The 54,656-nt window shown below is 72.0% G+C and carries 55 protein-coding genes and 1 pseudogene (2 of these 56 cut by a window edge); 30 read left to right on the forward strand and 26 right to left on the reverse strand.

All coding sequences use genetic code 11. From position 1 onward, the window contains the following. The 5 genes from nuoL to AB0G16_RS08140 all read left to right on the forward strand — a co-directional run. Positions 1 to 423, forward strand: partial view of an NADH-quinone oxidoreductase subunit L gene (gene nuoL / locus AB0G16_RS08120; protein WP_362800860.1) — the final stretch only. It extends 1,440 nt beyond the left edge of the window; only the last 423 of its 1,863 coding nucleotides appear in the window; the start codon falls outside the window, past its left edge; it ends in the stop codon at positions 421 to 423. Further along, positions 423 to 2,027: an NADH-quinone oxidoreductase subunit M gene (locus tag AB0G16_RS08125; RefSeq protein ID WP_362800502.1), complete on the forward strand. Its 1,605-nt coding sequence runs from the start codon at positions 423 to 425 to the stop codon at positions 2,025 to 2,027. Before nuoL ends, AB0G16_RS08125 begins: the two co-directional genes overlap by 1 nt. Further along, positions 2,024 to 3,571 carry an NADH-quinone oxidoreductase subunit NuoN gene (gene nuoN, locus AB0G16_RS08130; protein ID WP_362800505.1) on the forward strand — a complete coding sequence of 516 codons (1,548 nt, stop codon included), beginning with the start codon at positions 2,024 to 2,026 and terminating at the stop codon, positions 3,569 to 3,571. Before AB0G16_RS08125 ends, nuoN begins: the two co-directional genes overlap by 4 nt. Positions 3,572 to 3,585: 14 nt before the next feature. Continuing rightward, positions 3,586 to 4,581, forward strand: a complete 996-nt coding sequence (locus AB0G16_RS08135; RefSeq protein WP_362800508.1) for a polyprenyl synthetase family protein — start codon at positions 3,586 to 3,588, stop codon at positions 4,579 to 4,581. Between the two features lie 230 nt (positions 4,582 to 4,811). Further along, positions 4,812 to 5,216, forward strand: a complete 405-nt coding sequence (locus AB0G16_RS08140; protein ID WP_362800511.1) for a MarR family transcriptional regulator — start codon at positions 4,812 to 4,814, stop codon at positions 5,214 to 5,216. Positions 5,217 to 5,285: 69 nt separating this feature from the next. Here AB0G16_RS08140 and rarD read toward each other — a convergent pair whose 3' ends face one another. Next, the gene (gene rarD / locus AB0G16_RS08145) at positions 5,286 to 6,203 is read right to left on the reverse strand and encodes an EamA family transporter RarD (RefSeq protein WP_362800514.1); all 918 of its coding nucleotides are present in this window, start codon (positions 6,201 to 6,203) and stop codon (positions 5,286 to 5,288) included. A gap of 136 nt (positions 6,204 to 6,339) precedes the next feature. Here rarD and msrA point away from each other — a divergent pair, with 136 nt between their 5' ends. Beyond that, entirely contained in the window at positions 6,340 to 7,026 is a 687-nt protein-coding gene (gene msrA / locus AB0G16_RS08150; RefSeq protein WP_362800517.1) for a peptide-methionine (S)-S-oxide reductase MsrA, read from the forward strand. A 232-nt stretch (positions 7,027 to 7,258) separates the two neighbouring features. On the opposite strand, the gene AB0G16_RS08155 is transcribed toward msrA, so the two are convergent. After that, on the reverse strand, positions 7,259 to 8,527 hold the full coding sequence (locus AB0G16_RS08155; RefSeq protein WP_362800520.1) for an ATP-binding protein: 1,269 nt from the start codon (positions 8,525 to 8,527) through the stop codon (positions 7,259 to 7,261). Positions 8,528 to 8,917: 390 nt separating this feature from the next. Between AB0G16_RS08155 and AB0G16_RS08160 the strand changes: the two genes are divergently transcribed. Together AB0G16_RS08160 and AB0G16_RS08165 are read left to right on the forward strand one after the other, a co-directional pair. Then, positions 8,918 to 9,274 carry a type II toxin-antitoxin system RelE/ParE family toxin gene (locus tag AB0G16_RS08160; protein ID WP_362800523.1) on the forward strand — a complete coding sequence of 119 codons (357 nt, stop codon included), beginning with the start codon at positions 8,918 to 8,920 and terminating at the stop codon, positions 9,272 to 9,274. Continuing rightward, positions 9,271 to 9,570 carry a helix-turn-helix transcriptional regulator gene (locus AB0G16_RS08165; RefSeq protein ID WP_362800525.1) on the forward strand — a complete coding sequence of 100 codons (300 nt, stop codon included), beginning with the start codon at positions 9,271 to 9,273 and terminating at the stop codon, positions 9,568 to 9,570. Before AB0G16_RS08160 ends, AB0G16_RS08165 begins: the two co-directional genes overlap by 4 nt. Positions 9,571 to 9,896: 326 nt before the next feature. Here AB0G16_RS08165 and AB0G16_RS08170 read toward each other — a convergent pair whose 3' ends face one another. From AB0G16_RS08170 to AB0G16_RS08185, 4 genes are all read right to left on the reverse strand, one after another. Further along, positions 9,897 to 10,385 (reverse strand): SMI1/KNR4 family protein, encoded by a 489-nt coding sequence (locus AB0G16_RS08170; RefSeq protein WP_362800527.1) that lies wholly within the window; start codon positions 10,383 to 10,385, stop codon positions 9,897 to 9,899. 396 nt (positions 10,386 to 10,781) lie between these two features. Further along, a complete protein-coding gene (locus tag AB0G16_RS08175) occupies positions 10,782 to 11,159 on the reverse strand; it encodes a GntR family transcriptional regulator (RefSeq protein WP_362800530.1) in 378 nt (125 codons plus the stop codon). Then, positions 11,156 to 11,968, reverse strand: coding sequence for a hypothetical protein (locus tag AB0G16_RS08180; RefSeq protein ID WP_362800533.1), 813 nt, complete (start codon positions 11,966 to 11,968; stop codon positions 11,156 to 11,158). Before AB0G16_RS08180 ends, AB0G16_RS08175 begins: the two co-directional genes overlap by 4 nt. 331 nt (positions 11,969 to 12,299) lie before the next feature. Continuing rightward, a complete protein-coding gene (locus tag AB0G16_RS08185; protein ID WP_362800535.1) occupies positions 12,300 to 13,202 on the reverse strand; it encodes a LysR family transcriptional regulator in 903 nt (300 codons plus the stop codon). 91 nt (positions 13,203 to 13,293) lie between these two features. Between AB0G16_RS08185 and AB0G16_RS08190 the strand changes: the two genes are divergently transcribed. Beyond that, positions 13,294 to 14,565, forward strand: a complete 1,272-nt coding sequence (locus tag AB0G16_RS08190; RefSeq protein WP_362800538.1) for an MFS transporter — start codon at positions 13,294 to 13,296, stop codon at positions 14,563 to 14,565. An 89-nt stretch (positions 14,566 to 14,654) separates the two neighbouring features. On the opposite strand, the gene AB0G16_RS08195 is transcribed toward AB0G16_RS08190, so the two are convergent. The 3 genes from AB0G16_RS08195 to AB0G16_RS08205 all read right to left on the reverse strand — a co-directional run bounded on the left by AB0G16_RS08195 (position 14,655) and on the right by AB0G16_RS08205 (position 17,913). Beyond that, positions 14,655 to 15,215, reverse strand: coding sequence for a DUF1697 domain-containing protein (locus AB0G16_RS08195; RefSeq protein ID WP_362800541.1), 561 nt, complete (start codon positions 15,213 to 15,215; stop codon positions 14,655 to 14,657). A gap of 101 nt (positions 15,216 to 15,316) precedes the next feature. Beyond that, entirely contained in the window at positions 15,317 to 16,648 is a 1,332-nt protein-coding gene (locus AB0G16_RS08200) for a carotenoid oxygenase family protein (RefSeq protein WP_362800544.1), read from the reverse strand. Next, the gene (locus AB0G16_RS08205; protein ID WP_362800547.1) at positions 16,645 to 17,913 is read right to left on the reverse strand and encodes an MFS transporter; all 1,269 of its coding nucleotides are present in this window, start codon (positions 17,911 to 17,913) and stop codon (positions 16,645 to 16,647) included. Before AB0G16_RS08205 ends, AB0G16_RS08200 begins: the two co-directional genes overlap by 4 nt. 84 nt (positions 17,914 to 17,997) lie before the next feature. On the opposite strand from AB0G16_RS08205, the gene AB0G16_RS08210 reads away from it, so the two are divergent. Genes AB0G16_RS08210 through AB0G16_RS08220 form a run of 3 tightly spaced genes read left to right on the forward strand, consistent with a single transcriptional unit; the run spans position 17,998 to position 22,876 of the window. Beyond that, entirely contained in the window at positions 17,998 to 20,607 is a 2,610-nt protein-coding gene (locus tag AB0G16_RS08210; RefSeq protein ID WP_362800550.1) for an AAA family ATPase, read from the forward strand. Positions 20,608 to 20,657: 50 nt separating this feature from the next. Continuing rightward, positions 20,658 to 20,939, forward strand: a complete 282-nt coding sequence (locus AB0G16_RS08215) for a hypothetical protein (RefSeq protein ID WP_362800553.1) — start codon at positions 20,658 to 20,660, stop codon at positions 20,937 to 20,939. 8 nt (positions 20,940 to 20,947) lie between these two features. After that, positions 20,948 to 22,876 (forward strand): multicopper oxidase family protein, encoded by a 1,929-nt coding sequence (locus AB0G16_RS08220; protein WP_362800556.1) that lies wholly within the window; start codon positions 20,948 to 20,950, stop codon positions 22,874 to 22,876. An 83-nt stretch (positions 22,877 to 22,959) separates the two neighbouring features. Here AB0G16_RS08220 and AB0G16_RS08225 read toward each other — a convergent pair whose 3' ends face one another. From AB0G16_RS08225 to AB0G16_RS08245, 5 genes are all read right to left on the reverse strand, one after another. Further along, positions 22,960 to 24,525, reverse strand: a complete 1,566-nt coding sequence (locus AB0G16_RS08225; protein WP_362800559.1) for a PH domain-containing protein — start codon at positions 24,523 to 24,525, stop codon at positions 22,960 to 22,962. Further along, positions 24,522 to 25,010 (reverse strand): PH domain-containing protein, encoded by a 489-nt coding sequence (locus AB0G16_RS08230; RefSeq protein ID WP_362800562.1) that lies wholly within the window; start codon positions 25,008 to 25,010, stop codon positions 24,522 to 24,524. Before AB0G16_RS08230 ends, AB0G16_RS08225 begins: the two co-directional genes overlap by 4 nt. Continuing rightward, the gene (locus tag AB0G16_RS08235; RefSeq protein WP_362800565.1) at positions 25,010 to 25,633 is read right to left on the reverse strand and encodes a TetR family transcriptional regulator; all 624 of its coding nucleotides are present in this window, start codon (positions 25,631 to 25,633) and stop codon (positions 25,010 to 25,012) included. Before AB0G16_RS08235 ends, AB0G16_RS08230 begins: the two co-directional genes overlap by 1 nt. Positions 25,634 to 25,799: 166 nt before the next feature. After that, positions 25,800 to 26,717, reverse strand: a complete 918-nt coding sequence (locus AB0G16_RS08240) for a hypothetical protein (RefSeq protein WP_362800568.1) — start codon at positions 26,715 to 26,717, stop codon at positions 25,800 to 25,802. A gap of 62 nt (positions 26,718 to 26,779) precedes the next feature. Then, on the reverse strand, positions 26,780 to 27,196 hold the full coding sequence (locus tag AB0G16_RS08245; RefSeq protein ID WP_362800571.1) for a helix-turn-helix domain-containing protein: 417 nt from the start codon (positions 27,194 to 27,196) through the stop codon (positions 26,780 to 26,782). Between the two features lie 93 nt (positions 27,197 to 27,289). On the opposite strand from AB0G16_RS08245, the gene AB0G16_RS08250 reads away from it, so the two are divergent. Further along, positions 27,290 to 28,012: an NAD(P)H-binding protein gene (locus tag AB0G16_RS08250; RefSeq protein WP_362800574.1), complete on the forward strand. Its 723-nt coding sequence runs from the start codon at positions 27,290 to 27,292 to the stop codon at positions 28,010 to 28,012. A 189-nt stretch (positions 28,013 to 28,201) separates the two neighbouring features. Here AB0G16_RS08250 and AB0G16_RS08255 read toward each other — a convergent pair whose 3' ends face one another. Beyond that, positions 28,202 to 28,705: a type II toxin-antitoxin system PemK/MazF family toxin gene (locus tag AB0G16_RS08255; RefSeq protein ID WP_362800577.1), complete on the reverse strand. Its 504-nt coding sequence runs from the start codon at positions 28,703 to 28,705 to the stop codon at positions 28,202 to 28,204. A 379-nt stretch (positions 28,706 to 29,084) separates the two neighbouring features. Here AB0G16_RS08255 and AB0G16_RS08260 point away from each other — a divergent pair, with 379 nt between their 5' ends. The 3 genes from AB0G16_RS08260 (at position 29,085) to AB0G16_RS08270 (ending at position 31,752) form a co-directional block, all read left to right on the forward strand. Continuing rightward, the gene (locus tag AB0G16_RS08260; protein WP_362800579.1) at positions 29,085 to 29,891 is read left to right on the forward strand and encodes a hypothetical protein; all 807 of its coding nucleotides are present in this window, start codon (positions 29,085 to 29,087) and stop codon (positions 29,889 to 29,891) included. Positions 29,892 to 30,160: 269 nt separating this feature from the next. Next, complete coding sequence (locus AB0G16_RS08265; RefSeq protein ID WP_362800582.1) at positions 30,161 to 30,736, forward strand: HD domain-containing protein; 576 nt, start codon at positions 30,161 to 30,163, stop codon at positions 30,734 to 30,736. Between the two features lie 179 nt (positions 30,737 to 30,915). After that, on the forward strand, positions 30,916 to 31,752 hold the full coding sequence (locus AB0G16_RS08270; protein WP_362800584.1) for a hypothetical protein: 837 nt from the start codon (positions 30,916 to 30,918) through the stop codon (positions 31,750 to 31,752). Between the two features lie 4 nt (positions 31,753 to 31,756). Here AB0G16_RS08270 and AB0G16_RS08275 read toward each other — a convergent pair whose 3' ends face one another. Together AB0G16_RS08275 and AB0G16_RS08280 are read right to left on the reverse strand one after the other, a co-directional pair. Then, positions 31,757 to 32,554, reverse strand: a complete 798-nt coding sequence (locus AB0G16_RS08275; RefSeq protein ID WP_362800587.1) for a metalloregulator ArsR/SmtB family transcription factor — start codon at positions 32,552 to 32,554, stop codon at positions 31,757 to 31,759. Between the two features lie 154 nt (positions 32,555 to 32,708). Next, the gene (locus AB0G16_RS08280) at positions 32,709 to 33,464 is read right to left on the reverse strand and encodes a class I SAM-dependent methyltransferase (protein ID WP_362800590.1); all 756 of its coding nucleotides are present in this window, start codon (positions 33,462 to 33,464) and stop codon (positions 32,709 to 32,711) included. Positions 33,465 to 33,536: 72 nt separating this feature from the next. On the opposite strand from AB0G16_RS08280, the gene AB0G16_RS08285 reads away from it, so the two are divergent. Further along, a complete protein-coding gene (locus AB0G16_RS08285; RefSeq protein WP_362800593.1) occupies positions 33,537 to 34,106 on the forward strand; it encodes a CGNR zinc finger domain-containing protein in 570 nt (189 codons plus the stop codon). A gap of 11 nt (positions 34,107 to 34,117) precedes the next feature. Here AB0G16_RS08285 and AB0G16_RS08290 read toward each other — a convergent pair whose 3' ends face one another. The 3 genes from AB0G16_RS08290 to AB0G16_RS08300 all read right to left on the reverse strand — a co-directional run bounded on the left by AB0G16_RS08290 (position 34,118) and on the right by AB0G16_RS08300 (position 36,966). Then, on the reverse strand, positions 34,118 to 34,741 hold the full coding sequence (locus AB0G16_RS08290; protein ID WP_362800596.1) for a DJ-1/PfpI family protein: 624 nt from the start codon (positions 34,739 to 34,741) through the stop codon (positions 34,118 to 34,120). Further along, on the reverse strand, positions 34,707 to 35,765 hold the full coding sequence (locus tag AB0G16_RS08295) for a DJ-1/PfpI family protein (RefSeq protein WP_362800602.1): 1,059 nt from the start codon (positions 35,763 to 35,765) through the stop codon (positions 34,707 to 34,709). Before AB0G16_RS08295 ends, AB0G16_RS08290 begins: the two co-directional genes overlap by 35 nt. A 247-nt stretch (positions 35,766 to 36,012) precedes the next feature. After that, the gene (locus AB0G16_RS08300; RefSeq protein ID WP_362800604.1) at positions 36,013 to 36,966 is read right to left on the reverse strand and encodes an NADP-dependent oxidoreductase; all 954 of its coding nucleotides are present in this window, start codon (positions 36,964 to 36,966) and stop codon (positions 36,013 to 36,015) included. A gap of 216 nt (positions 36,967 to 37,182) precedes the next feature. On the opposite strand from AB0G16_RS08300, the gene AB0G16_RS08305 reads away from it, so the two are divergent. After that, positions 37,183 to 37,935, forward strand: a complete 753-nt coding sequence (locus AB0G16_RS08305) for a neutral zinc metallopeptidase (RefSeq protein WP_362800863.1) — start codon at positions 37,183 to 37,185, stop codon at positions 37,933 to 37,935. Between the two features lie 192 nt (positions 37,936 to 38,127). Next, on the forward strand, positions 38,128 to 39,267 hold the full coding sequence (locus tag AB0G16_RS08310) for a DUF3800 domain-containing protein (RefSeq protein ID WP_362800607.1): 1,140 nt from the start codon (positions 38,128 to 38,130) through the stop codon (positions 39,265 to 39,267). Here the strand turns inward: AB0G16_RS08310 and AB0G16_RS08315 are convergent. Further along, positions 39,264 to 40,298, reverse strand: a complete 1,035-nt coding sequence (locus AB0G16_RS08315; RefSeq protein ID WP_362800610.1) for an ion channel — start codon at positions 40,296 to 40,298, stop codon at positions 39,264 to 39,266. The genes AB0G16_RS08310 and AB0G16_RS08315 overlap by 4 nt on opposite strands. A 146-nt stretch (positions 40,299 to 40,444) precedes the next feature. Further along, positions 40,445 to 40,723 carry a hypothetical protein gene (locus tag AB0G16_RS08320; protein ID WP_362800613.1) on the reverse strand — a complete coding sequence of 93 codons (279 nt, stop codon included), beginning with the start codon at positions 40,721 to 40,723 and terminating at the stop codon, positions 40,445 to 40,447. A 398-nt stretch (positions 40,724 to 41,121) separates the two neighbouring features. On the opposite strand from AB0G16_RS08320, the pseudogene AB0G16_RS08325 reads away from it, so the two are divergent. Continuing rightward, positions 41,122 to 41,349 (forward strand): annotated as a pseudogene (locus AB0G16_RS08325) (helix-turn-helix transcriptional regulator); the annotation flags it as partial. On the opposite strand, the gene AB0G16_RS08330 reads toward AB0G16_RS08325, so the two are convergent. Together AB0G16_RS08330 and AB0G16_RS08335 are read right to left on the reverse strand one after the other, a co-directional pair. After that, on the reverse strand, positions 41,329 to 41,760 hold the full coding sequence (locus AB0G16_RS08330) for a VOC family protein (RefSeq protein ID WP_362800616.1): 432 nt from the start codon (positions 41,758 to 41,760) through the stop codon (positions 41,329 to 41,331). The pseudogene AB0G16_RS08325 and the gene AB0G16_RS08330 overlap by 21 nt on opposite strands. 279 nt (positions 41,761 to 42,039) lie before the next feature. After that, positions 42,040 to 44,589 (reverse strand): discoidin domain-containing protein, encoded by a 2,550-nt coding sequence (locus AB0G16_RS08335; RefSeq protein ID WP_362800619.1) that lies wholly within the window; start codon positions 44,587 to 44,589, stop codon positions 42,040 to 42,042. Between the two features lie 327 nt (positions 44,590 to 44,916). Between AB0G16_RS08335 and AB0G16_RS08340 the strand changes: the two genes are divergently transcribed. Further along, complete coding sequence (locus AB0G16_RS08340) at positions 44,917 to 47,106, forward strand: transglycosylase domain-containing protein (RefSeq protein WP_362800622.1); 2,190 nt, start codon at positions 44,917 to 44,919, stop codon at positions 47,104 to 47,106. Positions 47,107 to 47,284: 178 nt separating this feature from the next. On the opposite strand, the gene AB0G16_RS08345 is transcribed toward AB0G16_RS08340, so the two are convergent. Then, positions 47,285 to 47,533, reverse strand: a complete 249-nt coding sequence (locus AB0G16_RS08345; RefSeq protein ID WP_362800625.1) for a hypothetical protein — start codon at positions 47,531 to 47,533, stop codon at positions 47,285 to 47,287. 303 nt (positions 47,534 to 47,836) lie between these two features. Between AB0G16_RS08345 and AB0G16_RS08350 the strand changes: the two genes are divergently transcribed. From AB0G16_RS08350 to AB0G16_RS08365, 4 genes are all read left to right on the forward strand, one after another. Further along, positions 47,837 to 48,268 (forward strand): STAS domain-containing protein, encoded by a 432-nt coding sequence (locus tag AB0G16_RS08350; protein ID WP_362800628.1) that lies wholly within the window; start codon positions 47,837 to 47,839, stop codon positions 48,266 to 48,268. Positions 48,269 to 48,369: 101 nt separating this feature from the next. Next, the gene (locus AB0G16_RS08355; RefSeq protein ID WP_362800631.1) at positions 48,370 to 49,044 is read left to right on the forward strand and encodes an NUDIX domain-containing protein; all 675 of its coding nucleotides are present in this window, start codon (positions 48,370 to 48,372) and stop codon (positions 49,042 to 49,044) included. An 88-nt stretch (positions 49,045 to 49,132) separates the two neighbouring features. Next, on the forward strand, positions 49,133 to 49,660 hold the full coding sequence (locus AB0G16_RS08360) for a GNAT family protein (protein ID WP_362800634.1): 528 nt from the start codon (positions 49,133 to 49,135) through the stop codon (positions 49,658 to 49,660). A gap of 213 nt (positions 49,661 to 49,873) precedes the next feature. After that, complete coding sequence (locus tag AB0G16_RS08365) at positions 49,874 to 50,215, forward strand: hypothetical protein (RefSeq protein WP_362800637.1); 342 nt, start codon at positions 49,874 to 49,876, stop codon at positions 50,213 to 50,215. Here the strand turns inward: AB0G16_RS08365 and AB0G16_RS08370 are convergent. Further along, on the reverse strand, positions 50,125 to 50,625 hold the full coding sequence (locus AB0G16_RS08370) for a barstar family protein (RefSeq protein WP_362800640.1): 501 nt from the start codon (positions 50,623 to 50,625) through the stop codon (positions 50,125 to 50,127). The genes AB0G16_RS08365 and AB0G16_RS08370 overlap by 91 nt on opposite strands. Before the next feature lie 244 nt (positions 50,626 to 50,869). Here AB0G16_RS08370 and AB0G16_RS08375 point away from each other — a divergent pair, with 244 nt between their 5' ends. The 5 genes from AB0G16_RS08375 to AB0G16_RS08395 all read left to right on the forward strand — a co-directional run. After that, positions 50,870 to 51,766 carry an EamA family transporter gene (locus tag AB0G16_RS08375; RefSeq protein WP_362800643.1) on the forward strand — a complete coding sequence of 299 codons (897 nt, stop codon included), beginning with the start codon at positions 50,870 to 50,872 and terminating at the stop codon, positions 51,764 to 51,766. Beyond that, entirely contained in the window at positions 51,763 to 52,386 is a 624-nt protein-coding gene (locus AB0G16_RS08380; RefSeq protein WP_362800646.1) for a GntR family transcriptional regulator, read from the forward strand. The genes AB0G16_RS08375 and AB0G16_RS08380 overlap by 4 nt, the downstream gene beginning before the upstream one ends. Positions 52,387 to 52,444: 58 nt before the next feature. After that, on the forward strand, positions 52,445 to 52,795 hold the full coding sequence (locus AB0G16_RS08385; RefSeq protein ID WP_362800649.1) for a hypothetical protein: 351 nt from the start codon (positions 52,445 to 52,447) through the stop codon (positions 52,793 to 52,795). Between the two features lie 238 nt (positions 52,796 to 53,033). Further along, positions 53,034 to 54,503 carry a sugar transferase gene (locus AB0G16_RS08390; RefSeq protein WP_362800652.1) on the forward strand — a complete coding sequence of 490 codons (1,470 nt, stop codon included), beginning with the start codon at positions 53,034 to 53,036 and terminating at the stop codon, positions 54,501 to 54,503. Then, a protein-coding gene (locus tag AB0G16_RS08395; protein ID WP_362800655.1) for a glucose-1-phosphate thymidylyltransferase crosses the window boundary here: on the forward strand, positions 54,503 to 54,656 show its start. Its footprint extends 914 nt past the window's final position; only the first 154 of its 1,068 coding nucleotides appear in the window; the start codon lies at positions 54,503 to 54,505; the stop codon falls past the right edge of the window. The genes AB0G16_RS08390 and AB0G16_RS08395 overlap by 1 nt, the downstream gene beginning before the upstream one ends.

Here is a 54,656-nt window from a genome sequence, read left to right on the forward strand (position 1 = left end):
GCCCCGGCGGTCGGCCGGCCCGAGGAACTGCCGGGGTTCCACCCCACCGCTCCCGCCGGGCTTGCCACGCTCGCGCTGGTCGCCGCCGGTGCCGCGTTCGCCTGGTTCCGCTACGGCGCCGCCGAGGTGCCCGCGCTCGCCCCGCGCGGCTCGTTCCTCACCACGTTCGCCCGTCGTGACCTCTACGGCGACGCGCTGAACGAGGCGCTGTTCATGCGCCCCGGCCAGTGGCTCACCCGGATCGCGGTGTTCTTCGACAACCGCGGCATCGACGGGGTGGTCAACGGCCTGGCGGCGGGGATCGGCGGCACCTCCGGCCGGCTGCGCCGCATCCAGACCGGCTACGTGCGGTCCTACGCGTTGTCCATCCTCTTCGGTGCCGCCGTGGTCGTTGGCGCGCTGCTCTACGTAGGGAACATGTGATGCCCTGGCTCTCGACCCTGATGGCCGTGCCCGTTCTGGGCGCGGTGGGTGTCTCCCTTGTCAAGAGTGACAAGCTCGCCAAGCAACTGGCGCTGGTGGTCTCGCTGGTCGTCCTGGCGCTGACCGTCGCCGTCGCCGTGCAGTTCAACCCCACCTCGCAGACCCGCTTCCAGTTCGCCGAGGTCCACGACTGGATCCCGCGCTTCGGCGTGCACTACGGCGTCGGCGTGGACGGCATCGCGCTGGTGCTGATCGCGCTGTCGGCGGTGCTGGTGCCGATCGTGATCCTGGCCTCCTGGCACGACGCCGACGGCACCGGCGGCCTCGGTGGCGGCGCCGGCGGGACCGTCGAGGCCGTGCCGGGCGAGGGGCTCAAGACCGAGGCGTCCAGGGTTCCGGCCCCGAAGCGGTCGGTGAAGACCTACTTCGCGCTGCTGCTGGTGCTCGAAGCGATGATGATCGGTGTCTTCGCGGCCACCGACGTCTTCCTGTTCTACGTCTTCTTCGAGGCCATGCTGATCCCGATGTACTTCATGATCGGGTCCTACGGGGGGGCGCAGCGGTCCTACGCGGCCGTGAAGTTCCTGCTCTACTCGCTCTTCGGCGGCCTGCTCATGCTGGTCGCGGTGATCGCCCTCTACGTGGTCGCGCAGAAGAACACCTTCATGTTCCCCGAGCTCATCGGGGCCGTGCAGGACCCGGCCACGCAGAAGTGGCTCTTCGCGGGCTTCTTCATCGCGTTCGCCGTCAAGGCCCCGCTCTGGCCGTTCCACACCTGGCTGCCCGACGCCGCCGCGCAGGCCCCGGCCGGTGCCGCGGTGCTGCTGGTGGGCGTGCTGGACAAGGTCGGCACCTACGGCATGCTCCGCTTCTGCCTGGAGCTCTTCCCCGAGGCGTCGAAGTTCTTCACCCCGCTGGTGATCGTGCTCTCGGTGGTCGGCATCGTCTACGGCGCGATCGTGGCCATCGGCCAGACCGACATGAAGCGCCTGATCGCCTACACCTCGATCTCCCACTTCGGCTTCATCGCGCTGGGCGTGTTCGCGATGACCAGGGACGGCGGCACGGGCGCCACCCTCTACATGGTCAACCACGGTTTCTCCACCGGCGCGCTCTTCCTGATCGCGGGCTTCCTGATCTACCGCCGGGGCTCCAGCCGGATCGCCGACTACGGGGGGGTGCAGAAGGTCGCCCCGGTGCTCGCCGGCACCTTCCTGATCGCCGGCCTGTCCGGGCTCTCGCTGCCCGGCCTGTCGACGTTCGTCAGCGAGTTCATGGTCCTGCTCGGCACCTACGAGCGGTACGCGGTCGCGGCGATCATCGGGACGACCGGCGTGATCCTGGCGGCCGTCTACATCCTGTGGATGTACCAGCGCACGATGACCGGGCCGACCAACGAGTCGATCACCCCCATGAACCTGCCCGATCTCAACCTGCGTGAGAGGTTCGTGATAGGCCCGCTGGTCGCGGTGATCCTCATCCTGGGCTTCTTCCCCAAGCCGATGCTCGACGTGATCAATCCCGCGGTGGACAAGACGCTCTCCAGTGTCGGCGTCGAACCGTTCACCCCCGCCGTGGCCGACAAGAAGGGGGCCGGGCAGTGAAGGACACCATCCAAGCCCCGACGATCGAATACGCGCTGCTCCTGCCGATGCTGCTCGTGTTCGGCGCGGCGGTCGTCGGCGTGCTGGTCGAGGCGTTCGCGCCCCGCCACCTGCGCAAGTCGATCCACATGCCGCTCACCCTGCTCAGCCTGCTGGGCGCGTTCGTGATGACCGTCCTGGTCGCGCGGGGCGGCCTGCCGGACGCCGCGGCGGCGATGGGCGCGGTCGCGGTGGACGGGCCCGCCCTGTTCATCTGGGGCATCATCCTCATCCTGGCCCTGGTCAGCACCCTGCTGATCAACGACGAGGAGCAGTTTGTCGCGCAGGCGGCGGCGGTGCCGGGAAGCCCGGACGAGGAGGAGGCGGTCCTCAGCGGATACGCCCAGACCGAGGTCTACCCGCTGCTGCTGTTCTCGGTCGGCGGCATGCTCCTGTTCGCCTCCGCCAACGACCTGCTGGTCATGTTCGTCGGCCTGGAGGTCATGTCCCTGCCGCTGTACCTGCTCTGCGGCCTGGCCCGCCGTCGCCGCCTGCTCTCGCAGGAGGCCTCGGTCAAGTACTTCCTGCTGGGCTCGTTCTCCTCGGCCTTCTTCCTGTACGGCATGGCCCTGATCTACGGCTACGCCAAGTCGGTCGACCTGGCCGCCATCAACACCGCGCTCACCGCGGGCGGCCCGGAGACGCTGCTGCTGATCGGCACCGCGATGCTCGGCATCGGCCTGTTCTTCAAGATCGGTGCCGCGCCCTTCCAGGCGTGGAAGCCCGACGTCTACCAGGGCGCGCCCACCGCGGTCACCGCCCTGATGGCCTCCACCGTGCTGGTGGCCGCCTTCGGCGCCGTGCTGCGGGTCTTCTGGGTCGCCCTGGGCGGCCTGCAGTGGAACTGGGAGCCGATCATGTGGGGCGTCGCGATCATCACGATGATCGTCGGCGCGGTCCTGGCCATCACCCAGACCGAGATCAAGCGGATGCTGGCCTACTCCTCGATCGCGCACGCGGGCTTCCTGCTCACCGGCGTCGTCGCCATCGGCACCTTCGAGCAGAACTCCCAGGCCCTGTCGGGCATCCTGTTCTACCTGGCCGCGTACGGCTTCACCACGGTCGGCGCCTTCGCGGTCGTCACCATGGTCCGCGACGCGGGCGGCGAGGCGGGTCACCTGTCGCGCTGGGCCGGGCTGGGCAAGCGGTCCCCGGTCCTGGCCGGCATCTTCGCGTTCTTCCTGCTGGCCTTCGCGGGCATCCCGCTCACGAGCGGGTTCTTCGGCAAGTACGCGGTGTTTTCCGCCGCGGTCGCCGGGGGCGCCCTGCCGCTGGTCGTCGTGGGAGTCGTCACCTCGGCCATCGCCGCGTTCTTCTACGTCCGCGTGATCGTGCTGATGTTCTTCAACGAGCCCTCCGCCGACGGGCCGTCCATCGCGGTTCCCACGGTGGGCACCTCGGCTGTGGTCGCCCTGGCGGCAGCGGCTACGGTAGTGCTGGGGGTCTTCCCGCAGCCGGTGCTCGATCTCGCGGATCAGGCTGCGTCCGCGCTGTTCATTCGCTAGAGGAGTAATGGTCCATGGCTGCGCCACCGGTTGTTGATCTCCCGTTCGTCGACGAGCGGCTGGCGCAGGACGTCGCATCGGGCCTGGCAGAGGTCGAGAAGCTGCTGCGGTCCTCGGTGCAGAGCGACGACGCCTTCGTCACGGAGGCGTCCAAGCACCTCATCGAGGCGGGCGGCAAGCGGTTCCGCTCCATGCTGGTGCTGCTCGCCGCCCAGTTCGGTTCGCCGGACGCCCCGGGCGTGGTGCCCGGGGCGGTGGTGATCGAGCTGACCCACCTGGCGACGCTCTACCACGACGACGTGATGGACGAGGCACGGGTCCGCCGGGGTTCCCCCTCGGCGAACGCCCGCTGGGACAACACCGTGGCGATCCTGACCGGCGACTACCTGTTCGCCCAGGCCTCGGAGATCCTCGCCGATCTCGGGCCGGACATCATCAGGATCCAGGCCCAGACCTTCTCCCGCCTGGTGCGGGGCCAGATCCGCGAGACCATCGGCGCCCGTCCCGGCGAGGACCCGATCGCCCACTACATCGGGGTGCTGGCCGACAAGACCGGCTCGCTGATCGCCACCTCCGGCCGCCTCGGCGCCCTGCTCAGCGGGGCCTCGCCCGACATCGTCGAGCGCGTCACCCGCGCCTGCGAGGCCATCGGGGTCGCCTGGCAGCTCAGCGACGACCTGCTGGACGTCGCCGCCGAGTCGGTCCAGTCGGGCAAGACGCCCGGCACCGACCTGCGCGAGGGCATCCGGACCCTTCCCGTGCTCTACGCGCTGGCCTCGGACGCGCCCGGGAGCACCCGCCTGCGCGAGCTGCTGGCGGGGCCGGTGGCCGAGGAGGACGTCGAGGAGACCCTGACCCTGCTCCGCGCCGACCCCGCCATGGAGCGCGCCCGCGCCGAGCTTCTCGCCTGGACCGACCGGGCCCGGCAGGACCTCGCGGGGCTTCCCGACATCCCGGCGCGCACCGCCTACCTGGCCCTGTGCGACTACGTGGTCGAGCGCTCCGGCTGACGGCCCCGGGGCCGTCGCCTCTGGCGGGTGTACCGCGTGCGGCACCCCCGGCGGGAGCGCGTGTGCGGGGCACGTCCCCTGCCGCGCGGCGCTCCTCGGCGTCTCCCGCGGGGCGGGGTCCCGTACAGTGCCGTCCCGGCCGGGGATCGGGGACACGGAGACATGCATGCGCAAACAAATCTTGCACGTGCATGTAGACTCCTGTCGACAGCACATCAGGAGGCATCACCATGTCGTGGGACTACTTCGCCCTCTTGCACGCCCGTGTGGAGGCCGAGCTGGCCAAGGCCCTCCAGCGGGGGCACGGCCTCGGCCTCTCGGAATACCGCGCCCTGTGCCGGCTCGACATCGCCCCCCGGGGCTGCATGCGCATGCAGGAACTCGCCGAGGCCGTGGGGCTCAACCAGAGCTCGGTGACGCGCCTCGTCGCCCGTCTCGAAGAGGCCGGGATGACCCGCCGCGACCTCTGCGCGGACGACCGCAGGGGCGTCTACTCGGTGATCACCGACGCCGGACGCGCCCGCCTGGCCGACGCGACCCCCACCTACGAGCGCTCGCTGGCCTCGGCGCTGGAACAGGCCGGTGTCGACCACCCCGCCCTCACCCCGCTGGTCCACGCCGTACGCGGCTCCTGAGCCGGTTCCGGCACGGTTCCGAGACGGCTCCGGAGAGCCGCCACGGCCGTTGTGACGTTCCGCCGCCGGTCAGGTCCTCGCGGTCACCGGCGCGGCGGCCGCCGCGTGCCGGGCCTCCCCGGCCGCGCGGAGGCTGTCCCAGGTGAAGACCGACAGCGCCAGCCAGATGATGACGAACCCCAGCCAGCGGCTGGGCGGCATGACCTCGCGTACCACGAGCACCCCGCACAGGAACTGCAGGATCGGGGCGATGTACTGCAGCAGCCCGATCGTGGTGAGCGGCACCCGGTTCGCGGCGGCGGTGAAGCACAGCAGCGGGACGGCGGTCACCACCCCCGCCCCGGCCAGCAGGAGCGCGTGGCCCGCCCCCCAGTGCCCGAACGTGTTCGTCCCCTGCGCGCTCAGGTGGAACAGGTAGCCCAGCGCGAACGGCAGCAGCACCAGCGTCTCGACCGTCATGCTCTCCGCGGCCCCCACCCCGGCGATCTTCTTGATCAGGCCGTAACTGCCGAAGGAGACGGCCAGCCCCAGGGCGATCCACGGCGGGCGCCCGTGGTCGACGGTCAGCAACAGCACCGCCACGGTGCCCAGCCCCACCGCCGCCCACTGCCACGGACGCAGCCGCTCCTTCAGCAGGAAGACCCCGAAGACCACGCTGACCAGCGGATTGATGAAGTAGCCGAGCGCGCTCTCGATCACGTGCCCGGTGTTGACGGCATAGATGTAGAGACCCCAGTTGACCGTGATGACCACCGCGGCCAACGCGAGGAGACCGAGCTTCGCCGGGGTGCGCACCAACTCGCGGAACCACGACCAGTGGCGGCGCACCGCCAGGATGACCACGACGGCGACCAGGGACCAGGCCATACGATGGGCCAGGATCTCCAGGGCGCCCGACGGCTTCAGGAGGGGCCAGTAGAGCGGGAACAGGCCCCACATGGAGTAGGCGGCGATGCCGTACAGAACTCCACGGCGTGCTTCAGGCATGTGCCCCATCTTCGCTGCTTACATGATTTAACACAATTTAGTAGTGCTTTTCTGACTGTTAAGAAATCCTTCCGGGAACATCCCGGGGCCACCACGGGTTGCCACCTGGTGAGAACGTGTCAGGAGGAGGTTCACGATGGGCTGGTTGTTCGGCAACAAGACCACGATGGTGTCCCCGGAGGACGCGCTCCCGGGCCGCCCCGCACCGATCACGGTGCCCGGTCGCCACGCGGTCCTCGACGCCCCGCTCGCCCCGCCCTACCCCGAGGGAAGCGAGATCGCCGACTTCGGGCTCGGCTGTTTCTGGGGCGCCGAGCGCATCTTCTGGCAGACCCCCGGCGTGATCACCACCTCGGTCGGCTACGCGGGCGGCCACACCCCGAACCCGACCTACGAGGAGGTCTGTTCCGGGCGCACCGGCCACACCGAGCTCGTCCGCGTCGTCTTCGACCCGACCAGGGTCTCGTACGAGGAGTTGCTCCGCGTCTTCTGGGAGGCGCACGACCCCACCCAGGGCATGCGCCAGGGCAACGACGTCGGCACGCAGTACCGCTCGGCGATCTACTTCCACTCGCCCGAGCAGGAGAAGTCGGCGCTCACCTCGCGTGACGCCTACCAGAAGGTGCTCACCGACTCCGGCTACGACTCCGTCACCACCGAGATCGCTCCTGCGGGGGACTACTTCTTCGCGGAGGAGTATCACCAGCAGTATCTTTTCAAGAACCCGGGCGGCTACTGCGGCATCGGCGGCACCAACGTCAAGCTGGGTGACCCGTCCGAGTGGGGCGCCTGTCAGACGGGCCTGGTTCCGACCGAGGAGTGATTCCCCGGATCTCGCCAGACGGCTCGCGCTCGATTTCTGGGCGCGAGCCGTCTCGACGCGGCGACCCCGTGACTCGTCGCCACGGCGGTCAGGATCGGGGCAAGGGAGGTTCGAGGTCACCGGCGACGGGCGTGAGTGCCGTGCCATGTACAGCACCACCCGCGCCGTCCGGTCGTGTGCGTATCGCCTCTCTCCTGGGGATGGGCCGCCGGGAAACGACGGATCCGGCGTGTCAGGGAGCCGGTGACGCCTTCCACAGCGCGGACAACGGAAGAGCCCGCATCCGGTCTCCGAAAGGGAGCGTTTCCCGGCCGGCGTAGAGAACGTATCCCGCGATGAACCGGTCGCCGAGTCTGCGGGCCAGGTGCCGCAGCCCTTTGAAGTCATCGGCGCGTACGGTCTCCGCCGCCTTGACCTCGATGCCGACGACCTCGCCGGAGGCGCGCTCCAGGATGCCGTCGACCTCGACCCCGTCTCGATCACGGTAGTGGTAGAGCCGTACGGGTTCCTCCGCCCACGTCAACTGGCGGGCCAACTCCCCGAGGGTGAAGTTCTCCAGTAGCGGGCCCACGGGCGCCGTGATGTCGGCGACCCGGGCCGGGGTGAGCCCGGCCAGATGCGCGCCGAGTCCGGAGTCGACCACCAGGAGCTTGGGCGTGGCGACGGCGCGCGTGGTCGCGTTGGAGGACCAGGCGGGAATCCGCCGGACGACGTACACCAGATCGAGTAGGTCGACGTACCGTTTCACTGTGTTGCGCGGCACGCCGAGGTCGCGGCTGATGTTGTCGATCACGGCCAGGCCGGCCATCCGCCCGCACAGAACGTTGAGCAGGCGACGCATGTCGGCCGGGCGCTCGATGTCGGAGACCTGTTTCACGTCCCGGTTGATCAGATCGGAGATGTAGGACTCGAAGAAGCGTGCCCTTCTGCGATGCGAGGAGCGGTGGACGGCTTCCGGGTAGCCGCCTTTCAGCGCGCGGTCCAGATAGTCGTTCCTGCGGAGGGTGGCTCTCGGGACGGTGAGGTCGGGGCCGTGGCGGAATACCGCATCCACGAATCCGTCGGCACTCTGCTCGATCTCCCCCTGGGAGAGCGGCCAGAGTTCGATCGTCTCGGACCTGCCGGGCAGCGCGTCCGGAAGGTCGCGCAGGCCCAGGAGGCGGGCGGATCCGGTCAGCAGGAAGCGCCCGGGCCGGGGGTCGGCGTCCACCTCCCGCTTGATGGACAGGAGCAGGTCGGGCACGCGCTGGATCTCATCGATGAGGAGGAGCCCGTCATGACGTACGATCCCGTCCGGATCCTGCCGGGCCGCCGCTCGTACGGCCGCCTGATCCAGGTAGAGCTCGCCGGACTTCGCCGTGCCGCGCACGATCGCCTGGGCCAGGGTGCTCTTGCCGACCTGCCGGGCACCATTGATCACCACCACCCGGGTGTCCGCGAGTGCCTCCATCGCCATGGCCTTCGCCCGGCGTGGAAAGAGGGTGAGATCATCGATGTCCATGGGGGTGAGGGTAGCCGTCATCAGTTCATACGTGGCAGATTTGCCGCAAGGGGCATGGCAGTTCTGCCGTATGATTCATGGCAGTTCTGCCGTGGATCCCGGATTCACCCGAGGAACGACAGGCACGAAGGCTCTATGCCACTGCGGTATCGGCGGCACCAACGTCAAGCTGGGTGACCCGTCCGAGTGGGGCGCCTGCCAGACGGGCCTGGCTCCGACCGAGAAGTAGCCTCTCGGGTTCACTCATATGGCTCTCGCCCACCTGTGGGCGAGAGCCATATTCGTCGACCATCCGATTCCGTCGTCCTCACCGAGGATGCTCCTGCGGCGGACGGCTGTGTTCGGTTGAAAGCAGAGTGCGACGGAGGTGTGGCCCATAGCATCAACGCTATGAGCTGGGGTACCGTAGAACTGGAACCGGAAGTTCGAAAGTGGCTTGAAGGTCTCCCCGCGGCATCGTTCGCGAGGGTGGCCTTCTATGTCGATCTGCTTGCGGTGGAAGGGCCTCTGCTGGGAGAGCCCTATACGAAGCAACTGGACGGCAAGCTACGTGAGCTTCGGTTTCATTGTGACGAACTCGCTGTGCGCATCACCTGCTGGATCGCACCTCATCGCCGCATCGTGCTCTTGACCGTGTTCCACAAGACGCGCACGCGTGATGACCGTGAGGTCGAGCGGGCCCGGCGAGCCATGCGTCGCTGTGTCGAACTGGCGCACACCGTCGACGAGGAAGAAGAAACAGCATGAGCGAGCAGGGGGATTGGCGAGAGCTCAGAGATCGCCGGATGGCCGAGCCGGGCGCGGCCGAGGCCTACGAGGCCACACGTCTCGCCTACGAGTTGGGTAGGACGGTCCGGGGGATGCGTGAGGGGCGAGGCTGGAGTCAGAACGATCTGGCTCGCGCGGCGGGCATGACACAGTCGGCCGTGGCGCGGTTCGAGGCGGGGGGGACCATTCCCACGCTGCCGGTTCTGGAGCGTCTGGCGCGTGCCCTGGACGCGGATGTCGAGGTTCGCCTGACGCCACGCGCTCCTGCCGCTTGAGCCGGAGTCCGACGCCGACGGGAAAGCTGTCGTCATACCGCCGTCACCTCGCGGGTTACTGCGGTGCTGGCGGCACCGGGATCTCCTGCCCGGTCGGCCTGACCTCAGGCGAGGCGTAGGCCCGCGGATTCAGCCAGCTCCTGGCCCTCGATCGCCCGGCGTGTCCGGCGATCGAGGGCCGGAGCCGTTTTCAGTGACGAGTGTCACCGCGGGGTCAAGGGCATGCCGCCTGCGGCGCCCCGTCGCGCGTCGGGCGGTCGCCGCCCACGCGCATGACCACCGCCGTGAAGAACCCGGGACGGCGAAGCTCGATGACCGAAGGGACATCAGCGTGGGTATCGCATTCCCAGCTCGTCCGTCGCGAGGTCCCAGAAGGACCTGTAACGGTCAGCCCCGGGCAGCGACGGCGAGAGGTACCAGGCTTCCCACTCACCCTCGGAGGTCCTGACGTGAGGATTGAGGAGAGCCGCTCCGTCGGCCCAGTATCCGATCAGAAGGGTGTCGGGCACGTACTCCCCCCTGTACCGGATGGAGTCCTGCTCCCGTCCGTAGACGAAGTAGAGCTCGTCGGGCACGCTCCATGAGTTCTCGGGCTTGGGTTCCGACCAGCACTCGGCGAGCGAGGGGTCGGCGTCACGGAGCCGGCCGACCTCCTCGACGCGCAGCAGGCGGCAGTCGTCGTCGCTGCCCCACCCGTCGGTCAACAGGAGAAGCTGCCGGTAACTCGGCGGCAGTTCCGCACCCAGCCGCTCTTCGAGCTCACGGATCTCCGCCTCGGTGGCCGGAGGATGCAGATCGCCGAGTGGACCGACCACCGGGTGACCAGAACCCCCGGTCACCGGACGCCGTGCATGGAAGCGTTCGGACCATGCGTACCGGATACTCATGTGAAAAGGATCTCCCGTTTCGAGTGGCTGCCGCGTGTGCGGCGCGAAGCCGGGGCCGCCCCTCCCGGCGACCTCCAGGGCCGCCCCTGCCGGCGACCTTCAGGTGGGGAACGTATGCGAGCCGCCGGTCGAGGGGCTGACGCGGCCGGGAGGGGGCGGTCGCGTTCCGAGGTTCGCGTCAGATCAGAGGCGAGGTGGGACATCGCGGGGGTGACCGTCTCGGGCTCACCGATTCCCCTTCCGCGCGCCGGTCCGGACGCCGCCTGATCGGCCGCTGCGCCGGTGGTGCGTGCCCGGCGGCATGACCCCGCGACCGGGTCGCGGTCATGACGAGGCCGGTGCCGCCGTACCTGCCGTCAGGGCCGCCTGCACGATGCGGAGCGCCTCGCCCGCGTCGATGCCGACGCTGGCGATCACGGCCGCGTAGTCGGCGGCGGCCCGGCGTGCCCGTTCCCGGCCCTCCTCGCCGGCGGCCGACACGAACGACCCCGCGCGCCCGCGCGTCTCGATCAGCCCGGCCTCCTCCAGCTCCCGGTAGGCCCGGCCGACCGTGTTGACGGCCAGGCCGAGGTCGGCCGCGAGGTGGCGGATGGTCGGCAGCCGGGTGCCCACGGCCAGCGTGCGCTCCTGGATCTGCCGGGCGAGCTGGGCCCGAAGCTGCTCGAACGGCGGCACCGGCGAGGCCGCGTCGATGACGATCATCGGGCGCTCATGGCCCGCCGGGCCACCGTCGCGCTCGACGGCATCCTGGCGTGGAGCACGACGAGCGCGGCCAGGCTCAGGAGCAGGTAGGCCACTGCGGCGGCACTCCACCAGCCGGGCGCGGTGCCGAACAACAGCACCATGGGCAGCGTCCATTGCACGCTCGGCGTGGTGAGCTCGCGGGCGTCCTCCACGCGCATGATGACGTCGGCGGTCAGCGACTCCTCGTCCTGCGCCACGACCGGGTGCCTGAGCAGGTGGCGCAGCTGCATGACGGTGATGGCCGTCACGCCGAGCAGGCCGATCAGCAGCACGACGGCCAGTTGCCGCACGGTGGGGTCGGGGACGGCCAGGGCGCTCCCGGCCAGCGCCATCGCGCCGGCGAACGTGACGGCCGTGAAGACGGCGAACGGCCGGCCGAGCACGGCCCGCCAGCCGGGCTGGATCGGATGGGCGGCCCGGCGCGACAGCGTCGCGCCCGCCTGCTGGTCGACGCGCCGGACCCACCGGTCGAGCAGCGACTGCGCCAGCAGCAGCCCGGCCACCAGCGCGGCCAGGGCCAGCAGCGGCAGCGGGCGCTGGGAGGAGCCGCCGAAGGCGGAGGCGGCGACGAGCGCGCTCGCGATGATCAACACGGCCAGGATGACCTGGGCGGCGAGGCGGGCGCGCCTGCGGACCGCCAGCCGGCTGGCCAGCAGCGGGGTCGGGTGGACATCGGCCAGGTCGTGCTGGGCCAGCCACTCGCCCGCCAGTCGCAGATCGGCCGCACGCGCCTGCGGGCCGGCGTCCGGTGACGGTTCGCGGGTCATGGCGCCTCCTTTGTCTCAAGTTTTGTAGCAACAGGATGCGTCATAGCTTGCGACAAAGTCAACGCCCCATGGGCTTCCGTGGCCTCGGCGGCGCGAGCTCCCGCTCGGGGCGACTTCGGGCCGGCGAGGTCTCGGCGTGAGTCCGGAACGCGGCGACCGGGTCACCGTCCCGCCCCTGACGAGGAGGGGGACATCCGGTTCGGCGCGGATGACGCGTTCAAGGGCCGGGAGGAACCGTGCCGTCACCGCGCATCGCGCATCACCGGACGCGAAGAAGACCTTGAAGGGGCCGGTGCGGCGACCGGCCTCTCCCTCCGGTCTCCGGTACGTCTCACGCCACCGGGACCGCTGCCCTGAGCGCGTGTCCGACGGCCACCTCGTTGAACGTCCTGATCGCCGCCGTCTCCGCCGCCTTCACCCAGGCCAGGCCGAGGACGGAGGGAGGCAGCCCCGTGACGGGGACGAAGCTGACGTCCGGGCGCCTGTGGTGGGCCGCCGTAGGGGTGCAGAACAGCATGCCGCCCCGGCCGAGCGCCACCCGGGTCAGCCCTTCCTGGCTGGTGGAGACCGTACCGGCCAGGGGAATGGGGCGGCCGGAGGGGGTCGCGGGCGGTGCCACCCGCTCGCGCCACGCGCGCGGAGCCGGGCCGTCCAGGCCGATCAGGGGCACGCCGGCCAGCTCCTCGGCGCCGATGCTCGCCCGGGCGGCCAGCGGGTGGCGTGAGGAGACGCCGAGCCGGTACGAGACCCGGTTCAGTCCCTCACCCGTCGCCAGATCGGGCTCGTCCACCGGGAGCAGCGTGAACGCGATGTCCACCTGCCCGGCCCGCAGCCTGCCGAAGGGGTCCGACAGCGGGATCTCCACCAGCTCCACCTCACAGCCCGGGTGCCGGCGCTCGAAGGCACGCACGCTGCCGGTGACGACATCCGTGGGCGTGGCCAGGAAGCCGAGCCTGAGCACGCCCGTCACCTCGCGGGCGGCCGCCTTCGCCCGGTCGACCGCGTTCGCGAGGCCGTCGTAGGAGGGGCGCAGGTCGGCCAGGAAACGTTCGCCCAGGGGCGTGAGGCGCACGCGCCTGCTGGTCCGCTCGAAGAGCCGCCCGCCGATCCTGGTCTCCAGCGAGCGCATGAGCTGGCTCACCCTGCCGGGTGACAGGTAGAGACGCTCGGCCGTACGCGCGAAGTGCAGTTCCTCGCTGAGTACGACGAAGCACTCCAGCTCCCTGAACTCCATCCCCGCCTCCGCACGATCGTTCAGCTCACCTAAACCAAGCCTTCGGTCTTCGACGTTGTTCCCGCCGCCGGCCGGCGGAAGGCTGGCCCGTATGACCATGACCGATGTCTCCGCCGCCCCACGGGCACGCTGGCTCGCCGTGTCCTCGGTCGCGGTGGGCACCTTCACCATCGTGACCAGCGAGATGCTGCCCGTCGGCCTGCTGACCTCGATCGCCGCCACCCTCGGCGTCTCCGACGGGACGGCCGGGCTGATGATGTCGGCGCCCGGACTGGTCGCCGCCGTCTCCGCGCCCGTACTGGCGATCACCACCCGGCGGCTCGACCGGCGCGTCACGCTGCTGGGACTGATGGCGCTGCTGGCGGTGTCCAACCTGGTGGGCGCGTTCGCGCCGAACCACCCCGTCATGCTGGCCGCCCGGGTGCTGACCGGGGTGAGCATCGGCGGGTTCTGGGCCTTCGCGGCCGGACTCGGCCCGCGGCTGGTGCCCGAGAGGTCCGTCGGGCGGGCCACGTCGATCATCCTGGCCGGGGTGTCGGTGGCGTCGGTGCTGGGGGTGCCCACGGCGACGTTCGTCTCGTCGTTCGCGGGGTGGCGGACCGCGTTCGCCGCCATGGGGGTGCTGGCCCTGGCCCTGGTCGCGCTGCTGGCCACCACCCTGCCGCCCCTGCCAGGACAACCCCGGGCCCACGCGCCTGAGGAGTCGCCTCGCGAGTCCCGGGTTCACGCGCCCGGGTCGCCGCCCCGCGGGGCCCCGGCCCGTGTGCCCGAGTCGTTGCCCCGCGCGACCCCGGCCCGCGCGCCGGAGGGGCGGCTCACGTGGCTCTCCGGCCCGCTCACGGTCATCCTCGTCCTGACCGTCCTGATCGTGTCCGGTCATTTCGCGGCCTACACCTACGTCCGGCCGTTCCTGGAGCAGGTCTCGCACGCCGGTCCCGCCCTCGTCGGCACCGCCCTCCTCCTGTACGGCGCCGCGGGCGTGGCGGGCAACTTCGCGGCCGGCGCGCTGGCGGCCGGGAACCCCGGGCCGGTCCTGGTCACGCTGGCCGTGCTGATGGCACTCTCCACGGCGGCGCTGCCCCTGATCGGTCTGCCCCTGATCGCGCTCGTGGTGTGGGGCCTGGGGTACGGCGGCGTGGGGGTGACCCTGCAACTCTGGATCATGCGGTCGGGCGGTGGCGAGATGGGCACGGCGCTCTTCGTCGGTGCCTTCAACGTCTCCATCGCGCTCGGCTCGTTCGCCGGCGGCCGGGTCGTGGACGGTGTCTCGATCTCCGCGGTCATGTGGGTGGGGGCGGCGCTCGCTGCGGCCGGCGCGGCCGTCGCCGGTGTCGCGGGCGGGGGCAGGGCGGCCCTCTCGTGAAGGGGCCGCGCCTGACCGGGGCGGCACGGTGGGAGCAGGGCGGGTCGCGGTGGGGGGCGGTGACGCGGCTCCGCCGTTCACGGCGGTGGTCAGGCGGGACCGTCCCGGGTCAGCTCCACCAGCTTGACGACGGTGTTCCAGTTGCGGGTGGTGGCGACGACACCGTCGGCGGGCGCGGATCTCGCCAGGGCCTCCGCGAGCTTGGAGCGGCCGATGCCGTCCGGGAGGTAGAGGTAGAGCGCCCGGTCGCCGAGGCGTAACTCCTCGGGGAGGTACCGCGCCGCGTCGAGGGACGCCAGACGCGACGCGGTGACCGGCTCGGAGAAGTACGTGACGTGCAGCTGCCTGCCCTCGAGCGAGGCCGCGGGGAAGGGGCAGGTGTCGACCACCGCCTTCAGATACGCGTGGTCACGCACCAGGACGTCGACGGCGAAGCCGAAGCGCTCCTCGACGGCCTGCTCCAGCCGCGCCGCGAGCGCCTGCTCGTCGTCCACTGCAGTGGTGAAGACGGCGTTGCCGCTCTGCAGATGGGTGCGTACGCCGCCGTGGCCGAGCTCGGTGAGCAGCGCTCGCAGCTCGGCCATCGGGACCCTCTTGTGGCCGCTCACGTTGACGCCCCGGAGAAGCGCCGCGTACGCCTTCGTCGTCATCTCCGTACATTACTCGCGGGCTCGACGAAAGCGGGCTCGGTGGAACACCGAACCCTCGGTGAGCGGGCCGTCGGCGGGGGCGGCGGTGTCGACGGCGGTGATCACTTGTCGTCCTCGATCCAGTGGCCGTGGATGCCGGCGGGCACCCTGCGGGGGAGTTCGACGGTGGCGACGGTCGTGAGGTCGGTGGCGTCCGCGACGAGGAGCTGGGAGGCGTCCGCGTGGAGGTCGCTGACGATGGTGAGCAGGTAGCCGTCGTCTTCGTTGGTCCCGCCCTCGGCGGGGACGAAGACGGCCTCGCCGGGCATGCGGCCGGGCCCGTGGCCGAGCAGGTGCTGCCGGCCGGTGACGGTGTCGAACTTGACGGTGGAGTAGCCGTCCAGGCCCGCTCCGGGGAAGGCGATGGCGTAGCTGTAGCGGTTGAAGGCGCCGGTGCGGGCGTCGTTGATGGAGGGGAACTCGGTGACCAGGTCGTCGAGCGACTCCTCGCTCGCCTTTCCGGTGGCCGGGTCGAGGATCCAGCGGTGGAAGGTGGATCCGGCGTCGAAGGTGACGCCGTGGGCGGGGGCGCCGACCCACCACTTCCAGGAGGTCTCCCAGCCGGAGCGGTCGAAGCGCGGGCCCTCCAGCACCACGCGGCCCCGGGTGTCGACGTAGGAGTTGGTGACGTGCAGGATCGCGCCCTGCGCGACCTCGAACCACGTCACCTCGGGGGCTCCCGTGCGGGGCATGACGCCGATGCGCAGCGGCACCTCGTCGTGCCATCTGTACGGGATGCCGGAGTGCTCGGAGTGGTCGAAGACGACCGGCGAGTTGATGAAGACCGCGTGCTCGCGGGTGATGGCGAAGTCGTGCATGAGCGAGGGCCCGGAGCCGTCGATCACGGTGGTGCGGACGATCCGCCCGGAGGCGTCGGCGACGTGGTAGGTCAGGTAGGGCGGGAAGGGGCTGTAGGAGAAGAAGTGCAGCTCGCCGGTGGCCGGGTCCTCCTTGGGGTGGGCGGTCATCGAGCTGGTGAGCGTGCCGCCGAAGTCGTAGGGGCCGACGGTGTCGAGCTCGGCGGTCACCTCCCAGGGCAGGTTGGCCTCCTGGAGCGCGAGGTAGCGGCCGCCGTGGAAGATGATGTTGGTGGCCGCCGGGGAGACCTCCAATTCGGTGCCGGTGAACGGCACGCCGTCCAGGTAGGGGGTCTTCACCCAGCGGTTGCGGTACCACTCGGCCCGCCCGCCGGCCAGACGCAGGCCGTGGATCATGCCCTCGCCGCGGAACCAGTGGGAGGGGGTGACGCCGGGCTTGGGGTTGTGGCCGTTGCGGAAGTAGCGGCCGTTGAGCTCGGGGGGCAGCGTGCCCTGCACGGTCAGCTCGTGGGCGGTGATCTCGTCGGTGACCGGGGTGAAGTGGCCGGTCAGGTAGGGCTTGGTCAGATCTTTCATAGGAGTGTCGCCTTTGCGAGGAGAAGGAGGGCGATGACGGCGCAGGCCAGGAAGGCCGAGCCGGACGAGGGGAGGAGGGTCAGGAAGGCCAGGCCGACGGCGCCGCCGATCTGGCGGGTGGCGTTGAGCAGCCCGCCGGCCAGGCCGCTGTCGGCGGCGGGCACGCCGGCCGAGGCGAGGGCGGTGAGCCGGACGAAGGCGACCCCGAGCCCGGCGCCGATCAGCAGCGAGGGGCCGAGCAGGTCGGCGAGGAACGTGCCGTCCGCCGGGGTGCGGGCCAGCCAGGCCAGTCCGGCCGCGAGCAGGGCCAGGCCCGCCGGCAGCACGGCACGGCCGGGCAGCCGGGGGGTCGCCCAGGACGCCAGGGTGATCATGAGGGCGAGCGGCAGCTGGGTGAGTCCCGCCTCCAGCGGGGTGTGGCCGAGCTCGCGCTGCTGGTAGAGGGGCAGGTAGTAGAACAGGCCGAGCCAGACCGCGCCGAGCAGGGCCATGAGCACGTTCGCCCGGGCCACGATCCGCATGCGCGCGGGCAGCAGCGGGTCGGGGGAGCGGCGTTGCAGCAGCACGAAGACGACCAGGAGGACCAGGCCCGCGACGACGAGGGGCCAGTGCCCGGACAGCCCGTGGATCAGGGCGACCAGCCCGCCGGTGACGGTCACCGAGCCGGGCAGGTCCAGCCGGCCGCCTCGCGGCGGGGAGGGGCGGACCATGGCCCGGGTGGCCACCAGGACGGCCAGCGCGACGGGCACCATCACGGCGAAGACCGATCGCCAGCCGTACAGGTCCGTGAGCAGCCCGCCGAGCAGGACGCCCGCGGCCCCGCCCGCGCCGGAGACCGCGCCCCACACGCCGAGGGCGGTGCCCCGGGCGGTGTCGGGGTACGTGGTCAGCACCAGTGCGAGCGCGGTGGGGGCGAGCAGCGCGGCGCCCAGGCCCTGAAGGGCCCTGGCGGCGATCAGCGTCGCGGCGTCCGGTGCGACCGCGGCGGCCAGTGACGACAGCGCGAACAGGCCGGTGCCGACCAGGAAGACGCGGCGGAGGCCGTACACGTCGCCCGATCGGCCGCCGAGGAGCAGGAGCGCGCCGAAGACCAGCACGTAGGCGTTGATCACCCAGGTCAGTCCGGCCGCCGACAGGCCGAGGCCGTCGCGGATCTCCGGAAGGGCCACGTTTACTATCGACGTACTCAGTACGACGAGGAACTGGGCCGTGGCCAGGACCCCCAACGGCTTCCAGCCGGTCCTGGTGGCGTGTGTGCCGCTCATGGCTTGACACTCGCAGCGGTGCCCGGTCGCTCGCGTCGGTAGTTCTCACCTATATGACGCCTAGGCAGCGCGATCGGGGCATGTATGAGCACGCTGGTCGGCCGGGAGGCCGAGATCGAACGCCTGGACGCCCTGGTGAGGGCGGCCGGCGAGGGACGCGGTGGCGCGCTGACGCTGTCCGCGGAGCCCGGAATGGGCAAGAGCACGTTGCTGCGCCGGGTCGCCGAGGGCGCGTCCGGGTTCCTGGTCGTCCAGGCCTCGGGAGCGGAGTACGAGACCGAGCTGCCCTTCGCCGCGCTGCACCAGCTCTGCGTGCCGCTGCTGGGGCAGATGGGTGAGCTGCCACCGCCGCACCGCCGGGCCCTGGAGATCGCCTTCGGCCTGGACACCGGCGCCGTCGACCCCTTCATGGTCGGGGTGGCGACCCTGGGCCTGCTGGCCGAGACCGCGCGGGAGCGCCCGCTGCTCTGCGTGATCGACGACGTGCAGTGGCTGGACGACGCCTCGGCCAGGGCGCTGGCCTTCGTGGCGCGCAGGATCGCCGACGAGCCCGTGGCCGTGGTGTTCGCCACCAGGGAGCCGGCGTTCGGGACGGTGCCCACCCTGGGCCTGGCCGGCCTGCGCGAGAGCGAGGCCAGGGCACTGCTGGCCGACGCCGTCCGGGCGCCGCTGGACGAGCGGGTCCGCGACCGCATCCTGGCCGAGGCGCGCGGCAACCCCCTGGCCCTGCTGGAGCTGCCCAGGAGCGCGGGCCTGGCCGGGATGGCCGGCGGCTTCGGCGTCCCCGCTCCCGGTGTGATCGAGCAGAGTTTCCGCGCGCGGCTGGCGCGGCTGCCGGCGCGGGCCAGGCTCCTGCTGACGGTCGCCGCCGCCGATCCCGTCGGCGACTCGGAACTCCTGTGGCGGGCGGCCGGGCTGCTGGGCATCGAGCACGCGGCGGCCGAGGAGGCGGCGGAGCTGGTGGAGTTCGGCGCCCGCGTCCGCTTCAGCCACCCGCTCGCCCGGTCGGCCGCCTACACGGCGGCCCCCGCCGAGGAGCGGAGGCGGGCCCACGCGGCGCTGGCCGAGGCGACCGACCCGGTGGCCGACCCCGACCGGCGGGCCTGGCACCACGCCCAGGCCGCCGTCGGACCCGACGAGGAGGTGGCCGCGGCGCTGGAGCGGTCGGCGGCCCGGGCACAGGCCAGAGGCGGTATCGCGGCCACCGCCGCCTTCCTGGAGCGGGCCGCCGCGCTCACCCCCGGCTCCGGCCCGCGGATCGACCGGGTGCTCGCCGCCGCCGAGGCCAAGCTCTCGGTGGGCGCGTTCGACACCGCGGCCGATCTGCTCACCACCGCGGAGACGGCCTCGCCGGACCAGGCCCAGCTCGCCGCGATCGACCTGCTCCGGGGCAGGCTCTCCTTCGTCCGCCACCGGGGCGGCGAGCGGCCGACCACCCACCTGCTGCGGGCCGCCGAGCGGCTGTCGGCGACCGACCCGGCCCGGTCCGTGGAGTGCTACCTGAACGCGCTGGAGATGGGCGTCCTCATGGGCGACTTCTCCCCGGTGGTCCAGGCGGTCAGGGGCGTGGGGAACCCGGTGCTGGAGGGCATGGTCAGGCTGGTCGATCGGGGGCACGGGGCCGCGGCCGAGTTGCTGCGGCCCGCCCTCGCCGACCGGGCCGTCTGGAGCCGCCACCCCTCGCTCGGCTTCATGCTGGCGAGCGAGCTGTGGAACTACGACGCCCTGCGCTGCATCGCCGAGCGCGCCACCGCGGCCGGCCGCGAGTCGGGCTCCTTCCACACGCTGCCCATCGGGCTGGCCATGCGGGCCGCCGCCGCGGTGGGCGCGGGCGAGTTCGGGGCGGCCATGGAGATGATCTCCGAGGAGGAGGCCATCGCCGAGGCCACGGGCGCGGCACCGCTGGTCTACCCGCGCATCCACCTGGCCGCGATGCGCGGACGCCGGGCTGAGGCCTTCGAGCTGTTCGCCGCCGTGGATCCCCGGATGACCCTCAGCGTCCAGTGGGGCGCGGCCGTCCTCCACAACGGGCTGGGCAACTACCAGGCCGCGCTGGAGGCCGCGCGCAGCGCCGTCGCGCACGGCAACCTCGGCACGTCCGGGATGGCCCTGCCGGAACTGGTCGAGGCCGCCGTGCGCTGCGGCTCGCCCGACGTCGCCACGGGTGCCCTCGCCGACCTGCGCGAACGCGCGGAGGCGGGCGGGGACGCCTGGGGGCTGGGGGTGGCGGCCTACGCGCGGGCGCTGGTCACGGGGGACGAGGAGTCCTACCGCGAGGCCGTCGGCCACCTCGACGGCAGCCGCGTGGCGATCTACCGGGCCCGCGCGCACCTGCTGTACGGGGAGTGGCTGCGCCGGGAGGGCCGGCGGCGTGAGGCCCGCGAGCGGCTGCGCGTCGCGCACGAGTCGCTGACCGGCATCGGGGCCGAGGCCTTCGCCGAGCGTGCCGCGGGCGAGCTGCGCGCCACCGGCGAACACGCCCGCAGTCGCTCCTCGGACGCTCCCTCCGAGCAGCTCACCATGCAGGAGGTGCACATCGCACGACTGGTCGCCGACGGGGCGACCTCCAAGGAGGTCGCGGCCACCCTGTTCCTCAGTCCCAGGACCGTCGACGCCCACCTGCGCAACATCTTCCGCAAGCTCGGGCTCACCTCACGCAAGCAGTTGCGGGGGCTGCCCGACATCCGGGGATAGGTGGCTTTCACCGACGCGAGCGTCGTGGCTCTGACGAGAGCGTATGAGTCATGACGATCCATGACATGACCACCGAGAACCTCACCGAGAACCCCGCCGGGAAGCCCGTCGAGGAGCTTGCCGAGAACCCCGCCGGGGATCTCACCGGGAAGCCTGGAGAAAAGCTCACCGGGAAGCCCGTCAAGAAGCCCGCCAAGAACAGGGCCAAGCGCCGCGTGGCCAAGGGCCTGGCCTGGATCGCCCTGATCGGCACCGCCGTCCTGGTCCTGGCCGAGCCGTGGGTCCTGCTCTCCGCGGCCGTCCTCCTGGTCGCGATCGCGCTCTGGGACTGACGGCCACGATGTTCGAGCCCCTCTTCCTCGCCGACATGGTCCTGGCCTTCGCCGTCCTGGTCGCCGCGGCGGCCCTCGGGCGGAGGACGGGACGCTGGGCGCTGTACGTCACGGCCGTCCCGGTCGCCGCCCGTCTCGTCGTGGCCGCCCTGCTCATGACGGGCGGCCCGCAACTGGCCGGTACCCGTCTCCTCGTCCAGCTCCCGCTCGCCGTGCTCCCGCTGACGGCAGCCTTCGTATGGCCCGAGGCCAGGCGGCCGGCCGCGGTCGGGGTGGCGCTGTCGGCGGTGTGGCTGTTCATCCCGTACGCCCAGGCCGAGACGCCGCTCACGCTGGCCGTCTCCCTGGTCGCGATGGGGGCCACCGTGGCGATGGGCCACCGGCGCGGCCCCTGGGCCACGCTCGGCTTCGTGGCCGCCCCCGCCGTGGTGCTCTTCCTGGCCTTCCAGGGCAACGTGGCGGTGAGCGGCCACCATGACGTGCCGGCGGCGAGCGGCGGTCACCGTGTCCACCGGGCCGCGTCCACGGGTTCGCCGGACGGGCCCGCCGGGACGGCCGGCTCCACGGGCGTCACCGCGCTGACCGGCCCGCGCGACCGTACCCCCGACGTGCGCGTCACGCTCACCGCCGCGCACGGCCACGTCACGCTGGGCTCCGGCCGCCGGATCGACGCCCTGACCTTCAACGGGCAGACGCCCGGCCCGCAGATCCGGGTGCGCACGGGGCAGCTCCTGGAGGTCACCCTGCGCAACACCGACGTCGAGGAGGGCGTCACCGTGCACTGGCACGGCGTCGACGTCCCCAACGCCGAGGACGGCGTCCCCGGCGTCACCCAGGAGGCCGTGCCGCCCGGAGGGACCCACGTGTACCGCTTCGTCCCCGACCGGGCGGGGACCTTCTGGTACCACACCCATCGCGACTCCTCCCTGACCGTCGCGCGCGGCCTGTTCGGCTCGCTGATCGTCGAGGACGGCCCCGCCCCGCGGGGGGTGGAGCGGACCGTCTTCACCCACCTCTGGCCGGGCGACGGCGATCCGATCGCCGCCTTCGACACCGCCGACCGGCCCGCGCGGCAGGCCGTCGCCGCGGGCGAGCCGGTGCTGTTGCGCCTGATCAACAGCTCGGAGGAGCCGCACCTGCTCCACCTCGGGGGTACGCCGTACACGGTGACCGCCGTCGACGGCAACACGATCCCGGGCGCCACCCCCGTGGCGGCGGGCACCGACCTGCTCCTGGCCGCGGGCGGCCGCTTCGACCTGGCCTTCGTCATGCCGCGCGGCGCCGTGACCGTGTCCATCGACGTCAACGAGATCCCGAACACCGCCGCGCTGGTCCTCGTCCCCGAAAGCCCCGAAAGCCCCGAAGGCGTCGGTGGCCCCGAAGGCCCCGAAGGCCCCGAAGGCCGCGGTGGTTCCGACGGCGCCGGCGGTCCCGCCGCGGCGTCGGAACCGGGCGCCGGGCCCCGGTTCGACGCACTGACGTACGGCACGGCCGAGCCGGTCGGGAGGATCGCCTACGACCGCACCTACGACGTCGTGCTGGACGACGGGTTCGGCTTCGCCCAGGGCTCCTTCGGCTACGTCAGCAGCTCGATCAACGGCAGGCTCTACCCCGCCGTGCCCACGCTGACGGTGACCGAGGGCGAGCGCGTCAAGATCCGCATCGTCAACCGCAGCCTCATCGACCACCCCATGCACCTGCACGGGCACCGGGTGAGGGTGCTGTCGCGCAACGGCGCCCCGGCCGCGGGCACCTGGCGGGCCGACTCGCTCAACGTCGCCCCGGGGGAGATCTTCGAGGTGGACTTCACCGCGGACAACCCGGGCATCTGGATGGACCACTGCCACAACTTCAAGCACGGCTCGGAAGGCATGGTCATGCACCTGGCCTATACCGGGGTCACCTCCTCGTTCCGATCGGCGCACATCCCGGAGTGACGCCCGCCGAGAGGAGGCGGGGCGGTCGGCCCGGGGGTTCCCGGCATCGCCCACGACCTGGGAGGTGGCGCGCGGACGTGCCGTCAGCGGTGTCCGAGGGCCGACGACGCGGAGGACACGGAGGACACGGAGGACATGGAGGACGCTGAGGACACGGAGGACACGGAGGACGCGGAGGACGCGGTCGCCGCCGGTCGTGCGGCGGGCACCAGGAACGGCGCCAGCAGCCCGGGGACGGCCTCCTCGGCGAAGGCCAGCCCCTGTCCGACGCCGACGTCCCTGACCCGGTGGGTACCCGCGGACGTGGCCGCGGTGAGGGTCATCAGGCCCCGGCGGCGCTGTGCCGGGGACCTGCCGACCGTCCAGCCGATGACCGCGTCCCTGCGCAGCGCCGTCGTCCTGCGGCCGGCCGCGCCGTGGCGGGTCAGCAGGTAGTCGCCGGACATGCCGTGGCCGAGGCCGCGGTAGGCGTCGGCCGCCAGCAGCAACGTGACGGGCAGGCAGACCGGGGCGAGCAGCCACAACCCGTCCGGGAGCCGGCTCGCCCATATGCCGAGCCAGGCCAGCGGCACGGCCGGCAACGCCACCGTCCAGACGGCGCGTGACAGCCGCAGGCGCAGCGCGGCCCGCGGGTGCCGGCGCAGCCGGGTCGCCAGCACGGGAGCGCCGAGCACCCGCGCGGCCACCCGCAGCGCCTCCTTCCGGGGCGCGGGCGGCAGCAGCGCCGTGGAGGTCCGCTCCTCGCTGTCGTCGGGGTTCACGCCGGCGACCAGCGCGCTCAGGCGGGCGCCGCCCCCCCAGCGCAGCGGCAGCGGCTCGGCCAGCCGCACGCCGCGCAGCCGGCCGTCCTGGAGCGACAGCGACCGCGTGCCGAGCAGGCCCCGCCGGATCCGGTAGGTGCCGTCGGTCTCGCGCGTCAGCCGGAAACGCCACCACACCTCCACGTGGAGCAGCAGCGCCCCCGCGAAGCCGACGGCGAGCACGACCGCGAGGGCCGTCCCGGCCACGACCGGCCAGGGGGACCGGGAGGCCGCGTTCCACGCCTCCCGCAGGAGGCCGACCTCGGCGGGCTCGAGGCCGAAGATCTCCAGAACGCGGAAGAGCGCGCCGAAGGGGGCCAGGCCGATGAGCGGGGTCCAGCCGCTCAGCAGGGCGTAGCCGATCCAGGCGGGACGCCCCGTCACCGCGTCCCCGTCCGCGGGCGTCCCGCTCCTCGGGCCGAGCAACAGGCGCAACCGCGCGGCCCGGGCCCGGGAGACCGCGTCCAGGCGCAGGTCCGCGTCCTGCTCGCCGACGCCGACGCGCACCACGGTCACGCCGAGGAGGCGGTGCACCGGCCCCGCCGTCGCGTCGACGGTCCGCACCCGGTCGCGTGGGATCGAGCGGTCCCGGCGGAACACGAGGCCGGACCGGAACTCGACCCGCTCACCGGTGATCCTGTAGCGCGTGGTGGCGTAGCGCAGCACGCCCAGGGCGGCGATCCCGGCGAAGACGAGCGACAGGGTCGCGAGCGGGATGAGGGTCCGCGGTGTGGCTCCCAGGGTGGCGAGGGCCACCGCGGCGGTGATCGAGGGGCCGGCCAGCCAGCTCAGGCCGACCGCGATCGTCCGCGCGTCGAGCCGCTCCCAGGCGTCCTCGGGGCGGCTCACGTCGCGTCCCCGGGCACGGCCTGCGCCCTGGCGGTGAGGTGCTCGACGAGGTCGGTGGCCTGGTGCCGGTCCAGTCCCTGGATCCTGATCGATCCCGCCGCCGAGGCGGTGGTGACCTTCACCCCGGACAGGCCGAAGACCTGCTGCAACGGGCCGCGTACGGTGTCGACGGTCTGGATGCGTGACATCGGCGCCACCCGCCACGTGCGCCACAGCCAGCCGGAGGCGGCGTAGACCGCCTCCTCGGTGATCTCCCAGCGGTGGATCCGGTAGCGCTGACGTGGCATGCACAGCGTGTATCCCAGTCCGGGAACCGCGACGAGCAGCAGCGTCGCCAGCAGCCATGGCCGGGCGGGCGGGATCAGCGCGGCCAGCAGGGCGAGCACGAGCACCGGCGGGAGCACCCAGACCAGTGCCCGCGCCGTCCACCAGCGGATCGCCCTGGGCTCGACGGGGTGGCGGGGAGGCCGCAGGTCCACCTCCATCAGTTCTCCTTCCGGGTGGCGCGGTCGAACAGGCCGGCCAGCTCGCGCGCGTAGACGTCGAAGTCGAGGTCGTCGTAGGTGGCCATCAGCAGGAGCACGCCGTCGACCGCCTGCTTGACGGTCACCGCCATCACCCGGGTGGAGAACTCGCCGAACTCGCCGGTGGCCTGGCCGAACCGCAGGATCCGCTCGACATCGCCCATCTCGTTCTCGTTGTCGCGTACGCCGAGCCGCTGCCGGCCGTCCTGGGTGCGGAGGCTCGTCCAGATGTCCAGCAGGGCGAGCATGTGCCGCTGACGGGTGCGGTAGAACTCCACGCTCGCCTCGATGTAGGCCCGCAGCATGCCCGCGGCCGTGGTCTGCGCCTCGATCAGGGGGCGGACGGCGGCGTCCCCGGCGATCATCGCGTCGTCGACGATCTGCTGGACCAGCTCTTCCTTGCTGTCGAAGTGGTAGGAGATGACGCCCTTGCTGATCCCGGCGTGCTCGGCGATCCGGGCCAGCGACGCCTGCGCGTAGCCGACCTCGGCGATCACGTCGATCGCCGACGTGACGATCTGGGCGCGGCGTGCCACCTCGATGAACGAACGATCCTGGCCGCTCACCTTGTTTTTTGACCGCATGGCCAAAAAGTAGCACAGTCGTCCAGCGCCCTGTGGGTGGGAAAGTGGCTTTTCCGGTCCCGTTCGCCGTCCCCTCACCGGCCGGACGCCCGGGGTGTCGCTCCGGGTCCCGGTCGTCGCGGCACCGGCCACCGTCCCCGGAGGCGGCGGACGGTGCGCGCCTCGCTCAGCCGACGAGGCGTCTGCGCCAGTCCAGGGGGGTGACCGCGATGGCCCGGCGGGGGTCGCCGTCCCACTCGGCCGGCAGGCCGGCCTCGCCGAGCGCGGCCACGATCTCCCGGCCGACGGACGCCGTCGTGTCCGGCGAACCCTCGAAGGCGCCGTACAGGAGTGCCAGCCCGTGCCCGGCGGCGGCCGAGTCCGTGGACTGATCGTGGAAGAAGACGTAGCCCCGGGCGTCCGGGGCGCCCGCCGCCCCGATCTCCGCCTGACCGCAGGCGCGGCAGCAGGTGAAGTTCTCCCTGGCCGTGATGCCCGCCGCCTCCAGGGCGGCGAAGGCGCGGCCGAGTCGTTCCGGGTCCGTCTCCCCCTCCCAGGAGGCCTGCTCCCCGACGCGCTCCAGCCACATCCGGTCCGCCAGACGGCGCGCCTGCGCGGGAGAGACCGGGCGGCGGTCCCCTGACACGAGGTACTCCCGCGCGATCTCGGCCAGCCGCGCCCGGGTCGTGTAACCGCCCACGATCACCTCACGGAGGCGCGCTTCGAGCCGCCCGCGCTCGTCCTCGCCGAGATCGAGGGGAGGGGGAGGTTCGGGCAGGTCCAGGCGCAGCGGGGCCCAGTCCAGGCCGGAGTCCCATCCGTCCTCCCCGCGCGCCCACCGGGCCATGGCCGCGACCACCTGTTCGGGTGTGCCGAGCTCCACCTGGAAGTGCCGGTCGGGGGCCCCGTCGCGGTGCTCCAGCGTGTAGCCGCCCCCGTCCTCGTGCCATACCTGGGCGAAGACCTCGGGCAGGTCGGGGATCCGCTGGACGATCAGGAACCTGTTGTCCTCACCGCCCAGCCCCTCGACCAGCTCGGCGAGTCTCCCCGCGCCCGCCCGGACGTGCCGGTGACCGTTCTCCGTCAGTACGGTGATCGCGAACATGCCGCTCACTCTGGCACAGGGCGCCGACAGGCCCGGCCGGCATCACACCCACCCGGGCGGGGTCAGGCCGTCCGGGAGTCCGGGGGCGCCGTCCGGTCCGGCCGGGACGGGGCCGGTGAGGAGTCGTGCGCGGCGCGGGCCTCGAGCAGCGCGGGAAGGTGATCGTCGCGCCAGGCGCGTGCGGCCGCGATGAGGGTCAGCAGGCTGCGTCCCAACGCCGTCAGCTCGTACTCGACCCGGGGCGGGTTCTCGTCGTACGCGGTGCGGGTCACCAGGCCGTCGCGCTGCATCGCCCGCAGGGTCTGGGTCAGCACCTTCGGGGTGATGCCGCGCAGCGGCACCCGCAGCTCGTTGAACCGCCGCCGGCCGCCTTCGAGGCAGAGCACGACCATGGCGGTCCACCTGTCGCCGATCTGGATCGGCATGGCACTGGACGGGCACACGGGGTCGAACATCTGCGGATCCAAGGGCTCGGCCATGCGTACGAGGCTATCCCGGTATCTTTGAGGTAACCGGTATCTCGCGGATACCGTCCCTCTCGGCGGCGAGACACGTGGCCGGAGGGGAACACTGTGAGCGGCATCGACGGTATGGACGGCGTCGGCGGCGGCGGCGGCGGCATCGGCGGCGGCGTCGTCGTCTTCGGGGCGGGCGGCCGGGCGGGACGGGCGATCACGGCCGAGGCCCGGGAGCGCGGGCACCGCGTCACGGCCGTGGTCCGGGACCCGGGCAGGCACCCCGGCATCGAGGCGGAGGGCGTCCGCGTGGTGCGCGGCGACATCACGGACGCGCGGTCGGTCTCCGCGATCGTGCCCGGCCATGACGCCGTGGTCCACGCGGTGAGCCCGTTCTCCGGCCCGGAACAGGGGCTCGCCGGGCTCGACCCCCGGTTCTTCGCCAGGGCGGCCGACGCCCTGCTCCAGGGACTGACGGAGGCGCGCGTGCCCAGGCTCGTGCTGATCGGCCTGTTCGCGAACCTCGACGACGCGCGCGGGCGTCCGGTGATGGACGATCCCTCGGTCTTCCCCGCCGAACTCCGGCCGTTCGCCGTCGCGCACGCGGCCGACCTGGACAGACTCCGGGCGGTGAAGGACACCGACATCGACTGGCTCATCCTGACCCCGCCCGCGCTGCTGGAGGTGACGGGCCCCAGGACCGGCCGTTACCGGATCGAGGGAGAGGCCGTACCGCAGCCGAAGGACGCTCACCTGTCCTACGCCGACCTCGCGGTGGCGGTGATCGACGAGATCGACACCCCACGGCATCACCGCACCCGTGTCTCGGTCCTCTCCTGAGCGGGGGAATCGGACGGCGGTCCGCGCTCCTCGGCGCGACGGCGGTCCCCGTGCCGCGGCACCGTGTCGTTCGGCAGGAGAAGACCGGGGGCGGGGAAGGCGGGGAAGGGCCGGGGAGCGGGGGACACGCGGGGAGGCGGGGACAGGCGGGCGCGCCTTCGCGGACGCGGGCCCGGCGGGAACGCGACGTCAACGGCCGGGGGAGTGGACCCACCCCGTCCGGTGCCGGCGTCTGACCAGCGACCAGGTCCGGTCGTCGCACGCACCGGCACGCCGCTGGAAGTCGCCGTCGTCGATGAGGTACGGGGCGTCGAGGTCGAGCCAGCTGTCCTTGCGCGCCTGCCGGTCCCAGTGGGCGGTGGGAATGCTGACACAGTTCATCCGGTGGGATTTGTCCTGACTCGTAATCTTCAGGACCTCCACCCCCTTGGAGTAGGTGCGAATCACCAGGCAGGGCCTGACCTTTCCCCCCGAACCATCGGAGAACGGCACGTCGGCCCACCAGATGTCGCCGGGACGCGGGCGGGACCGCCAGGCCGGGTCCGGTGGCGCCTCGTGCACCTGCGGGCCGGAGGGGCGGGGGGCGAGAAGCCGGCGACCGAAACGGACAAGGAAATACGCGACTGCCGCCAGCAGTCCGAGGACCGCCAGAAGGCCGAGCAGCTCCCCGGCCGATCCGAGGCCTTCAGTCATGGCTCATGGCGTACTCGACAGGCATTGAATTCCAATCATGAGTGGATATTTCCATTTGGCTACCAGGCATACAACAACCTGCTGCAGGTGCTCGGGTCGAAGGTCGCCGGCGGGGCGGAGGCCACCCGGTCCGCCCCCGCGGCCGCCGAGGTGATCGCCGCGCCTGCGGCGGTACCGGGTCGGACGGCCCGCCCGGGTGAGCGGTCCCGCCCGCGGGGGAAGCCGCCCGGGTGAGCGGTCCCGCCCGCGGGGAGGCCCCGCCTGACGGGTCTCGCGACTGCCGCGGACCGATCGCCCCGCGGCAGGAAAGGCGTTCGAGACAGCATTGTGATCTTCGGTTGAAAAGATTTCCCTTCCCCCTGGATCTTTAAGGAAACCGATGAGAAGGATCACCGCGGGCGTTGCCGCGGGCCTCGTGCTGCTCGCGCCACTGCCCGCCCGCGCCGCCGCCACCACCGCCATCGCCGATCCGGTCGCGGCGCTGCGTGCCCAGGTCGTCCCCGGCAGGGGCGTCACCGTCTCCCTGATCATCCGCACGTCGCCCGACGGCAGGCGAATCGCCACCACCCGGACCGACCGGGTCGTCGGGTTCCGTAAGGGCGGGGTGGTGGAGACGGACGACACCACCACGTTCTACTCGTCGATCAGCTCCGAGGGCCTGAAGGAGGACACGCTCTTCCCGTCGCTGCTCATCAGGGTCAAGGGCGCCAGCTACGCCTCGGGCGGCGAGCTGATCGGCAGGCTGCCGCTGGACAAGAAGTGGGTACGCAGCCGCGAGCCCCGATCCGGTGCCGCCGACGGCACGGTCGACCTCTTCAGGCCCGGCACGCTGCGGGCGCTGCTCGCCACCGCCTCCTCCAAGGGCTCACGCTCCGCCAGGGGCACGATCGTGGCCTCGAGGATTCCGGGCCGCCCCTTCGAGGGATGGACGGGGCGCGGGGAGAAGGTCGCCTGGGCGCTCTGGTTCGACGCCGAGGGCAGGGTCACCCGCCTGGCCACCGCGACCTCCCGGCACGCGGACGGCGGCCCCGAGCCGCGCCTCAGTTCCGACCAGCGCTTCACCGGCTGGGGTGCCAGGGTGACCGTCCAGCCGCCGCCCGAAAACCTGGTCATCGAGGCCGAGGAGCTTCCCGAGGCCGACTCCTCGCCGGAGGAGTTGCCCGAGACGGTCGAGGTCCTCTCCTAGCGTGAGGGCCGTGCCCGGGGCCGTACGGCGTGGTCGTGAAGGCGGGTGTCCGGGTCGTACGGCGTGGTCGTGAAGGCGGGTGTCCGGGCAGGAGGCGGCTCGCCCCGCCCCCCGCCTTCCCTTGCGGTTTCCGGAGACGCCGATCACCCACGCGATCCTCTTGATCCGTACGCTGGACGGGACCACCGCGTCACCGAGGTCCGGCGGGAACCGGGGAGGGTCGTACGGGTCCCGCGCATGATCCACCGAGGGTGAGAGGGGACATGTCCATGGCGGAGGAATCGTCCGGGTTGACGGGCCTGATGTACGAGATGGGACTGCTCAAGCGCTACAAGCGCACCGGCTGGCTGGTCGCGGGCGTACGCGATCCCGAGAGCATCGCCGACCACTCCTTCCGGACGGCGGTCATCGCGAGCGTGATCACGGCGCTGGAGGGCGGCGACCCCGAGCGCGCGGCGTTCATGAGCCTGTTCCACGACACGCAGGAGACCCGCATCAGTGACATCCACCACCTCGGCAAGCTCTACCTGAAGGCGATGCCGAACCAGGAGGTCACCGCCGAACAGGTGCGTGGCGTCCCTCCGGTGGTGGCGCAGATGGTGGGCGGCGCGGTCGGGGAGTACGAGGAGCAGGCCACCCTCGAAGCGGTCTGCGCCCGCGACGCCGACAAGCTGGAATGCCTGATCCAGGCCATCGAGTACCGCGAGCAGGGACACCAGAACATCCAGCCGTGGATCGACAGCTCGCTCGCCGCACTGCAGACGGCCTCCGCGAAGCGGCTCGCGGACGAGGCGCTCGCCACGAACTCGCTGGAGTGGGTGAGACGCGTCCTGAACGGAGGCTGAGAGGCCCGGCGCCCGTCGTGGCGGCCGCGGGCCTCCACGTCTCCGGCGCCGGCCCCTTCCGCGGGCCTTCGGGCCGGTGAGTGGTACCCGCCGGTCGAGGGCCGCCCGTCCCCGGCGAGACGGCAACGTGATCTTCGGTCGAGAGGGTGTCCTTCTCTCCCGACGGTGAAGGACACCGAATGAAAAGGATCGTCGCCGGCCTCGTCGCGGGCCTCGTGCTGCTCACGCCGCTGCCGGCTCGGGCCGCGGCCCCCGACCCGGTCAAGGCGCTGCGTGCCCAGGTCGTCCCCGGCAGGGGGGTCAAGGTCTCGCTGGTCACCCACCTGTCGATGGACGGTGAGCGGTTCGCCACGACCCGGACCGACCGTGTCGCCGGGTTCCGCGAGGGCGGGGTGGTGGAGACGGACGACAGCAGCACGTTCTCCTTCCGGCTCGACGCCGGGGCGCTGAAGGGGCCGAAGGCGAAGGAGGCACGGGAGAAGGCGAGGGAGGAGATGAAGGAGTACACGCTCTTCCCGTCCCTGTTCATCAGGACCAGGGAGGCGACCTACGCCTCGGGTGGTGAGCTGATCGGGAGGCTGCCGCCGGGCAAGAAGTGGGTCCGCGGCTGGTCGGACGCGTTCAGCCCCGCGGACACCACCATCGACCTCCTCACGCCCGGCACACTGCGGGCGCTGCTCGCCACCGCCTCCTCCGTCGGCCCCCGCTCGGCCAGGGGCGCCATCCCCGTCACCGGGATCCCCGGCCGGCCCTTCGGTGGTTTTCCCGGAAGCGGCGAGAAGGCCGCCTGGGCGCTCTGGTTCGACGACAGGGGCAGGGTCACCCGCCTGACCGCCACGTTCTCCCAGCGGACGAACGACGACTACGTGCTCGGGAGCAGGTCCGACATCCGCTTCAGCGGCTGGGGCTCCAGGCTGACCGTCGAGTCGCCGCCCGAGCACCTGGTCGTCGAGGCCGAGGACCTTCCCGAGGCCGACGACCCGTTCGAGGAGGCCCCGGCGACGCTCAGGCGGTGAGCGGCTACGACCCCCGGTGGTCGTTCCTCGCCGTCTGCGCGGCCCGGGATTCCGCGTGCATCTCCCAGGGCGCCTGCGGCAGGACGTGCCCGGTCTCCAGGAGGGACTTGAGGTTGGCCAGCACGGCGGGCCATCCGAGGGAGATCGCCTCGTGGTCTTCCCTGGTGGCCAGGTTCTCGTGGGTGACGGTGAGGCGGACGATCTCGCCGTAGGGTTCGATCTCGAACGTGACCTGGGACGGCTCCCCGAAGGTCATCACCAGCCGCCTGGGCGGGGCGGTCTCCAGGATCGTGCCGACGACGTCGGCGACACCGGATCCGTCGGTGCGCCGGTGCTCCCAGGTGGAGCCGACCTGCCAGTCCGAGACGTTGCTGTGGCCCCAGTACTCGGCGGTGAGGTCGGCGTCGGTCAGGGCGTGCCAGACCTTCTCCGGGGTGCTCTGGATGTAGGTGACGTACACGTACGTCGGTATGTCGCTCATGTCCTGTTCCTCTGCTCGTCGTCTCAGGGCGCTCAGCGCTCGCAGACGTGGACGCTCGAACTTGTCGATCCACCGTTCCTGGATCTCGTGGAGGGGGACGGGATTGAGGTAGTGCAGCCTCTCCCGCCCCCGCCTGACCGTGCTGACCAGGTTGGCGGCCTCGAGGACGGCCACGTGCTGGGTCACCGACTGCCGCGCCATGGCGAGGTGCTCGCACAGCTCGCCCAGCGTCTGCCCGTTGTGCTCGTGAAGCCTGTCCAGGAGATACCGCCGGGTCCGGTCGGCCAGCGCCTTGAAGACCTTGTCCGTGTCCACATCCACGCGCACCATTATGCAGGTATTTACCTGCATGACGTCAAGCGGTCCTGCGCCCGCCGCGGAGGGGCCGGATCGGTCGCGCCCGCAGCGGGGAGGCCGGATCGGTCGTGTCCGCCGCGAAGGGGCGGATCGGGCGCGCTCGCCGCGGAGGGGCGGATCAGTCGCGGACGGCGCAGAGGAGCCGGTTGTCGCCGCGCTGCCACAGGGTGCCGACCTCGGTGAAACCGGCGCCGCGCAGGGCGTCGACGTGCGAGGAGAGCAGGGGGGACTCCGAGCCGTGATGGTCGGCGCCCGCGGTGGCGCGTGCGGAGTTGAGCTCGGCGAAGGCGGGGTCGGCCTCGACCGCGTCCCACCACTGACGCCAGTTCTCCGGGCGCCCTCCGGCGAACACGCGCTCGGTCGCCCTTTCGTGCACGGCGCGTTCGAGGCGGGCGATGGCGGGGGCGCTGTCGTCGGTCTCCATGTGGTCGCCGTTGAGCAGGAGCCCGCCCGGACGCAGCACGACCGCCAGCTCGGCGTACATCTTCGGAAGGTCGGATTCGGAGATCCAGTGCAGGGCGGTGGTGCTCACCGCGGCGTCGGCCGGCCGGTCCAGGCCCAGGGAGTCGCTCCATCCCGGTACGCGCAGGTCGAGGGAGACGAACCTGAGATGCGGGTAGGCGGCACGGCCGAGGCCGAGCAGCAACGGGTCCGCGTCGGCCGAGACCACCGTCGCCCCGGGCAGTCGCTCCACCAGGCGCGCCGACAACGAGCCGGGCCCGCAGCCGAGGTCGACGACCAGCGGGTCGGGGCGGCCCATCGCCTCGACGGCGTCGATCAACGCCGTGAAGCGCTCCTCGCGGTCGGGCATGTATCCCTCCTGCTGGCGGTCCCAGCGTGCGATCCACTCGCGTGCGGCATCGTGGGTGAGCACAATCGTTCTCCTGTAACTGTCGTATAAGCTTTCGGCAGTTACAAACTAAACCGTGGATGGGTAACTGGTCAAGTGGATTTCAACAGTCACACCGACGCGATCGTCCGGATGGCGGTGGGCCTGGTCAACGAGTTGACCCCCGGGGAGAAACGAGGCCGCGCCTTCCCGGCGCCGCGCGACCTCGTCACCGCCGCGACCGAGGGCCTGCGGACCGGTTACCCGGGTCAGCGGAGGGTCACCGAGGAGGAGGCCCGCGAGCTCGCGGGGACGGCGGCACGGCTGCGAACGGTCTTCGACGCCGTGACCGGGGGAGACATCGACGCGGCCGCCCTGCAGGTCAACGCCCTCCTTGACGAGACCCGCGCCCGGCCGTTGCTGGAGCGGCACGACGGAGAGCCCTGGCACCTGCACTTCCACGGCCGGGGTGTCACCGTCGCCGGCGACCTGGCCGCGAGCTGTGCCACCGGGCTCGCGATCGTGCTGGGGAGCGAGTTCCACGACCGTCTCGGCGTGTGCACGGCGCCGCACTGCGATCGGGTGTACGTGGACGTGTCACGCAACGGCACCCGCCGGTTCTGCGGCACCGCCTGCCAGAACCGCGTCAAGACCGCTGCCTTCCGCGCCAGGGGCAGGACCGCGTGACCCGTGAGGGTTCAGGCGTTCCTCAGCAGGGAGCGCACCAGCTCGGTGACCCTCGCGGGAGCGGTCGCCGGTGTCCCGGCGTCGAACGGCGGCCGTGGGGCGTACTCCAGCCCGAGCTGGATCGCCATGGCCGTCTCCTCGTCCGCCAGCAGGGACGCGAGGTGGAGGGCCATGTCGACACCGGCCAGCACCCCGCCCGCGGTGATGATCTTGCCGTCCGTGACGAAGCGTTCGTCGACCGGCCGTGCCCCGAACCCCGCGAGCAGGTCGCGGGCCACCCAGTGGGTGGTCGCCCTGACCCCTTCCAGCAGACCCGCCGCGCCGAGCGTGAGCGAGCCCACGCACACCGACGTGGTCCACGTGGTGGTCGGGTGGGCGGTCCTCACGTACCGGATCAGCTCCCGGTCGGCCGTGCTCCGCGTCACGTCCGTGGTGCCCGGCACCACCAGGACGTCGGGGGCGGGCAGCTCGTCGAAGGAGGCGGTGGCCGTCAGGGTGACCCCCTGGTCGGCGACGACGCCCGGCCGTTCGGCCACGAAGGTGACCGTGGCGCCGGGAACGTTGCGCAGGACGAAGTACGGCCCCAGGGCGTCCGCGGCGTCATAGCCCGCGTACAGGGGGATGGCGATCTGCATGTCGGTCCTCCATGGAGTGGAAGCGGCGCCGGTACTCTCCCGGCGAGATCGTGAGGTGGCGCCGGAAGACGCGATGGAGGGTCTCCGGTGTGCCGAGACCGACCCGGGCGGCGATCCGGTCGAGCGGCTCGTCGGTGCTCTCCAGCAGCCGCCTGGCCGCCGCGGTCCGCGCCCGCTCGACGTACCGCGCGGGCGTCATGCCGACCTCGGCCCCGAACACGCGGGAGAAGTGGCGGACGCTCGTGTTCACGTGTTCGGCGAGGGCCCGCACCGACAGGTCGGCCCCCAGGTGATCCTCGATCCACCCCTGCAGGTCGCGCAGCGGCTCGCGCCTCGGCGTCCGCGTGCTCAGCGGCGTGCTGAACTGGCTCTGCCCGCCCGGTCGTTGCAGGTACACGACCAGCCATCGGGAGATCTCCCTGGCCAGGTCGTGCCCGTGGTCGTGGGCGACGAGGGCGAGGGCGAGATCGATCCCCGAGGTGACCCCCGCCGACGTCCACACGTCACCGTCGCGTACGTAGATGCGGTCGGCGTCCACCAGCACGTTCGGGTGGGCGCGGGCGAGCATGTCCCCCGCGGCCCAGTGGGTGGTCGCCCGCCGCCCCTCCAGCAGGCCGGCCTCCGCCAGCAGCAGCGTGCCCGAGCAGATGGACCCGACGCGGCCCGACTCCCCGGCGAGCCTGCGGATCTCCGGGACCAGTGCCGCCGTGCCGTCCGGGCCGCCTGTGCCGTCCGTGCCGTCCGGGCCGCCTGTGCCGTCCGGGCCGTCCGGGCCGCCGGAGGCCGGAAGGCCGCCGACCACCAGCAGCGTGCCGATCGGCCCCTTGACGTCCGGTAGCGCCGTGTCGGCGGAGACGACGACGCCGGACAGGGAGCGTACGGCTCCCGCGCGGACGGCCGTGGTCTCCACCCGGTAGGCGGAGGCCGGGTCCAGCAGGCCGGCCGCGGAGAACACGTCGGCGGGACCCGCGAGATCGAGCAGTTGGAAGCCGTCGAAGAGGACGACGACGACGCGGTGCGGCATGCGGTCATCCTTGGCTCCCGCCGGTCATGGCCGCAAGGACACATGTCTTGCAGATTCGGCCATCGGGGTCGGGAGGGGGCGGGGAGCGGGCGGGCGCGGGAGCCGGGCGCGGGAGCCGGAGGGCGGGCGGACCGGCCTGTCGTCGGACCCGGCACGCGGCCCGTCGCGCCCTTCGGCCCGGCCGCCGGCGCCCGGACGGCCGAGGCGGTCCTCAGGCTCGGCCGGAGGCCGGCCCCCCGCCTGAGCCTCAGGAGACGACGGTGAGCACGATCTTGCCGGTGGTACGGCCGGTCTCGCCGCGTTCGTGCGCCCTGGCCGCCTGCTCCAGCGGGAGCACCGTGTCGATCTCGGCGCGCAGCCTGCCCGCCTCGGCCAGGGCGGCGATCGCCTTCAGCGCGGCGTGGTCGGGCTCCACGAGCATGGACTCGGCGCGGACGCCCGCCGCCTCGGCCTGCGCGCCGAACCCCTCGGCCAGGCCGGACAGGACGAGCGACACGATGACGCCTCCCTCGCGCAGGGTGCGGAGCGAGCGGGGGCCGTAGTCGCCGCCCATCGTGTCGAGCACCGTGTCGACGTCCCCGACCGCCTCGGCGAAGTCCACCTCCCGGTAGTCGACGAGCTCATCGGCTCCCAGGCCGCGCAGGAGGTCGTGCTTGGCGGCGCTCGCCGTGCCGATGACGTGGGCCCCGCGCGCCTTGGCGATCTGCACCGCGAGGTGGCCCACCCCGCCGGCGGCGGCGTGGACGAGCACCCGGTGGCCGGCCCGCACCGCCGCGACGTCCACCAGCGCCTGCCACGCGGTCAGCGCGGCCAGCGGGAGCGCGGCGGCCTGGACGTGGTCCAGCCCGCGGGGCCTGCGGACGAACGTCCGGGCGGGGGCGGTCACGTACTCGGCGAACGCGCCGTGGCCGTACGGGTAGCGCAGCATGCCGAACACCTCGTCGCCCGGCTTGTGGACGGCCGTCCCCAGGCCGACGGCCTCCACGACGCCGGAGACGTCCCAGCCGAGGACGAACGGCGGCCGTCCCAGCAGGCCGCCCGTGGCGCGGTGCTTCCAGTCGGTCGGGTTGACCCCGGCCGCGTGCACCCGTACCAGCACCTCGGTCGGGCCCGGCACGGGCCGCTCGCACTCCACCACCCTGAGCACCTCGGGGCCGCCCAGGACGTCCTGGCTGATGGCGCGCATCGTGGATCCGGTCATGCAACCAAGCATGCCAGCGGCCGGACCGGTCCCCGAGGCCGCCCCGGGGCGGGTCCCGGCAGGGACCGCCGGTGGCCGGTGGACGTCCCCGGGGCGAAAGTCGTACATACGGCGAGAATCGGCAAGAAAACCGCTCCACTCGAAGGTTTCGTGTCCCCTATGATGCCGATCATGCGTTTCCCCCCGCTTATGGCGATTTCTGTGTGTTTTTTGCTTGTGCTGTCAGGCACGGCTCACGCCACCGTCTCGGATCCGGCCCCCGGCGCCCGCTATCCCATCCGTGATTCGGTCCTGACCAAGAACAAGCTGTACCGGAGCGGTGAGCTCACGGCGAGCGAATGCCCGGAACGGGAGATCCAGGCGGGCAGCGTCCCCTCCGCCAAGCGGTACCTGACCTCGGTGCTGAACTGCCTCAACACGGCCTGGGGCGCCCATTTCAAGAAAGCGCGCATTCCGTTCTCCAAGTCCCGGATCGCGTTCAGCGTCAAGCCGAAGCGGTTCTGCGGGTACAAGTGGGAGAAGGACACCGCGGCGGCGTACTGCGGCCGTGAGCGGCGCTTCCTCGTCAAGCTGGACAAGGAGGTGCTCGAGGACCCCTCCGACCTGGTCCTCTTCTCGGTGGCCGCCCACGAGTACGGGCACCACGTCCAGACCATCACCGGGATGGAGCGCGCGTTCGACTACTACCCGTACAAGGGCAAGCGCGAGCTGGGCGAGCAGATCCGTCGTTACGAGCTGCAGGCCGAGTGCCTGGCCGGTGTCTTCATGGGCAGCGTCTGGGAGTCCCTGGACCGCACCGAGGAGGACTGGGAGTTCCTGCTCGAGGTCACCCGCGACAACGGCGACGAGAGGTACAAGTCCAACCACGGCAAGGGGCGCACCATCGCCACCTGGCTCGACAAGGGGTTCCGGGCCGCGTCGCCGGCGGCCTGCAACACCTGGCCGGTCCCCTCGTCCAAGGTGCGCTGACCCGCCGGCTCGCCGGGGGCGGACGGCCCCGCTCGGACCGGGCTCCGGTCAGGACCGTCCGTCCCGTGTCTCCGGAAGAACGCCGGCGGCACGGGCCGGGGCGGGTCGTGTCACGCCCCGCGCCGGGGCCGGCGGACGGGGCGGCTGAAAACCCTTTCCCGGAGCCGCGGGCGCGTTGGTATGGTGCCGGAAGTGGGAGACGATCAGGCACGTCCCGCGGGGACCGTGGGGGTCGCGTCCACCGGCGGGCCCCTGGAGATCGGCTGCGACGAGTCCGGCTCGGAGGGCGAGAAGCTCATCGGCGGCAACACCGACGTGTTCGCGCACGCCGGGGTGGGGCTGAGCGTCGCCGCGGCCGCCGAGTGCGTCCAGGAGACGCGGAACAGGATCCGCTCCCCGGCGCAGGAGTACAAGGCGAACCATCTTCTCCGCGAGAAGCACCGGGCCGTTCTCGAATGGCTGCTCGGACCGTCGGGGCCGATACACGGGAACGCGCACGTCCATCTGATCGACAAGGAGTTCTTCGCCGTCGGCAAGGTCGTCGAGTTCCTCGGGGGCGAGGGCGCCGGCGGGGCCGTCGACGGAGTGACCGGCGGAGTCGCCGGGGAGACCAACGGGAGGACCGCCGGGCCGGCCGGTCGGCCGGTGGGCACGGGCGCGCCCCGGGACCCGCGAGCCGGGGAGGCGGCCCTGATCCTGTACCGCGAGGGCCGGGACGCGTTCGGCGGACGGCGATGGGACGCCTTCCTGGAGGCGTTCAACGACCTGGTGCGGGCCAGGGTGCCCGCCGAGACGTTCCTGGGGGCGATGGACGCCCTGCGGCTCACCGGCGCGCGGGGCCCGGCCGCGGAGATCGTGGCCTCACCGGCCTGGACCGGGCCGGACGCGGCCTCCCTGCGGGCCCGGCTCTCGGGCGGCGCCGGGGCGATGCCGGCGCTCGACCCGCTGATCCCGGCCATCGTCCAGGCCGTCCTGCACTGGGGACGGGAAGGGCTGCCCGTCTCGATCGTTCACGACGAGCACTACGCGCTGACACGGGAGCGGATCGCGAGGCTCACGGGGACGCCGGGGACGCCGGGGACGCCGGGGACGCCGGGGACGCCGGCGGGGCGGCTGGCCGGCCTCAGGCTCGTCGACTCCCGGTCGGACCCCCGCGTCCAGGTCGCCGACTTCCTCGCCGGCGTGGCGCGCAGGATAGCGTCGGACGAGCTCAACGGCCGGGGTGACACCGTCCTGGTGACGTTGCTGCGGCCGTACGTGATCCCGTCCTCGATCTGGGGGGACCGCCGGAGCCGGCTCCTGCCCGCGCCCCCGCCGGCCACGGCCCCCTAGCCGGGCTCGCGCAGGGCCCTGGCGACCTCGGCGGGGGTGAGGCGGCGGGAGGCGACGTAGTAGAGCACGGCCCCCGTCGGCAGCAGGGTCTGCCAGCCCGGGTTGACCAGCAGGTTCTCGCCGTCGCGGGCGGCCAGCAGGGTGGCGCCGTAGCGCCGCCCGAGGGTGATCTGGCACCGCTCGACCGGGATCGCGCCCAGGGACTCGGGGAGCCGCAGCGAGTAGGTGTCGGCGCCGCCGTGGGTCATGAGCTGCGTGTAGACCTCCGTGATGCCCGGGTCCTTGAGCTCCTCGGTGATCATGTGAGGGCTGTGCCACTGGACGCAGCGCACCCGCTCGTCGACGTAGCGCATCTGCCGGATCCGGCCGAGGTCGCGCAGGGCGACGACCAGGTGGGCGCCCTCGGCGACGTGGTCCGCGGTGATCACGATCGCCAGCGCCTCGTTGTCGTCGCGGGCGTCGACCAGGACGCTGTGGGCCCGGTGCACCCCGGCCCGGCGCAGCACGCCGTCGTCGGTCGGATCCCCCCGTACGAAGGTGATGTCGCGGTCCGGCATGGGATGCGCCGGCACGTCGTTCCCGGCGCAGAGCACGACGCGGGTCGAGCCGTCGGCGGTCAGCTCCTCCACCATCTGCTCGGTCCGCCCGGGCGTGTAGCCGAGCAGCACGATGTGGCCGGAGACGTCCGCCGTGAGGGAGCCCTGCATCCTTCGTCCCTTCGCTCGTTCCAAGGTCGTCGACAGGCGGGTGAACACCGTCGTCAGCGTCGCGATGCCGCCGATGATGACGTACACGCCCACGACGTGGCCGAAGGCCGTCTCGGGGTACAGGTCGCCGTAGCCGACGGTCGCGGCGGTGACCACGAAGTACCACCAGTAGTTGGCCGGCTCGACGATCGAGCTGCCCGAGGGCTCGGCGAGCGCCATCAGGGGCCAGCTGGTCGCGAACACCAGGCTGAAGACGAGGACCGGGGTCCACCACGTCCCGAGCAGCCTGAACCTGACCAGCAGGCGGGCTAAGAAGATCGGCACGCTTCCTCCCGTCGGAGAGCTCGGGTGCCGTCACCTTAACCGGACAGAACCACCGAAAGGCGATTGGGTCCATGGATAGCTCCCGGATCGAGACATCGCAGGTGGGGAGGTGTGTCCCCCCCACCCGGGCCGGTGGCGGCCACCTCTCAGGAGGCCCTGCGCAGCCCGGCGAGCTGCAGCGCGGTGAGGCCGGCGACGGCCACCGCCTGCGCGATCACCAGGGCGGTCCCGAGGCCGGTCAGCGGGAACCAGCCGGCGACGAGCGACTCCACGCTCGCGATCACCCAGGCGACGTTGACGGCCATCGTGACGCCCAGGGCCGCCCTGCTCACCGCGGGCCGCGAGCCGAGCAGGAACAGGACCGCCGCGAAGGCGACCAGGAACGCCCCGGCCGGGTAGAGGAGGGCGGCGGGGAGACCGAACAACTCGCCGAGGACCGCGGCGGCGGCGACGTAGAGGACGCCGTTGGCGCCCGAGGCGATCGCGTCCGCCTTGAGGGGGCGGGGTCGCGCTCACGGAGGGGACGATCGACGACGACGCCCTCGACGGGCTGGGCGTGCCGGGCCGGACGTTCGCCGCCTCGCTGTGCCTGCCGCTGGGCCGTCCGGGCCGCCACGAGGAGATCGCCGGGCGGATCGTGGCGGACTGCCAGCGGAGCGGCATGATCGGCTGGCTCGCCATGGCGCTCCACGACCAGGGACTCGCCCAGGGGTGGCTGGGCCGCTACGGCGAGGCCAGGGCGACGCTGAACGCGGGGCTGCGGCTGGCCGCGGATCTGGGGCACGAGAACCGTCTGACCCACCTGACCTGCAGGGCCGGCGACCCGCTGAGCGTGCTCACCCCCCAGGAGCGCCACATCGTACGGCTGGCCGCCGAGGGCGCCTCCAACCGGGACATCGCCGCCCGGCTCTTCCTCAGCCCCCGGACCGTCGGCTACCACCTCTACAAGGCGTTCCCCAAGCTGGGCATCACCTTCCGCGCCCAGCTCGCCCGCCTCACCCGGCCGGCGCCGGGGGGCGGGACGCGCCGGTCAGGTGGCGAAGATCTGTGACTCGTCGGCGAACGCCTTGAACTCCAGGGCGTTGCCGGCCGGGTCGAGCAGGAACATCGTCCACTGCTCGCCGGGCCGCCCCTCGAAGCGCAGGTAGGGCTCGATGACGAACGCGGTCCCCGCGGCCCGGAGCCGGTCGGCCAGCTCGTGGAACCGAGGGACGTCCAGGATCAGGCCGAAGTGCGGGACCGGCACGTCGTGGCCGTCGACGGCGTTGTGCGCCCGCCGGCCCGGGGACGGGGCGAGGTGGGTGACGAACTGGTGCCCGCGCAGGTTCCAGTCGATCCAGGTGTCGGACTCGCGCCCCCGCTCGCAGCCCAGCACCTCGCCGTAGAACCGGCCCGCGGCCCGGAGGTCGTCGACGGGTACGGCCAGGTGGAACCGGGGGATCGACGCGTCGGCCGTGGTCATCTGCGCTCCTGCCTTCCGGGAGACCGCCCGCGCGTGGGGCGCGGGCGCTGCCCACATGGTAGACAGCGCCCGCTCTCGCGGGAGCGGGCCGCCGTCCCCGGGGCGCGAGGAGCGGAAACGCCCGTCGTTCCCGGGCGCGAGGAGCCGGAGCGTTCGTCGTTCCCGGGCGTGGAAAGGCCGTGGGCCCTCCGGGTGACGGAAGGCCCACGGCGCGGGGTGGGCGCCTGATCAGCGGGGAGAGCGCGGTTACCACCGCTGATCAGGCGGGCTCGTGGTCTCTCAGGGGTAAGAGACGATCTTGGACGGGATGGTCTCGACGCCCTGGGCGGGGCCGCCGACACCGTTGACGACGTGGTTGATCCGGCCGTTGCCGCCCAGGGAGACGGTGAGCAGGCTGTGGAACCTCACGCCCGGCTTCACCGGGGTCTCGAACGCGTTCTCCACCTCGATCGTCGGGTCGACGTTGAAGTAGACGTAGCTGCCCAGGCCCCAGCCCTCGTGGACGTCGACCGCCGGGCCGACCTTGTAGGCCGCCCATCCCTTGGTGCTGCCGTTCATGTAGGCGGCCTGGTTCGGCGGGTCGTAGGCCTTCTCGTTCTGGAAGAAGATCGTCCGGCCGCGCTCGCCGTACCACTCGACGTCGTACTTGCGGTAGTGCTCGACGAACAGGCCGGTGGCCAGGACGTCGTCGCCGTTGACGATCAGGCCGGTCTCGGCGGTGTTGACGTTCCAGCCGATGCCCTCGCCGTGGTCGCCGCGCCAGAGCCAGGTGTGGTCGATGATCACGTCGTCGCTGTTGATCACGACGCTGGTGGTGGCGTTGCCGGCGAAGGCGCCGCCGATGCGGACGAAGACGTCCTGCAGCGTGGTCGGGTTGGCGGCGTGGTCGGCGCCGGAGCCCTGCGGGCCGACCTCGATGAGCACGTCGGACTTCTGCGGGCCCGCGTCGACCAGGAAGCTGGCGAGCCTCACGCCGTCCACGTCGGCCACCTTGACCGCGCTGACCCCGTTGCGCGGGATGAGCGTCGCCAGGCCGAGTCCCAGGACCACGGTGTTCGCGCGGTTCACGGCGATCGGCCGGTCGAGGTCGTAGATGCCGGGGGTGAGCAGCAGGTGCAGGCCCTGGGCGAGCGCGGCGTTGATCCGCGCGGCCGTGTCGGAGGGCTTGGCCACGTAGAACTGCGACAGCGGGATCGAGGTGCCGGGGGTGGAGCCGTTCGCCCAGCTCACGCCGCGCGCGTTGGTCCGCTTGGCCGGGACGAACACCCGGTACTCGTTGCCGGAGACGTACAGGTACGGCTTCTCGCGGCTGATCGGCGTGGTGTCCAGCGTGGTGTAGGACTTGCCGAGGAAGTCGGTGGCGGGCGCGCCCTGGACGCCGGAGAACACCATGTTCCACACGCCGTTGACCCAGCCGCCCACGGAGCTGTCGCGGGTGTACCACTGCTGCTGGGAGTACGGGCCGACCGCGCCGTCGATCTTGCTGTCGGCGATGTAGCCGCCACTGGCCCAGCCGTAGCCGGTGGGCGCCAGGTTCAGCGCGCCCTTGATGTGCATGCGGCGGAACGGCGCGGCCTGGGAGACGGCCCACTGGTTGGTGCCGCCGGGCGGTTGCACCGACAGGTTCTCGGTCGAGCGCCAGAAGTTCTGGGTCGCGTTGCCGCCGAACCAGCCCGCGTCCACGGTCACGCCGTCGAGGGTGACGTCGTCGGGGTTCTGGCCCAGGCCCACGATCGAGGTGTAGAAGCCGACCTTGGCGTTCACCGGGTAGGAGCCCGGCTTGAACAGGAAGGCGTGCCGCCCGGTGCCGAACTGCGCCGACTCCTGCTGCTGGAACACGCTGTCCAGCCGGCTCTGGATGGTCGCGGCGGGCGTCGAGGGGTCGAAGACGTGGACGTTCGGGCCCAGGTCCCCGCCGCCGGGGATGACCGGGCCGTCGCCCGAGGTGGTGTGCACCGCGAACTCCCACAGTGAGTAGCCGTAGCCGGTGGCCCGCGCGGTGCCGAGCATCCGCACGTAGCGGCCGGAGCCGCTGACGTCGTACGACTGCGTGCCGCCGGTGGCGCCGGTGACCGACTTCAGGTCGGTCCAGGTGGTGCCGTCGGTGGAGGACTGGAGCCTGAAGGCGGACGCGTACGCGGCCTCCCAGCGCAGGTCGATCCCGCAGATGGTCTGGGTGGAGCCGAGGTCCACCCTGACCCACTGCGGGTCGGCGGCCGCGCTGGCCCACCGGGTGCCGGTGTCGCCGTCGAAGGCGGCGCTCGCCGGGGTGCCGGCGTTCTCCGTGGAGGAGGCGGTGGCGGCCCTGTTCAGGGCGGCGTTGGCGGTCCCGCAGCCGGGCACCGGGTCCGAGGTGCCGCTGTAGACCTGGAACTCCCACAGCGAGTAGCCGTAGCCGGTGGCCCGGGTGACGCCGAGCATCCGGACGTAGCGGCCGGTGCCGCTGACGTCCCAGGTGTCGATGCCGCCGTCGCCGCCGGTGACGGTCTTCAGGTCCGTCCAGGAGGTCCCGTTCGGGGAGACCTGGATCTTGTAACCGCTCGCGTGGGCGGCCTCCCAGTTCAGCACGACCCTGCTGACGGAGGTCGAGGCGCCGAGGTCGATCTGGAGCCACTGGGAGTCGGTGGCCGCGCTGGACCAGCGGGTCGCGGTGTCGCCGTCGACCGCGAGGGCCGGGCCGGTGCCGGCGTTCTCGGTCGAGGAGGCCGTCGCGGCCTTGCCCTGCGACACCAGTGTGTCGGCGAGGGCGGGGAGGGGTGGGGCGGCGATCAGGGCCGCCAGGACCGCCGAGGCGGTCCATAGGGCGGCGGGTCGGAACAGACCTCGCATGCTGTCTCCACAGTGGATCCGGGGGGTGGAAGGTCCAACGGCAGATGAGGCGCGACTTACGTGAGGCAGTAAATCAACGCTTATTTCTACACTTAATTTAACTTGTCTGAAACACTCGGTCAAGAGACCCGGGAGCCGGTCGGGCCGGGAGCCGCCCGCCCGGTCCACGTCGCCGGCGCGCTCCGCGTGATCCGCGCGCTCCGCGTGATCTGTGTCACCCACGCGCCCCGCGCGACCCACGCGACCCGTGGGGTCCCGTGGCTCCCGCGGCCGGGTAATAAGTGCGTCATGTAACGGAAGACCTTTTGAAGCCAATAACCTGATGCCATGGCAGAACGGGGTGAGGAGCAGCAGCAGGGGACCGCGCAGAAGATCGGACGCCTGATCGCCGTCGGGGCCGCGGCGGGCGTGCTGGTCGCGGGGATCGCGCTACCGGCCGTGGGGGGCGCGGGCCTGGGGATCGTGTCGGCGGCCAACGAGGTGAACCTCAAGCCGGAGGAGCTGATCGAGCCTCCGCCCGCGGAGGTCACGATCGTGCAGGACGCCCGGGGCAAGGAGATCGCGCGGTTCTACGAGGAGTACCGCGAGGTGGTCGGCCTCGACCGGATGGCCGACGTGATGAAGACGGCGATCATCTCGATCGAGGACGACCGGTTCTACGAGCACGGCGCGATCGACCTCGAGGGCACGGTCCGCGCGCTCGCCAAGAACCTGTCGACGGGCGGGGTGAGCCAGGGCGGGTCGAGCATCACCCAGCAGTACGTCAAGCAGGTGCTGCTCAACTCCGCCGACACCGAGGAGGAGCAGAACAAGGCGCTGGAGGCCAGCTACGCGCGCAAGCTCAACGAGCTGCGCCACGCGATGGCGGTGGAGGAGAAGTACTCCAAGGACCAGATCCTGGAGAAGTACCTGAACATCGCCTACTTCGGCGCGAGCGCCTACGGCGTGGAGGCGGCGGCCAAGCGCTTCTTCGGCGTGAAGGCCGCCGATCTCACCCTGCCGCAGGCGGCGACGCTGGCGGGCGCCGTGCAGGACCCCAACGCCACCGACCCCAACCTGGGCAAGAAGCAGCGCGCGCGGCTGCTGGAGCGGCGCAACGTGGTGCTGGACCGGATGGCGGAGCTCGGGAAGATCACCGAGACCGAGGCCGCGACGGCGAAGGCCACCAAGCTCGGCTACAAGGGGACGAGCCTTCCCGGCGGCTGCGAGTCCGGCAAGTACCCGTACTTCTGCATCTACGTCCGCAACGAGATCCTGAACAACTCCGACTTCGGCAAGACCGCCAAGGACCGCCTGAGGTTCCTCAACCGCGGTGGCCTGACGATCAGGACCACGATCGACCCGGCCATGCAGGCGGCGGCGGACAGGGCGATCAGGAAGTGGGTGCACGCCTCCGACCACCAGGTGGCGGCCGAGGCCCTGGTACAGCCGGGCACCGGAGCGATCAAGGCCATGGCGGCGAGCCGGAAGTACGGCAGGAGCAAGGCCAGGAACGAGATGTCGTACAACGTGGTCGCGGACGCCGCGCACGGCGGCGGCGTCGGCTTCCAGGCGGGCTCGACCTTCAAGACCTTCACGCTGATCGCCGCCCTGAACAAGGGCATGAAGCTGAACGACGGGTTCAGCGTCGGCGCCGGGTACACCGCGCCGAGCTACTCGGCGTTCAGGAACTGCGCCGGGGAGGCCGTCGGCGACCCGACGCACACCGTCACCAACGACGAGGGCTCCCCGGGCTGGAGGACGCTGCAGACCGGCACCTGGGGTTCGGTGAACACCTTCTTCATGACGCTGGAGCAGCGGGTCGGGCTCTGCGAGACGGTCAAGGTGGCCAAGTCGCTGGGCATCCACCGGTCCGACGGGCTGAAGCTCCAGGAGTACGAGACGTTCACGCTCGGCACCAACGAGATGGACCCGGTGACGGTGGCGAACGCCTACGCCGCGATCGCCGCCCGCGGCCAGTACTGCGCGCCGATGGCGATCTCCCGGATCACCGACCGCGACGGCAAGACCACCGTCTACAGGCCCAAGTGCCGCCGGGCGCTCGACCCCCAGGTCGCCGACGCCGCGGCCGAGGTGCTGTCGGGGGTGTTCACCAACGGCACGATGCGGGGCGTCGGCGGCATCGGGCGCGACGCGGCCGGCAAGACCGGGACCACCGACGGCTACGCCACCGCCTGGTTCGCCGGATTCACCCCGGACCTGGCCGGCGCGGTCAGCGTGGGCGACCCGCGCGGCTCGCAGAAGTACAAGCTGACCGGCGTCACCGTCGGCGGGCGGTACTACGGCTCGGTGGCCGGGGCCAGCATCCCGGGGCCGATCTGGAAGGACACGATGCTGGCGGCGCTGCGGAAGGTCGAGCCGAGATCGTTCACGCCGGTCGACGCGGCCCGGTTCGGCGGCTGCGGCGCGAGCTGCCGCCCCGCCCCGCCTCCCTCGCGGGACGAGGGGCCCGTCGACGGCACCGACGCCGAGGAGCCCGACAGCGGCGGGGAGATCCTCTCCGGCCCGGAGGAGTGACGCGGCGCCGGGGACGGCGGCCGGCCGGGGATCGACGTCCCCGGCCGCGCGTCCCCGGCCCCCTCTCCGTCCCGGCTCCGCGGCCGGTCCCGATGCCGGAGGTCGCCCCGGTACGCCGGGGCACGCCCGTGGTCCCCGGGCACGCCCCGGCGCCGGTCGTGGCGATCGCGCCGGTCCGTCAGTCGGCCCGGTTCCGGTTCCGTTTCGCGGGGGTCCGTTGATCCGCCTCGTCGGCCAGTTGGTCCTCGACGATGGCGCACCAGCGGTGCCAGCGCGCGAGGTCGAGGTGCTGGTCCACATCGCCCACGCCCGCGTCGGCCATGAGCTGGTGGCTGGTGGCCGCGGCCTCGTGGGCGTTGACCAGCGCGTGATGGCCATGGTTGGCGAGTGACTCGCTGACCGCCAGGTTCACGGCGATCTCTCCCATTGTCTTGGGTCGGCCCGAAAGTCCATCGCCGACCCCCTTCCCAATGAAGTCGTGGCTCTCCGGATCGTGGCTCATAGCTGCTGAGTGCCCCACAGACCCTAGATCTATCTGGGAGTTCCGATCCGATGTGGATGATTTCTGGACGCGGGCCCCCGGGCGGGCCGGCCGGTCGGCCCGCCCGGGACGGTACACCCAAGCCCAGGACGCGATTCGCTTACGGGCGTGTTGCAGTTGGCCGGAGAGTGTCTTCTCTCCAAGATCTTTAAAATAGCCTCGGCACAACCGGCGTAAGGATCGTGGAGGATGACGACGCGGCTTGATCTCTCGGTACGCAGGCACAGGGACGCCTCGGTGATCGCGCTCGCCGGTGAGCTGGACAAGCTGTCCAGCCCCCGGCTCCAGGACGTGCTGGCCGGGCAGCTGGACGGCGGGGCGTGTCACCTGGTCCTCGATGTCAGCGGCCTGAGGTTCTGTGATTCCACCGGCCTGTGGACGATGCTGGCCTTCCAGCGCCGCGCGGGCGCGTCGGGCGGCTCCCTGCGGCTGGCCGGCACCTACGGGGTCCTGGAGAGGATCCTGACCGTCACGGGCCTGACGGCCGCGTTCCCCATCGACCTCGACGTCTCGGCGTCGCTCCGGGCCGTGTCCCCGCCGGCCGGGAACACCGGGGGTGGGGACACGGGGGCCGGGAACATGACGGCACGGGACACGTCGGACGGGGAAATGCCGGGCTAGGGCAGACTTGTCGCCTGTGGGCCCCTCCCGGACCGGGTGGCGGGCCCGGCCGCCGGCCCGTCCGGTCGCGCGGCCCGCGGCCGAGGAAGGACGAGTGGACCGTGTCCGGAGAGACGCCCGGGGTGAACGTCCCGGACGGGCGGGGACGTACCGGCCTGGACAGGGCGGGACTGGATCTGACCGGTAACCCGCGGGTGCGGGTACGCGAGGTGGAGCTGCTCTCCTCAAGCTGGTACGTGCTGCGCAGGACGACGTTCGACTACCGGCGCCGGGACGGCGGCTGGAGCACCGAGCGCAGGGAGACCTACGACCGCGGCAACGGCGCGACGGTCCTGCTCTACGACGCCGAGCGGGCGACCGTCCTGCTGACCAGGCAGTTCCGCTACCCCGTGTACGTGAACGGTCACCCGGACGGGTTGCTCGTCGAGACGGCGGCCGGTCTGCTCGACGACGACGACCCCGAGACCGCGATCCGCAGGGAGGCCGCCGAGGAGACCGGGTACGACATCGGGGAGGTGGAGCACGTCTTCGACGTCTACATGAGCCCGGGATCGGTGACCGAGCGCATCCACTTCTTCGCCGCCCCGTACCGGGCGGACCGGAGGATCTCCGACGGAGGCGGGCTGGCCGACGACGGCGAGGACATCGAGGTGATGGAGCTGCCCTTCACCAGGGCGCTGGACATGATCTCCTCGGGGGAGATCGCCGACGCCAAGACCATCATGCTGCTGCAGTGGGCGGCGCTGTCCGGCCCGTTCTCCGGCCGGGACAGGTGAGCGGGCCGGGCGCCCTTCACGCGCAGGCCGTTCTTCGCACGCCGGGCCGTTCTTCACGGGCCGGGCGCCGGGCAATACCCTGCACGGCATGACCGAAGTGGACCTGCGAGCGTGGCGGCCCGACGACGTGCCGGTCGTGCTCGACGCGTTCGGCTCCCCGGACATGGCGGATCAGGCGGCCCGGCCCATCGACACCACCTGGGCGGCGCTGGAGTGGATCGGGGTGTGGGGGTTCCGCGACGACGCGCACGCGTTCGCCGTGGTCCTCGACGGCCAGGTCGTGGGGAACGTGGCGGTGAGCGGTATCGACGCGCACGAGACCGGCTGGGTGTCCTACTGGACGCTCCCGCGCGCCCGGGGACGCGGTGTGGCCGTGGCCGCGACCCGGAGGCTGGCCGAGTGGGCGTTCCGGGAGCGCGGGCTGTTCCGCCTGGAACTGGGACACCGGCTCGGCAACGCGGCGTCCTGCGCGGTGGCCACCAGGTCCGGGTTCCTGCCCGAGGGCGTCGAGCGGGCCAAGCTGCTCCACGAGGGCGCCCGCTACGACGTGGAGCGGCACGCCCGGCTCGCCACCGACCGGGTGGTCCCGTCCGGGCGTGAGGGACGCGATCGGTAGGGGCGGGGCGAAGTCCTCACCCCGATCGTGTGCTTCCGGCCGGCCGCGACCCCTCGCGCCGTCGCACCACACGGTCAACGGGAGCCAAAAGAACAACACCGGTCACTTACCAACAGACATGCACATAATTCCCTTTAGCGGGATTTATCGTGTCCTGCAGAAGCGGAACCATCGCCTCTCCGGGTACGTCTCTTCTTGAGGAGGGAGGCACCGATGCAAAAGATCGCGGATCTGATCGGAGCCGAAGCCGAGCGGGCAGGACAGGCGGCACTGGCGCGCGGTGGCGAGCTGGCGAGGGCGGGAGCGGTCCAGCTGGTCCGGTTCGGCCCGGCGCTGGTGACCGCCGAGGTCGACGACGGCGCCGCGTGCGTGGAGTTCCGCCTCGTCGAGGAGGCCCTGCGCCGGTACTGCAGCTGCCCCGAGGGGCGGGAGGGCGTCTTCTGCGCGCACTGCGTGGCGACGGCTCAGTCGGTCAGGATGAGGACGGAGAGGAAGGACTCCCCGGGCGCGTCGTCGGCCACGGCGTCGGCGAGAACGGTCCGGACGGCCTCGTAGGCGGGCCGGTCCGCCGCCCTGAGCGCCGACGGCTCCGTCCAGACCAGCAGGTGCTCGCCCGGCGGCAGCCACGACAGGTCGGTCAGCACGTCGTAGAGGGCGGCGAGGTTGTGCCCGAAGTGGTCGGGCAGGTCGAGGGCCCCGGCGATGGCGTCCATCGCCTCGGCGGAGGTGGTGATCCTCACGCCGTCGAGCCGGTGCACCGTGACGGTGCCGATCATGGTGCCGGTCGCCGTGCCCGCGGCGGTCCCGGCCGCGCCACCCGAGACGGCCTCGGCCGCGGTGCCCGGCGCGTCGCCCGCCACGGCGCCGTCCATGCGGTCCATGCCGTCCATGCCGTCCGGCGGGGCGCCGCCGAACGCGGCGCTCACCTCGCTCGCCGGCCCGTGCCGGAACGTTCCCCTGGGCATCCCGATCACCCGGTCCCGTCGCCGGCCCGCCGGGGGCCGCTCCCGTGCGTCCCGGCCGCGAGGGCGCCGGTCAGGACCGGCTCGGGCAGCGCTCGGCCGGGCCGCGGGTTCACCCTGTTCCTGGGATGTCTCACCTGGCCGAACTACCCGCCACCGTCGCCGGGAAAACCGGGGGACGGTCCTGCCGGGGATCCCGGGCGACATCTCTTGTCTGGTTGTCAGACAATCTGCCTACAATCGAGCCGTGAGAATCGCCGTGATCGGAGCCGCCGTGCTCTGGGGGACCGCGGGGACGGCGGGCGCCCTCGTCGCCGGGGTCGACCCCGTCTCCCTGGCCGCCGCCCGCCTGGTGGTCGGCGGCCTGGTGCTCGCGGCCGTGACCGCCCCGGTCCTGCGACCGGCACTCGCCCCCGGCGGCCCCCTCCGCGCGCGCCCGGGCGCGCTCGCCGCGGCGACGGTGGCCGTGGCCGCGTACCAGCTCTGCTTCTTCGCCGCGATCGGCAGGACCGGGGTGGCGGTCGGCACGGTGGTCGCCATCGGCAGCGGCCCGGTCTTCACCGGCCTGCTGTCCTGGCTCCTCGACGGGGTCAGGCCCGGCCGCCGCTGGGCCGGGGCGACCGCGGTGGCGATCACCGGTTGCGCCGTGCTCACCGGCGGCGGCGGGCAGGTGCGCGCCGACGGCGTCCTGCTCGCCCTGCTCGGCGGCCTGCTGTACGCGTTCTACGCGGTCACCGCGGCGCGGGCGATCGGCGCGGGGGCGCCCTCGGACGCGGTGATGGGCCTGATGTTCGGCGGCGCCGGGCTCGTCATGGTCCCGGTCCTGCTGTGGACCGGCACCGCCTGGCTCGCCGAGCCGCGCGGCCTGCTCGTCGCCCTCTACCTGGGCTGCGCCACCACCGCCCTGGCCTACCTGCTGTACGGCAGGGGCCTGCGCACCACCTCGGTCGCCGTCGCCGCCACCCTCGCGCTGGCCGAACCCGCGGTGGCGGCCCTGCTCGGCGTGGCGGTGCTCGGCGAGAGGCTCACGCCCGCCTCGGCCGCCGGGCTGCTGCTGCTCGGGATCAGCCTCGTCGCGGTCGCCCGGCCGGAGAGGGGAACGACCGGAAGCGGCGGGCGAACGGCAATAGGGTCGTCGGCGTGACCCTGCCGCTCCGTCCCGTCTCCGCCGTCGGCGCGCTCGCCGACGCCCTGCGCCGCCGGGTGCTGTCCGGCGAGATCGCCCCGGGCACGCCCCTGCCCGAGCAGGAGCTCTCGGCCCTGTACGGGGTGGCCCGCCCGACCGTCAGGGAGGCGCTCGCCGTGCTCGTGCACGAGGGGCTTCTGCGGCGCGAGCGGCACCGCAGCGCCCAGGTGGCCGAGGTGAGCGTGGCCGACCTGGACGACCTCATGTTCGTCCGGCGTCCGCTGGAGGACCTGGTGGCCACCACGCTGGCCGGACGGCGGGTGGCCGAGGCGGACGCGGCGCTGGCCCGGATGGCGGCCCTGCCCGCCGACGCCCCCTGGTCGGAGGCGGTGGCCGAGCACATGGCGCTGCACCAGGCGCTGGTGGTCGCGGTGGGCAGCCCGCGCCTGGAGCGGCTCTACGGCGTGCTCGCCGCCGAGACCAGGCTCGGCCTGGTGCGGCTGCGCGAGGTCTACTCCGACCGGCACGTGCTGGTCGCCGAGCACCGGAGCCTGCTGGACGCGATCGGCCAGGGTCCCCCGGAGGCCGCGAGAAGGGCGGTCGCCGCGCATCTCGACCATCGCTGGGGTGATGGATAGCCATCGATGTGCATGGCTCTATTGCACGCGGAGCCCGGGAGTCGTCACAATCGCGCCCATGCACGGCAACTCAGTGCCGGACTCCTACGTGTACGTCACCGAAGAAGGCGTGACCCGTCACTACGCGGACGGCAGCGTCGACGCCCTCGCGTGGGAGGACGTCGTCGAGGTGCGCGTGACGGAGGAGCCGGACTCCGACATCCTGTACATCCTCCTCGACCGGCGGGGCCAGGGGTGCGTGGTGCCCGGCTCGGCGACCGACGCGACCTTCCTCGCCCGCCTCCGCTACCTCCCCGACTTCGATCTCGACCGGCTCGGCGCGGCGGTGGGGGCCGCGCGCGGCGATTACGTCGTGGTCTGGCGCAGCCCCGACCCCCCGGCACCGCTGCCGGATTTCGAATACGACTAATTTGTAATTAGTTCCAATATGGAATGGTCGAGCTACACGTTTGGACCGTTCCGTCAAGATGCTCTCTTCGCTGCTCTTAGGCCAATAGTGGACATGTGTCGCTATTCCCCTGCTCAATAGTGATCACTAGGATTTCCCTGGTATCTGAGCTTCTGGCTTATTAAAGATGCGGTTGACCGCTGAAATGTGATGCGCGGTGATTCGCGTAACCGTGTCGGGGCATCGTGGGCGAGGTGGCATGAGAGCGGAAACCGAGGAGCTCGCCCTCGGGCTTCTCAAGGGCCCGGTGCGGACCTCCTCCAGCATCTGGACACGCTCCTACGTCCGCATCCTGCTCGCCGGGGACGTCACCTGCTCGGTCGTCGCCTGCGAGACGGTGCTGGGGACCCGGCTCTGGCTCGGCGCGTTCATCCCCGAGGCGGAGGCGCTGCTCGGGCTGGGGCTCGCCCTGATCTGGCCGCTCGCCCTGGCGGCGGGGGGCGCCTACCGCAGGCGTACGCACGGCGAGGGCAGCGACGAGTTCCGCGCGGTCTTCAACGGCGCGGCCGGCCTGACCGCCGCCGTCGCGATCGGCGCCTACGTCACCCAGACGCCGATCGCCCGCAGCTTCGTCATGGCGATGTTCCCGCTGGCCTGCGTCCTGACCGTCGCCTTCCGCTACCGGATGCGCAAGCGGCTGCACCACAGGCGCGCCCGGGGCGACTACATGCGCCAGGTGGTCGCGGTCGGGCACCGGGAGTCCGTGCTCGACCTGGTCATCCAGCTGCGCAGGCAGCCGCACCACGGCATGACGGTCGTCGCGGTCTGCCTGCCCACCGGCTCCGGCCCGGCGGCTCCCGGTCTGACGGAGGTCGACGGCATCCCCGTCCTGGGCGGCTTCTCCGACGTCCCCACCGTGGTGGCCCGGGTCGACGCCGACGCCGTCGCCGTGCTGGCCTGCCCCGAGCTGGACGGCGTCGCGCTGCGCAGGCTGGCCTGGGGCCTGGAGGACGCCCGCACCGACCTGTTCGTGGCGCCGGCGCTCATGGACGTGGCCGGCCCGCGCATCAGCATCAGCCCGGTGGCGGGGATGCCGCTGCTGCACGTCGAGCACCCCGACTTCCGGGGGGTCAGGCGCCTGACCAAGAGCCTCTTCGACCGGGTCGCGGCGCTGCTGGCCCTGCTGGCCCTGGGCGTGCCCATGCTGGTCATCGCCACGCTGATCCGCGCGACCAGCCCCGGACCCTCCCTCTTCCGGCAGGTCAGGGTGGGCAAGGGCGGCGCGGAGTTCCGGGTGGTGAAGTTCCGCACCATGGTCGCCGACGCCGAACGGCTCAGGATCGACCTGGAGGGCGAGAACGAGGTCGACGCCGTCCTGTTCAAGATGAGGAACGATCCAAGGATCACCCGCGTGGGCGCCTTCCTGCGCCGCTACTCCCTCGACGAGCTGCCGCAACTGCTCAACGTGCTGCGCGGTGAGATGTCGCTCGTCGGGCCCCGCCCGCCGCTGCCCGACGAGGTCAGGCAGTACGGCGCGGACGTGCGCCGCCGCCTGGTCGTCAAGCCCGGCATGACCGGCCTGTGGCAGGTGAGCGGGCGCTCGGACCTGACCTGGGAGGAGTCGGTCCGGCTGGACCTGCGCTACGTGGAGAACTGGTCGCTCTTCCTGGACCTGCAGATCCTGTGGAAGACCTGGAGCGCCGTGACCGGCGGGGAAGGGGCGTACTAGTGAAGGCGCTCGTGCTCGCCGGCGGATCGGGCACCCGACTCCGGCCGATCACCCACACCTCGGCCAAGCAGCTCGTGCCGGTGGCCAACAAGCCGGTGCTGTTCTACGGCCTGGAGGCGATCGCCGCCGCGGGCGTCCGCGAGGCCGGGGTCG

Origin of the sequence: Streptosporangium sp. NPDC023615 (genome assembly GCF_040640155.1) — a bacterium.
Classification (GTDB): Bacteria; Actinomycetota; Actinomycetes; order Streptosporangiales; family Streptosporangiaceae; genus Streptosporangium.

Bases quoted from the DNA above. Each gene is read 5' to 3' on its own strand.
- AB0G16_RS08125 (WP_362800502.1), top strand. From the start codon at position 423: ATGCCCTGGCTCTCGACCCTGATGGCCGTGCCCGTTCTGGGCGCGGTG.
- AB0G16_RS08135 (WP_362800508.1), top strand. From the start codon at position 3,586: ATGGCTGCGCCACCGGTTGTTGATCTCCCGTTCGTCGACGAGCGGCTG.
- AB0G16_RS08140 (WP_362800511.1), top strand. From the start codon at position 4,812: ATGTCGTGGGACTACTTCGCCCTCTTGCACGCCCGTGTGGAGGCCGAG.
- rarD (WP_362800514.1), bottom strand. From the start codon at position 6,203: ATGCCTGAAGCACGCCGTGGAGTTCTGTACGGCATCGCCGCCTACTCC.
- msrA (WP_362800517.1), top strand. From the start codon at position 6,340: ATGGGCTGGTTGTTCGGCAACAAGACCACGATGGTGTCCCCGGAGGAC.
- AB0G16_RS08155 (WP_362800520.1), bottom strand. From the start codon at position 8,527: ATGGACATCGATGATCTCACCCTCTTTCCACGCCGGGCGAAGGCCATG.
- AB0G16_RS08160 (WP_362800523.1), top strand. From the start codon at position 8,918: ATGAGCTGGGGTACCGTAGAACTGGAACCGGAAGTTCGAAAGTGGCTT.
- AB0G16_RS08165 (WP_362800525.1), top strand. From the start codon at position 9,271: ATGAGCGAGCAGGGGGATTGGCGAGAGCTCAGAGATCGCCGGATGGCC.
- AB0G16_RS08175 (WP_362800530.1), bottom strand. From the start codon at position 11,159: ATGATCGTCATCGACGCGGCCTCGCCGGTGCCGCCGTTCGAGCAGCTT.
- AB0G16_RS08180 (WP_362800533.1), bottom strand. From the start codon at position 11,968: ATGACCCGCGAACCGTCACCGGACGCCGGCCCGCAGGCGCGTGCGGCC.
- AB0G16_RS08185 (WP_362800535.1), bottom strand. From the start codon at position 13,202: ATGGAGTTCAGGGAGCTGGAGTGCTTCGTCGTACTCAGCGAGGAACTG.
- AB0G16_RS08190 (WP_362800538.1), top strand. From the start codon at position 13,294: ATGACCATGACCGATGTCTCCGCCGCCCCACGGGCACGCTGGCTCGCC.
- AB0G16_RS08195 (WP_362800541.1), bottom strand. From the start codon at position 15,215: ATGACGACGAAGGCGTACGCGGCGCTTCTCCGGGGCGTCAACGTGAGC.
- AB0G16_RS08200 (WP_362800544.1), bottom strand. From the start codon at position 16,648: ATGAAAGATCTGACCAAGCCCTACCTGACCGGCCACTTCACCCCGGTC.
- AB0G16_RS08205 (WP_362800547.1), bottom strand. From the start codon at position 17,913: ATGAGCGGCACACACGCCACCAGGACCGGCTGGAAGCCGTTGGGGGTC.
- AB0G16_RS08210 (WP_362800550.1), top strand. From the start codon at position 17,998: ATGAGCACGCTGGTCGGCCGGGAGGCCGAGATCGAACGCCTGGACGCC.
- AB0G16_RS08215 (WP_362800553.1), top strand. From the start codon at position 20,658: ATGACGATCCATGACATGACCACCGAGAACCTCACCGAGAACCCCGCC.
- AB0G16_RS08220 (WP_362800556.1), top strand. From the start codon at position 20,948: ATGTTCGAGCCCCTCTTCCTCGCCGACATGGTCCTGGCCTTCGCCGTC.
- AB0G16_RS08230 (WP_362800562.1), bottom strand. From the start codon at position 25,010: ATGGAGGTGGACCTGCGGCCTCCCCGCCACCCCGTCGAGCCCAGGGCG.
- AB0G16_RS08235 (WP_362800565.1), bottom strand. From the start codon at position 25,633: ATGCGGTCAAAAAACAAGGTGAGCGGCCAGGATCGTTCGTTCATCGAG.
- AB0G16_RS08240 (WP_362800568.1), bottom strand. From the start codon at position 26,717: ATGTTCGCGATCACCGTACTGACGGAGAACGGTCACCGGCACGTCCGG.
- AB0G16_RS08245 (WP_362800571.1), bottom strand. From the start codon at position 27,196: ATGGCCGAGCCCTTGGATCCGCAGATGTTCGACCCCGTGTGCCCGTCC.
- AB0G16_RS08255 (WP_362800577.1), bottom strand. From the start codon at position 28,705: ATGACTGAAGGCCTCGGATCGGCCGGGGAGCTGCTCGGCCTTCTGGCG.
- AB0G16_RS08260 (WP_362800579.1), top strand. From the start codon at position 29,085: ATGAGAAGGATCACCGCGGGCGTTGCCGCGGGCCTCGTGCTGCTCGCG.
- AB0G16_RS08265 (WP_362800582.1), top strand. From the start codon at position 30,161: ATGGCGGAGGAATCGTCCGGGTTGACGGGCCTGATGTACGAGATGGGA.
- AB0G16_RS08270 (WP_362800584.1), top strand. From the start codon at position 30,916: ATGAAAAGGATCGTCGCCGGCCTCGTCGCGGGCCTCGTGCTGCTCACG.
- AB0G16_RS08290 (WP_362800596.1), bottom strand. From the start codon at position 34,741: ATGCAGATCGCCATCCCCCTGTACGCGGGCTATGACGCCGCGGACGCC.
- AB0G16_RS08295 (WP_362800602.1), bottom strand. From the start codon at position 35,765: ATGCCGCACCGCGTCGTCGTCGTCCTCTTCGACGGCTTCCAACTGCTC.
- AB0G16_RS08300 (WP_362800604.1), bottom strand. From the start codon at position 36,966: ATGACCGGATCCACGATGCGCGCCATCAGCCAGGACGTCCTGGGCGGC.
- AB0G16_RS08330 (WP_362800616.1), bottom strand. From the start codon at position 41,760: ATGACCACGGCCGACGCGTCGATCCCCCGGTTCCACCTGGCCGTACCC.
- AB0G16_RS08335 (WP_362800619.1), bottom strand. From the start codon at position 44,589: ATGCGAGGTCTGTTCCGACCCGCCGCCCTATGGACCGCCTCGGCGGTC.
- AB0G16_RS08340 (WP_362800622.1), top strand. From the start codon at position 44,917: ATGGCAGAACGGGGTGAGGAGCAGCAGCAGGGGACCGCGCAGAAGATC.
- AB0G16_RS08345 (WP_362800625.1), bottom strand. From the start codon at position 47,533: ATGGGAGAGATCGCCGTGAACCTGGCGGTCAGCGAGTCACTCGCCAAC.
- AB0G16_RS08350 (WP_362800628.1), top strand. From the start codon at position 47,837: ATGACGACGCGGCTTGATCTCTCGGTACGCAGGCACAGGGACGCCTCG.
- AB0G16_RS08360 (WP_362800634.1), top strand. From the start codon at position 49,133: ATGACCGAAGTGGACCTGCGAGCGTGGCGGCCCGACGACGTGCCGGTC.
- AB0G16_RS08365 (WP_362800637.1), top strand. From the start codon at position 49,874: ATGCAAAAGATCGCGGATCTGATCGGAGCCGAAGCCGAGCGGGCAGGA.
- AB0G16_RS08370 (WP_362800640.1), bottom strand. From the start codon at position 50,625: ATGCCCAGGGGAACGTTCCGGCACGGGCCGGCGAGCGAGGTGAGCGCC.
- AB0G16_RS08385 (WP_362800649.1), top strand. From the start codon at position 52,445: ATGCACGGCAACTCAGTGCCGGACTCCTACGTGTACGTCACCGAAGAA.
- AB0G16_RS08390 (WP_362800652.1), top strand. From the start codon at position 53,034: ATGAGAGCGGAAACCGAGGAGCTCGCCCTCGGGCTTCTCAAGGGCCCG.